This is a genomic window from Pseudomonas sp. yb_5 (assembly GCF_043103865.1).
In the GTDB taxonomy this organism is placed as follows: Bacteria; Pseudomonadota; Gammaproteobacteria; order Pseudomonadales; family Pseudomonadaceae; genus Aquipseudomonas; species Aquipseudomonas putida_Y.
Genome location: NZ_JBICKE010000125.1, coordinates 56,526 through 114,196 on the forward strand (window position 1 = coordinate 56,526; position 57,671 = coordinate 114,196).

Genomic DNA, 57,671 nt, shown 5'->3' on the forward strand with positions numbered 1-57,671 from the left:
TTTACTGCGCGTCCCCCGGCCCGATCAGTCGGCGAACGTCGGTTTCTGTTTGCTCATGTGCGCCGCCACAGCCACGCGCAGGTCTTCGGACTGCAGCATTGCGGCGTTCCAGGTGGCAATGTAGTCCAGGCCATCGTCGATACGATGGTCACGCATGTAGCTGAGCATTTCCTTGGTGCCGGCCACAGCGATCGGCGATTTTGCGGCAATTTCGCGGGCGATGGCAAAGACGCCGTCCATCAGTGCGGCCTGATCATCATAGACTCGGTTGACCAGGCCGATACGCAGCGCCTCGTCCGCCTCGACATTGCGGCCGGTAAATGCCAGCTCACGCATGATGCCGTCGCCGATGATGCGTGGCAAACGTTGCAATGTGCCGACATCGGCAGCCATGCCCATGTCGATCTCCTTGATCGAGAACTGCGCGTCACTGCTGCAGTAGCGCATGTCGCACGCCGAGATGAGGTCGATGGCGCCGCCGATGCAATAGCCCTGAACCGCCGCCAGTACCGGCTTGCGGCACGTGTCTACAGCGGTGAACGAGGCCTGCAGCCGCTGGATGGTCTTGCGCAGGAAGCGTGCATTACGGCCCACGTCCTTGCCCATCTGGCCGGCCAGCGAAGCCAGCATCATCAGGTCGATACCGGCGGAGAAATGCTTGCCGGCACCGCTGATCACCACAGCACGCACGGCATCGGTGTCATCGATCCACTGGAAGATGTCGATGATCTCTTCCCAGAAAGCCGCGTTCATCGCGTTGACCTTCTCCGGGCGATTGATCTGAACGTGGGCGATGCTGTCGGTCAGTTCGACCTTGAATGCACTGTACTCGGTCACGGGCTGCACTCCTGTGGGTGAAAGGCTCATGGCAGCGATGGTAACCCAGCCCAATGACCGTACTTGTGCCAAAAACGGGACTGTGCGCCTTGCCTAAGACGCGCAGATCCGGCACCGTGCGCCATCGCTGAATTATAAGGATACATATTTATGTCACGCCCCCTGACCGGCGCAATCGCCCACGGTTTTCTGGGCAAGTCGCCGATTTGGTACAAGGTGGTCATCTGCCTGTTTCTGGTGCTCAACCCGCTGTTGTTGGTAACCATTGGCCCGGTTGCGACCGGCTGGGCACTGGTGCTCGAATTCATCTTCACCTTGGCTATGGCCCTGAAGTGCTACCCGTTGATGCCCGGTGGCTTGTTGCTGATCGAAGCCATGCTGTTGCAGATGACCACGCCCCAGGCGCTGTACGAGGAACTGCAGCACAACTTCCCGGTCATCCTGCTGCTGATGTTCATGGTCGCCGGCATCCACTTCATGAAGGAACTGCTGCTGTTCCTGTTCTCACGCATTTTGCTTGGGGTGCGCTCAAAAGCCATTCTGTCGTTGCTGTTTTGCGTGCTGTCGGCGTTCCTTTCCGCGTTTCTCGATGCACTCACCGTCACGGCGGTGATCATCAGCGCTGCGGTCGGCTTCTACGCGGTGTACCACCGCGTCGCGTCCGGGGCCAATCCGCGCGAGGAGAGCGCACTGGAGAGCGACCAGCAAGTCGCTCACCTGCACCGTGAAGACCTCGACCAGTTCCGCGCCTTCCTGCGCAGCCTGCTGATGCATGGCGCTGTGGGTACCGCCCTGGGCGGCGTTTGCACGTTGGTGGGCGAACCGCAGAACCTGCTGATCGGCCACGAGATGAGTTGGCACTTCGTCGATTTCTTCTTCAAGGTGGCGCCCGTATCGCTGCCAGTGCTGGGTGCCGGTCTGGTGACATGCGTACTGCTGGAAAAGGTGCGCCTTTTCGGCTACGGCACGTTGATGCCCGAACCGGTGCGCCAGGTGCTGACCGCCTATGCGGTCGAAGACGATGCCGCGCGTACCCAGGCCCAGCGCATCGCGCTGTGGGTACAAGGGCTCGCTGCACTGATCCTGATCATCTGCCTGGGGCTGCATGTGGCCGAGGTCGGCCTGATCGGTCTGATGGTGATCGTACTGATCACGGCCTTCACTGGCATCACCGACGAGCACCGCCTGGGCCGTGCCTTCCAGGAGGCCCTGCCATTCACGTCGCTGTTGGTGGTGTTCTTCGCCGTGGTCGCGATGATTCATCAGCAGCAACTGTTCAACCCATTGATCAACTGGGTGCTGACGCTGCCGGCCGAACAGCAACCGGGCATGCTGTATCTGGCCAACGGCTTGCTGTCGGCGATCAGCGACAATGTGTTCGTTGCCACCATCTACATCACCGAAGTGAAGCAGGCATTTCTCGATGGCAGCATGAGCCGCGAGCATTTCGAAACACTGGCAGTGGCCATCAACACCGGCACCAACCTGCCAAGCGTGGCGACGCCGAACGGGCAGGCGGCGTTCCTGTTCCTGTTGACCTCGGCCATTGCGCCGCTGATCCGGCTGTCGTATGGGCGGATGGTGTGGATGGCGCTGCCCTATACCGTGGTGATGGGCGGGTTGGGTTGGTGGGCGGTGACGTACTGGCTGTGAGGCAGGCCTGTACGGACCCGTGCGGGCCCTTTCGCGGGTAAACCCGCTCCTGCACGGGTTTCACCGCAGGCAAAACCACCTACAACTTTTTCCCCACACAGGCGTCGAAACTCAGGTACGCCCCATCCGCTCCAAGGAGGTCACCCATGGTGCTGCGCACTACACTGCTGTTTTCTTGCATGACCCTGGCCCTGCTCGGCTGCGCCGGCAACGATCACCCGGCACCGCCGCGTACCCAGCAGGTGGACCTGCAACGCTATCAGGGTACCTGGTACGAACTGGCGCGGCTGCCGATGTTCTTCCAGCGCAACTGTGTGAAGTCCGAGGCGCGCTACGGCTTGCGCGAGGACGGCCGTATCGATGTAACCAACCGCTGCCAGGAAAAGGACGGCCAGTGGAATGAAGCCAAGGGTATTGCCGAGCTCCAGCAGCCAGGCAGCACCGACAAGCTGTGGGTGCGCTTCGACAACTGGTTCAGCCGCCTGGCACCGGGCCTGACCAAGGGCGAGTACTGGGTGCTGTACCACGACAAGGACTACCGCGTGGCACTGGTCGGCCACCCCAACCGGGAGTACCTGTGGCTGCTTTCGCGCACGCCAGCAGTCACCGACCAGCAGCGCGAGCAACTGCTGACAATCGCCCGGGAGCAAGGTTATGACACCAGCAAGCTCATCTGGCGACAGGGTAACTAGCAGGCCGTCGACGGCGGGCGGCAATCCGGCTAAGGTGTGCGCCCCGTATCACCTTGGCCGCTTCTGGCCTGAAACAGGAGCCTGAGCATGGACCTGCTGTTCCTCGGCACCTCCGCCGGGGTGCCCACCAAGGCACGCAATGTCAGCGCCACTGCCGTGATCGAAGCCAGTGGCAGCCACTGGTATCTGGTCGATTGTGGCGAAGGCACCCAGCACCGGCTGCTACACACCCCGCTTTCGATCCGCGACCTGCGCGCGATCTTCATCACCCACGTGCATGGTGACCATTGCTTCGGCCTGCCCGGCCTGTTGGCCAGCGCGGGCATGAGCGGGCGCACCCAGCCGCTGGAAGTGATCCTGCCCGCCGCACTGCACGACTGGGTACGCCAGGGCCTGCTTGCCAGCGATACCTTCCTGCCGTTCGAGCTGCGCCTGCTGCCCGTGGAAACGTTGAGCACATGGCGCAGCGAGACCCTGCAGGTAACCACCGTGCAACTGTCGCACCGGGTGCCCAGCGTGGGTTTCGTATTCACCGAAACCAACCCTGAGCCACGCCTGGACATCCAGCGCCTGGACGCCGAGGGCATACCGCGTGGTCCGCTGTGGGGTGAGCTGGCCAAGGGGTTGACCGTGAAGTACAACCGGCAACTACTGAACGGCAACGACTACCTGCGGCCTTCGCGTCCGCCACAGCGGGTGATCGTGTGCGGGGACAACGACAAACCAGAACTGCTGGCAGCCGTCGCCAGGGGTGCGGATGTACTGGTGCACGAAGCCACCTTCACCCAGGCGGTGGTCGAACGCACCGGGGGCACGTTCGGCCACAGCACCGCCGCTGAAGTGGCACGCTTTGCCGAGGCCGCTGGCGTGCGCAACCTGGTACTGACGCATTTCAGCGCCCGCTACCAGAACGACCCACGGCGCAGCCCGCACATCGACAACCTGCGCGACGAGGCCCTCGCCCATTACAGCGGGCAGTTGACCCTGGCGCAGGACCTGCAGCGCTATCACCTTGGCCGTAACGGCCGTCTTGAGGCCAGTGGTTAGGCCGCCAGTCGCCCGCTGGCAATTGCCTCCGACGCCGCCAGCATCGCCCGCAGCAACACCGCGCAGCCCGCCGCCAGGTCATCAGGCGTGGCGTTCTCGATTTCGTTATGGCTGATGCCGTTTTCGCACGGCACGAAAATCATCCCCGCCGGCCCCAGCTCGGCCAAGAAGATGGCGTCATGCCCCGCGCCACTGACGATGTCCATGTGCGGCAGGCCCAATGCCTTGGCCGATTCGCGCACGGCGTCGACACAGCCTTTGTCGAAGTAAAGTGCCGGGAAGTCGGCCGTGGGCACCAGCTCATGGTTCAGACCATGCTTGGTACAGGTCGCCTCGATCACCTCGCGCACATCGGCAATCATCGCATTCAACTGCTCGCCCTCGAGGTGGCGGAAGTCCAGGGTCATGCGCACTTCGCCCGGGATCACGTTACGCGACCCCGGGTACGCCTGAAGGCAGCCCACCGTGCCACACGCGTGCGGCTGGTGGGCAAGCGCCGTGCGGTTGACCGCCTCCACCACAGCGGCTGCCCCTACCAGGGCGTCCTTGCGCAGGTGCATGGGCGTAGGGCCGGCATGGGCTTCAACACCGCGCAGGGTCAGGTCGAACCACTTCTGGCCCAGGGCGCCGAGGACCACGCCGATGGTCTTGGCCTGGTCCTCAAGGATAGGCCCCTGCTCGATATGCGCCTCGAAATACGCCCCCACAGGGTGCCCCGACACTGCACGCGGACCGGCGTAACCAATGGCGTTCAACGCTTCGCCAACGCTGACACCCTGGGCATCGCGCTTGGCCAGGGTTTCTTCCAGGGTGAACTTACTGGCGAACACCCCTGAACCCATCATGCACGGCGCAAAACGCGAACCTTCTTCGTTGGTCCACACCACCACTTCGAGCGGCGCTTCGGTTTCCACGCCCAGGTCGTTGAGGGTGCGGATCACCTCCAGCCCGGCCATCACCCCGAAGCAGCCATCGAACTTGCCGCCGGTGGGCTGGGTGTCGATATGACTGCCGGTCATCACCGGCGGCAGCTTGGGGTTACGGCCCGGGCGGCGGGCGAATATGTTGCCGACGGCGTCGATGCTGACCGAGCAACCGGCCGCCTCGCACCACTGCACGAACAGATCGCGGGCCTGGCGGTCGAGGTCGGTCAAGGCCAGGCGGCAGACGCCGCCCTTGGCGGTGGCGCCGAGCCGGGCCAGGTCCATCAGCGATTGCCACAGGCGGGTACTGTCGACGTGATGGGCGTTGGTCTTCAGGATCTCTTTGACGGGGGTCACGGGTTTCTCCTTCAGGCTTTTTTTGTTGTCTGTTCAGGACGCTTCGCGGGCACACCCGCTACCACAGGACTGCGTACCGCCATACCGCCAAGCACGTAGTACAGTGCACCGCCCAGCAACGAGCCGGTGAACCAGCCGTAGTCGTAGAACCAGCTGAAACTGCTGTTGCCAATCGCCATTACCGTCAGCCCTACCGGCAAGGCGAAGGCGGCAAAACCGGCCCAGTTCCACGCGGGATACACGTCGTCGCGGTATAGCCCGGCCAGGTCCAGCTTCTGCCGGCGGATCAGGAAGTAGTCCACCGCCATGATGCCGGCAATGGGCCCCAACAAGCTGGAATAGCCCAGCAGCCAGTTGGAATACACGCTCTCCAGGCTAAGGTCGGAGACAATCAGGCCCAGCTTCTTCAGCAGCTCATGGCCCATCAGTGCCAGGCCGATGAAGCCGGTCAGCCATATCGCGCGGCTTCGCCCAATCAGGCGTGGGGCAATGTTCTGGAAGTCATTGGTCGGCGACACGATGTTCGCCGCAGTGTTGGTCGACAGCGTGGCGATCACGATCAGCGCCATGGCCAGGGCCACCCAGAACGGGCTTTGAATCTTGCCGATCAGGCTGACCGGGTCGGACACCGTCTCGCCCACCAGCGACGCCGACGCGGCGGTCAGTACCACACCCAGCGCCGCGAACAGGAACATGGTCAGCGGCAGGCCGAAGATCTGCCCGAGAATCTGGTCCTTCTGGCTGCGGGCGTAGCGGCTGAAGTCGGGAATGTTCAGCGACAATGTGGCCCAGAAGCCGACCATGGCCGTGAGCCCCGCGCAGAAGTAACTGACCACGCTCGCCCCTTCCGGGCGCTTGGGCGGCTGTGCCAGCAGTTCGGACATCGACATATGGGGCAAGGCCCAGAACAACAGACCGACGCCCACTGCGACCAGCAGCGGTGCCGACAGCGTTTCCAGCCACTTGATCGACTCGGCTCCGCGCAGCACCACCCACAGGTTCAGGCACCAGAAGATCATGAAGCCAATCACCTCGCCTGTCCCACCCAGCGCCTTCCAGCCGTCGAACACCGAACCCAGGAACAGGTGAATGGCCAGCCCGCCGAACATGGTCTGGATACCGAACCAACCACAGGCCACCACCGCGCGGATCAGGCACGGTACGTTGGAGCCGAGAATGCCGAACGACGAACGCAGCAACACCGGAAACGGGATGCCGTACTTGGTACCGGGAAAGGCATTGAGGGTAAGCGGTATCAACACGATAACGTTGGCCAGCAAGATCGCCAGCAGCGCTTCGCCAACGCTGAGGCCGAAGTAGGCCGTGAGCACGCCGCCGAGGGTGTAGGTGGGTACGCAGATGGACATGCCCACCCACAGGGCGGTGATGTGCCATTTGTTCCAGGTACGCTGGTGCACCTTGGTCGGTGCAATGTCAGGGTTGTAGCGCGGGCTGTCGAGAACATCGCTGCCCTCGGACAGCTCGAACAGGCCATCTTGCTCGACCACTTCCGATCTGCTCTGTTGCATAGGCCCTTCTCCAGTTTTTCTTCTATTTTTCGCTCATCAGGCTGATTCGATGACCGGAGTTCGCACGCGGAATGTGCTTAGAAATCTCGACCAGATTTTCATCTTGTCAAGCCAGTCAAATAGCCTGAAAGCCCCGTCCTGCGTACGCTCACTGAATTTAACCCTTGAATATCAGCTACTTAAAAACCACAAAATTAATGGGAAAATTTTCTTGCTGAATCAAGAATCAGCATCTAGCCTCGAATCTTGTCAGGCCTGACAGGATTGACCGCCCTGCCCGCCCTGCATCCATGACAATGCAAAGAACCGGCCAAGACCGGTCAGCCTGCGAGGAAAACGGCATGTCCCTGTTGATCCGTGGCGCCACCGTGGTTACCCACGAAGAGAGTTACCCCGCCGATGTCCTGTGTGCCGATGGCCTGATCCGAGCCATCGGGCAAAACCTCGAACCACCCACCGACTGCAAGATCCTCGACGGCAGCGGCCAGTACCTGATGCCCGGCGGCATCGACCCACACACCCACATGCAGTTGCCGTTCATGGGCACCGTGGCCAGCGAGGACTTCTTCAGTGGCACCGCTGCGGGCCTGGCAGGCGGCACCACCTCTATCATCGACTTCGTCATACCCAACCCGCAGCAATCGTTGCTGGAGGCCTTCCACACCTGGCGTGGCTGGGCGCAGAAAAGCGCCAGCGACTATGGCTTCCACGTCGCCATCACCTGGTGGAGCGAGCAGGTGGCCGAAGAGATGGGCGAGCTGGTGGCCAAGCACGGGGTGAACAGCTTCAAGCATTTCATGGCCTACAAGAATGCGATCATGGCCGCCGACGATACCCTGGTGGCCAGCTTCGAGCGTTGCCTGCAACTGGGCGCGGTGCCCACCGTGCATGCCGAGAACGGCGAGCTGGTGTACCACCTGCAGAAAAAACTGCTCGCCCAGGGCATGACCGGGCCGGAAGCCCACCCGCTGTCGCGCCCCTCGCAGGTTGAAGGCGAAGCGGCCAGCCGCGCCATCCGCATTGCCGAAACCCTCGGCACGCCGTTGTACCTGGTGCACATTTCCAGCCGCGAGGCACTGGATGAAATTGCCTATGCCCGAGGCAAGGGCCAGCCGGTGTATGGGGAGGTGCTGCCCGGCCACCTGCTGCTGGATGACAGCGTCTACCGTGACCCGGACTGGGCCACCGCCGCCGGTTATGTGATGAGCCCGCCGTTCCGCCCACGCGAGCACCAGGAGGCGCTGTGGCGCGGCTTGCAGTCGGGCAACCTGCACACCACCGCCACCGACCACTGCTGCTTCTGCGCCGAGCAGAAAGCCATGGGCCGCGACGACTTCAGCCGCATCCCCAATGGCACCGCCGGCATCGAAGACCGCATGGCGGTACTGTGGGATGCCGGGGTCAACAGCGGGCGACTGTCGATGCACGAATTCGTCGCGCTGACCTCCACCAACACGGCGAAAATCTTCAACCTGTTCCCGCGCAAGGGCGCTATACGCGTGGGTGCCGATGCCGACCTGGTGCTGTGGGACCCGCAGGGCACCCGCACCATCTCTGCCCAAACCCACCACCAGCAGGTGGACTTCAACATTTTCGAAGGCCGCACCGTGCGCGGCATCCCAAGCCACACCATCAGCCAGGGCAAGGTGCTCTGGGCCGATGGCGACCTGCGCGCCGAACCGGGCGCGGGGCGGTATGTGGAACGGCCGGCGTACCCGTCGGTGTATGAAGTGCTGGGGCGCCGGGCCGAGCATCAGCGGCCGATGCCAGTTCAGCGCTGAAACCATTGGGGCTGCAGTGCAGCCCATCGCGACGCAAGGCCGCTCCCACAAGGAGCGCGATCGCCTGTGGGAGCGGCCTTGCGTCGCAATGGGCCGCGCAGCGCCCCCAGAATCCACCGCAATACCTGTCGCCTGCACCATAAAAATAGAGAGGCTACAACCGTGATCGACGCCCTGAACCATTTGCCGCGCCCCCGGGCCGGCGCCGACCAGTTGGCCGAGCGCTTCAGCGATCTGGCCCCACCCCTCACCGCGCGCCAGGCTGCCCTGGAAAGTGCACGCTGCCTGTACTGCTACGACGCCCCCTGCGTCAACGCTTGCCCTAGCGAGATTGACATCCCCTCGTTCATACACCGCATCAGTGACGAAAACCTGCAAGGCGCCGCCGAACGCATTCTTTCGGCCAACATCCTTGGCGGTAGTTGCGCCCGCGTGTGCCCCACCGAAATCCTCTGCCAGCAAGCCTGCGTGCGCAACAACGCCCAGGAATGCGCGCCGGTGCTGATCGGCCAGCTGCAGCGTTACGCCCTGGACAACGCCCAGTTCAGCGCACACCCGTTCAAGCGCTCGGCAGCCACCGGCAAGCGTATCGCCGTGGTCGGCGCCGGCCCGGCAGGGCTGTCCTGCGCGCACCGCCTGGCCATGCACGGGCATGACGTGGTGGTGTTCGAGGCCTGCGACAAAGCCGGCGGCCTCAACGAGTACGGTATCGCCCGCTACAAGCTGGTAGACGACTATGCCCAGCGGGAGGTGGATTTCTTGTTGGGCATTGGCGGTATCGAAGTCCGCCATGGCCAGCGCTTGGGTGACAACCTCAGCCTGGGCGAGCTGCGCGATCAGTACGACGCGGTGTTCCTGGGCCTCGGCCTGAATGCCGTGCGCCAGCTAGGCCTGCCCGACGAGGAAGCCCCCGGCGTGCTCGCCGCCACCGAATACATCCGTGAGCTACGCCAGGCCGATGACCTGAGCCAGCTACCGCTGGCCGACCGCTGCCTGGTGATCGGTGCTGGCAACACGGCCATCGACATGGCCGTGCAAATGAGCCGTCTGGGTGCCCGTGACGTCAACCTGGTTTACCGCCGTGGTCAGGCAGACATGGGCGCTACCGGCCACGAGCAGGACATCGCCAAGGCCAATCAGGTGCGCCTGCACACCTGGGCCCGCCCTGATACCGTGCTGCTGGATGACGCCGGCAAGGTCCGCGGCATGCGCTTTGCCCGCACCGAGTTGGCGGAAGGCCGCCTGCGCGATACCGGCGAAACCTTCGAGCTGACCGCGGACGCCATCTTCAAGGCCATTGGCCAGCGCTTCGACGACACCAGCCTCCACGACCCGGTGGCTGCGCAACTGGCCCGCGAGGGTGAGCGCATCCGCGTTGACGAAAACCTGCAGACCAGCCTACCGGGCGTATACGCAGGCGGCGACTGCACCGCGCTGGGCCAGGACCTTACCGTGCAGGCCGTGCAACACGGCAAGCTGGCCGCCGAAGCCATCCATGCCCAACTCATGCTCAACGTGGAGGCAGCGTAAATGGCCGACTTGTCTATCGTATTTGCCGGCATCAAGGCACCCAACCCCTTCTGGCTGGCCTCCGCACCGCCAACCGACAAGGCCTACAACGTGGTCCGCGCCTTCGAGGCCGGCTGGGGTGGCGTGGTCTGGAAGACCCTGGGCGAAGACCCTGCGGCGGTCAACGTGTCGTCGCGCTACTCGGCGCACTATGGTGCCAACCGTCAGGTACAGGGGATCAACAATATCGAGTTGATCACCGACCGCTCCCTGGACATCAACCTGCGCGAAATCACCCAGGTGAAGAAAGACTGGCCCGACCGCGCATTGATCGTGTCGCTGATGGTGCCGTGCATAGAGGAGTCGTGGAAGTTCATCCTGCCGCTGGTGGAAGCCACCGGGGCCGATGGCATCGAGTTGAACTTCGGTTGCCCGCACGGTATGCCGGAACGGGGCATGGGGGCGGCCGTTGGCCAGGTACCGGAATATGTGGAAATGGTCACCCGCTGGTGCAAGACGTACTGCGCGCTGCCGGTGATCGTGAAGCTTACGCCGAACATCACCGATATCCGCCAGTCGGCCCGCGCCGCGCACCGGGGCGGGGCCGATGCCGTGTCGTTGATCAATACCATCAACTCCATCACCAGCGTCGACCTGGACCGCATGGTGGCCCACCCGATTGTCGGAGACCAGAGCACCCATGGTGGTTACTGCGGTTCGGCAGTGAAGCCGATTGCCTTGAACATGGTGGCGGAAATCGCCCGCGACCCGGAAACGCGTGGCTTGCCGATTTGTGGCATTGGCGGCATCGGCAACTGGCGTGACGCCGCCGAGTTCATGGCCTTGGGCAGTGGCGCCGTGCAGGTGTGCACGGCAGCGATGCTACATGGCTTCCGTATCGTCGAGGACATGCAGGACGGCCTGGCACGCTGGATGGACCAGCATGGGCACCCCAACATCGAGGCGTTCCGCGGGCAGGCGGTGGGCCATACCACCGACTGGAAATACCTGGACATCAACTACAAGTCGGTGGCGCACATTGACCAGGAGGCGTGCATTGGCTGCGGGCGTTGCCACATTGCGTGTGAGGACACCTCGCACCAGGCGATTGCCAGCACGCTGAAAGCTGACGGCACGCATGCCTACAGTGTGATCGAAGAGGAATGCGTAGGCTGCAACCTGTGCCAGATCACCTGCCCGGTGGAAAACTGCATCGAAATGGAGGCACAGGATACCGGCAAGCCGTACCTGAACTGGACGCAGGATCCGCGTAACCCGTACCGCGAGGCCAGTTGAAGCAATGGGGGCTGCCATGCAGCCCTTCGCGGGCTTGCCCGCTCCCACAGGACTGCGCCATTTCTGAGGACAGCGCAGAACCTGTGGGAGCGGGCAAGCCCGCGAATGCCGCGCAGCGGCCTCCATCGCCGGTTCACGGCGCCAGCCCTATCCCCCGCAAGATCACGCTGGTCACCGTCTGCACGGCACTCTCGAACGCCATGTCCGACAGCATCTCGCCGCCGTTCAGCAACTGCACCTGGTAACCGAAGTCGGCGTAATGCTGGGTCGAGGCCCAGATCATGTACAGCAGCGCCGACGGCTCCACCGGCAGGATGCGCCCCTCTTCCACCCAGCTGCGGATCTTGGCTTCTTTCATCTTCGCCCAAGGCACCAGGCTTTCGTCGAGGTTAACCCCCAGCACCGGCGCGCCGTGCAGCATCTCTTCGGCCCAGATTTTCGAGCCCAGCGGCCGCGAGCGCGAATGGCCCATCTTCGCCCGGATGTAGCTGGTCAGCACCACACGCGGATCGTCGAAGTTCTCGAAGCACAGGGCGTCCTGCTTCCACACATCCAGCAGGTCCTGCAGCACCGCGCGGAACAGCTCGTCCTTGGTGCTGAAGTAATAATGCAGGTTGGAGCGTGGCAACTCAGCCTGCTCTGCGATATCCCCCATCGAGGTGGCGCCATAGCCCTTCTCGGCAAACACCTTTTCCGCCGCTTGCAGGATTTTTTCGATATTGCGTCGGCGGATTTCGATCTTGTGATTGGCCATCAGGCTTGGGCCGTCCACACCGCCAGTTCATAACCGTCCGGGTCAATGAAATGAAAACGCCGCCCGCCGGGAAAGGCAAAGGTCGCCCGGCTGATTTTCGCCCCGGCGGCTTCGATCCGCTGCTGCGTGGCCTCCAGGTCGTCGGCGTACAAGATGACCAGCGGCCCACCCGGACGCACCGGCTCACCCGTGGTGAAGCCACCCGTCAACCGGCCGTCACTGAACTCGGTGTAGGTCGGCCCGTAGTCGGTGAATGCCCAACCAAACACGCTGCCATAGAAGGCCTTGCTCCGTGAAATGTCGCTGACATTGAACTCGATGTTGTCGATTTGCCGGTCAGTACCGCGAATGCCCATGTGTGCTCCGTGCCGAAGGGTGTTTGGCCTAGTCTACTCCGGTCAAGGCAGTCGCCCCACTCATTCGCTACCCACAACGCGCCCGGTCGCGCGCCGGGCACTGTGCGCGGTGCAGATTCAGCGCGGTGTTGATGATGCCTATCTGGCTGAAGGCCTGGGGGAAGTTGCCGAGCATGCGCTGGCCGGCCGGGTCGTACTGTTCGGCCAGCAGGCCAAGGTCGTTGCACAGGCCGGCCAGGTGTTGGTACAGCGCTTCGGCTTTGGCCTGGCGCCCCAGCAATACATAAACGTCCGCCAGCCAGAACGAACACACCAGGAAGGTGCCCTCTCCCGGCGTCAGGCCGTCGCTGCAGCTGTCACTGTCATAGCGCAGCAGCAGGCCGTTCTTCATCAGACGTTGTTCGATCTGTTCGAGGGTGCGCATGAAGCGTGGGTCATCCGCCGGCAGGAAGCCGGTCAGGGCGATCTGCAGCAGGCTGGCGTCCATTTCGGTCGAACCATAGGCCTGGACGAAGAACCGGCCGCTGGCGTCCAGGCCGCGCTCGCACACTTCGCGGTGAATCTCGTCAGCTACCTGGCGATAATGCTGCCCGCGCTCTTGGCCTTCTTCTGTGGTGTCGGCCAGCCCTGCGGCGCGGTCGAAGGCGACCCAGGCCATCACTTTGGAGTGCACGAACTGCTGTCGGCCGCCGCGCATTTCCCAGATGCCTTCGTCCGGCTCGCGCCAGATACGTTCGACATAAGGCAGTATTAAGCGCGAAATGGCGGCGCTGCGCGGGTGGCGGGGCAACCCGCCCTTGATCGCCTGGGTCATCGCATCGGCCAGTTCGCCATAGATGTCCAGCTGCGTCTGCGCCGAGGCGGCGTTGCCCACCCGCACCGGCTGTGAATGCTCATAACCGGCCAGCCACGGCAAGGTGTACTCCTGCAGGTCGCGCTCGCCGGCCAGGCCATACATGATCTGCATCTGCTCGGGGTTGCCGGCCACCGAGCGCAGCAGCCACTCGCGCCAAGCCTGGGCTTCGTCGAAATAGCCAAGGTTCATGAAGGCCAGCAGGGTCATGGTCGCGTCGCGCAGCCAACAGAAGCGGTAGTCCCAGTTGCGCTCGCCACCCACACGCTCGGGCAGCGACGTGGTGACGGCTGCGACAATACCGCCGGTGGGGGCGTAGGTCATGGCCTTGAGGGTGAGCAGCGAACGGCGCACCAGGGCGGTATATGGCCCTACCTGCGGGCAGCGGTCGGCGAAGGCCTGCCATTGCTCGCAGGTGTTCGCCAAGGCTTGGTCGATGTCGCAGTCGGGCTGCACCGGCAAGTGCGAGGGCTGGTGGCGCAGGCTGAAGACCTGGCGCTGGCCCGTGCTGACGCGAAAGCGGCAGCCGGTATGGTGGTCGCGGGCTTGCGGGGGCACGGTGCTGCACAGGATCAGCCGGTCAGGGCCGGCGACTGCGCTGAGGGTCAGTGGGTCGAGCCGTTCCACCCAGGGCACGCTGCGGCCGTAGTCGAAGCGCATGACCAGGTCCATTTCGAAACTGGTTTCGCCAGACAAGCCTTCGACGATGCGCACCACCGAGTTGACCTCGCCCAAAGGCATGAAGTCGAGCACCCGGGCACGACCGCTTGCGGTCACCCAGGTGGTTTCCAGCACCAGGGTGTCGCCCAGGTACTGGCGGCTGCTGTGCGCTACCGGGTCGCAAGGGGCCAGGCGCCAGCGGCCGTTTTCTTCATTGCCCAACAGGGCCGCGAACACGGCGGGGGCGTCGAAACGTGGCAGGCACAGCCAGTCCAGCGAGCCATCGCGGCTGACCAGCGCCGCACTACGGCAGTTGCCCAGCAGGGCGTAGTCTTCGATATGGGCAGGCATTGGGTCTCCTTTGTGTGGTTGCCTGTGCTGGCCTCTTCGCAGGTGCCTGAGGGAAATGGAATTCCCTGTAGGAGCGGGCTTGCCCGCGAAACGGCCGGCACAGGCTTGCAAACCTCTCACCCCAACCGGTGCCACTCGCGCTTGTCGCGGGCCAGCAATTCATTGCCGGCCTCCGGCCCGTCCTCGCCAGCCGAGTACTCATGCACTTCGCCGCCCTGGGCCCAGGCATCGAGAAACGGCTGCACCGCCCGCCAGCCGTTCTCGATGTTGTCTGCCCGCTGGAACAGGGTCTGGTCACCGGTCAGGCAGTCATAGATCAGCGTCTCGTAGCCAGTGGCCGGGGTCATCTTGAAGAAGTCCTTGTAGGCAAAACCCAACTCGACATTCTCCATCACCAGTTCCGGCCCGGGCCGTTTGGCTTGCAGGTCGAACCACATGCCTTCATTGGGCTGGATCTGGATTTTCAGGTAGTTGGGCTTGGGCCGCTCCAGCTCCGACTCGCGAAACTGCGCATACGGCGCGGGCTTGAAGCAAATGGCAATCTCGGTGTCACGCACACTCATGCGCTTGCCGGTGCGCAGGTAGAACGGCACGCCGGCCCAGCGCCAGTTGTCGATCATCACCTTCAGCGCCACGTAGGTCTCGGTCTGGCTATCCGGCGCGACGTTGGCCTCCTGGCGGTAGCCTGGCAACGGCTTGCGCCCCTGCTTGCCGGCACTGTACTGGCCTCGCACGGAGTTTTTCAGGGCCATTTTTGCCGACCATGGGCGGATAGCGCCGACCACCTTGGCCTTTTCACCGCGCACCGCATCGGCGCCGAACGCGGCCGGCGGCTCCATGGCCACCATCGCCAGCAGCTGGAACAGGTGGTTGGGCACCATGTCGCGCAGGGCGCCGGTGCTGTCATAGAAGGCACCACGGGTCTCGACACCGACGGTTTCCGCTGCGGTGATCTGCACGTGATCGATGTAGTGATTGTTCCAGAACGATTCGAACAGGCCGTTGGAAAAGCGGCTGACCAGAATATTCTGCACCGTCTCTTTGCCCAGGTAATGGTCGATGCGGTAGATCTGCCGCTCGCCCATCACCTTCAGCAGGCAGGCGTTGAGCGCCTCGGCGCTGGCCAGGTCAGTGCCGAACGGTTTTTCAACCACCACCCGGCGAAAACCGCCGGCAGACTCGTCCAGCAGGCCGGCCTGCCCCAGGCGCTGCGCCACCTCGGGGAAGAAGCGCGGCGACGTGGCCAGATAGAAAATGGCATTGCCGTGGCTGGTCTTGTCGATGCGCCTGGCCAGGGCCTGGTAGGTGGCCGGATCGAGAAAGTCGCCCGTCTGATAATCCAGGCGCTTGGCCAGGCGGGCCCATAGCTTCTCGTCCAGGCACTTGGCGCTGCCCTCGCTTCCTTTGTCGCGCTCGACCATGAACGCGTGCAGGCGCGCGGCGAATTCTTCGGCGCTGGCCGGGTTATGGTCAACACCGACGATGCGCAGGTTACGGTCCAGCAAACCGTCACGGCTGAGGTTGTACAGCGCGGGCATCAGCAGGCGCTTGACCAGGTCGCCATTGGCGCCGAACAGGAACAGCGTACAAGGGGGGGCGGACGCGGTGGTCTGTGTAGTCATTCGCCTTTCTTCTCGATGTGGCCACCGAAGCCCAGGCGCATGGCCGAGAGGATCTTGTCACCGTAGGTGCCCTGTTGCTGGCGCGAACGGAAGCGCGCGAACAGTGCGCTGGACAACACCGGCACCGGCACCGCCTGCTCGACGGCGGCGTCGATGGTCCAGCGGCCTTCGCCACTGTCGGACACCGAGCCACTGAATTGCGACAGCTGCGGGTCGGCCACCAGCGCATCGGCAGTGAGGTCGAGCAGCCACGAGGTCACCACGCTGCCGCGACGCCACACCTCGGCAATTTCGGCCACGTTCAGGTCGAAGCGCTGGTCTTCCGGCAGCTCGTTGCCACCTTTGCTGCGCAGCAGGTCGAAGCCTTCGGCATAGGCCTGCATCAGGCCGTACTCGATGCCGTTATGCACCATTTTCACGTAGTGCCCGGCGCCGGGTGGGCCAGCGTGGATGTAGCCGTGTTCGGCACGCTGGTGCTCGCCGCTGCGGCCATGGGTACGCGGGATATCGCCCACGCCCGGCGCCAGCGCCTTGAACAGCGGCTCCAGGCGCTCGAACACGTCCTTTTCGCCGCCGATCATCATGCAGTAGCCGCGGTCGAGGCCCCATACACCGCCGGAAGTTCCGACGTCCAGATAATGCAGGCCGCGCTTGGCCAGCTCTGCAGCGCGGCGCATGTCGTCCTTGTAGAAGGTGTTGCCGCCGTCGATGATCGCATCGCCCGGCTCCAGCAATTCGGCCAGTTGGGCGATGGTCTGCTCGGTGGGGTCGCCAGCCGGCAGCATCACCCATACCGCGCGCGGTGCTTTCAGCTTTTGCACCAGTGCACCGAGGTCGTGCGCGCCCTGGGCGCCCTCGCCCTCCAGGCCGGTGATGGCTTCACGGTTGCGGTCGTGCACCACGGTGCGATGGCCGGCGCGCATCAGGCGCCTTGCGATATTGCCGCCCATACGGCCCAGCCCGACGATTCCCAGTTGCATGAGCCAATACTCCCTTTCGAAATGGATGACGACGTAGTCCAGCTTTTCAGATTAGTCCAGCATGCCGCCCGAGGGTTCAGCGACGAACGGCAAGACCACGATATACAAAAAAGTTCCCAAGGCCTGCGAAAGAATTCAAAATGCGCCCCGCGTGAAGCGTCTACGCTTTGACTTGTCACCAGCCAAAACCGCGAGGTGTGCTCATGGGTACATTGATGCCAGCAACTCCACCCCAGACCCTCTATGTCTCCGTGCGCCGTGATGAGTTGCGTAAACTGAAGGACGAACGTGACCAGCTCCGCGAGCAGGTCGCCCAGTTGAACCTGCTGCTGGCGCAACAGCGCGCTGGCGATAAAGCTGTCAGCCTCTGATCGATCCCCTTGCCGCCTGTGGGAGCTGCATGGCTCCCACCCGTCTGCTCCTCAATCCAGTCACCCTCTTGGAACCCTGCCGGGCAACCGGAGCAGGCTAGTGCCCAGAAAGCGCCTGTATTGAAAGCAGCATTTTCCGCCCATCCAACCGCTTCGCAGCATAAAGCTGCCCTCACCCTTACGCCCCAAAAAGGTGCGTTGTACGTAGCGAGCCACAATTTGGCGCAGCTCGAAAACCCTTTGCCCCACGCTCGCCCACCCCTTTTCCCACCCCGTCACAAACGCCAACGTTTGCGTCTATTACGCACATAACAATAGTGACCAGTGGGTCACCTTTTTATCACTTTCTCTCCTACACTCGGTTTTCGGCCCGCCATTTGCTCAACGGAAGAGTGACCCCAAAAAAGTCGAACTTTCAGGAAACCCGGCAGGTCATGAATATAAGTAGGCCAGGCGCATTGGGCTATTCCCGATCCCCGGCCCACACCCCCCAACCAGTCCAAGCGCCTTCGGCCGGAATGCTGATCGCGTAGTGCCTGCGCGCACGACCCTGGGGCATGGAACGCACTAAGCAGATTCAAACTAGAGAGAACCAGCACGAAACATCGCCACGGGTGCCAGCACCCGACCAAGCATAGGGACGGAGAGAAGTATGATCAGTGCCGCTGTCGAGCCTCACGTAGACGCTTTCAAACCGGATAACCGCGAGCCGCTCACCCCGGATTTCGCCACGACAGGCAAGGCACCGGGCGCCCAGCGCCAGCACAACCCGAACATGCGCAAGATTCTGTTCGTGACTTCGGAAATCGCCGACCTGGTGAAAACCGGCGGCCTGGGTGACGTGTCCGCTGCCCTGCCCCGTGCCCTGGCGCACCTGCACGATGTGCGGGTGCTCATCCCCGGCTACCGCCAGGTGATGGAAAGCGACAACCCGATACATATCGTGGGTGAGCTGGGCGGCCATGCGGCCCTGCCGCCATGCAAGATCGGGCGCATGGACATGGCCGACGGCCTGGTCATCTATGTGTTGATCTGCCCTGAACTGTACCAGCGCGACGGCACACCCTATGGTGCCAACAATGGCCGCGACTGGCCCGACAACCACATCCGCTTCGCCCGCCTGGGCCTGGCTGCCGCCGAAATCGCTGCCGGCGAAGGCAAGATCCACTGGACGCCGGAAGTGGTGCACGCACATGACTGGCCCGCCGGCCTTGCCCCCGCCTACATGCACTGGCGCGGCCTGAATACGCCCACGCTGTTCACCATCCACAACCTGGCTTACCAAGGTGTGTACAGCCGCGGTTGCAGCCCGGAGCTGGCGATACCCGAACATGCCATGCAGCAGGAAGGCATGGAGTTCTACGGCAAGCTGTCGTTCCTCAAGGCCGGCCTGGCCTACTCCAGCCACATCACCACAGTCAGCGCCACCTATGCCCGGGAAATCACCACCCCGGAATTCGGCTGCGGCCTGGACGGGTTCCTCGCCAGCAAGGCCCAGCAAGGCCTGCTTGGTGGCATCCCCAACGGCATCGACGAAAGCTGGGACTCGGCCACCGACAAGCACCTGCAGCACAACTTCAGCATCAACGACTGGGAGGGCAAAGCGCGTAACGCCCAGGAGGTGCGCGAACTGTTCGGCCTGGAAGATTCCGAAGGCCCGCTATTCGCCGTTGTGTCGCGGCTGGTCTATCAAAAGGGCCTGGACCTGACCTTGGGCGTGGCCGACTACATCGTCGAGCAAGGCGGGCAGATCGCGATCATCGGCCGCGGCGAACCGGAAGAGGAACAGGCCATGCGCGAGCTGGCACTGCGTCACCCGGGCCGCATCGGTGTGCGTATCGGCTTCAATGAAACCGATGCCCGGCGCATGTTCGCCGGCAGCGATTTCCTGCTGATGCCATCGCGCTATGAGCCGTGCGGCCTCAGCCAGATGTACGCGCAGCGCTTCGGCTCGCTGCCGGTGGCACGCAATACCGGTGGCCTGGCCGACACCATCGAGTGCGGCGTGACAGGCTTCCTGTTCAACGAATCTACCGTCGAGAGCTACCGCGAGGCACTCAGCCGCGCCTTCTATGTATACGGCAAGAAGGACCTGCTGAACGCCATGCGCTGCCTGTCGATGACCCAACCGTTCAACTGGTGCCAGGCGGTTGAACCCTACGCCCGCCTGTACGAGGACCTGGTCAAGCAGGCACAGCTGAGCCACTACTGAGCGGGGGTCGGAAGATGCACAGACATGGCGCACACTTGCTGGACGCCACGTCGGCGCGCTTCGCCCTCTGGGCGCCGGATGCGCGCAGCGTGAGCGTGGAACTGGAGCGGCAGCCGGCCATCGAACTGCTGCCGGATGACGAGGGCTGGTACAGCGGCGTGGCGCCATGCCAGGCCGGTGACCGTTACCACTACCGTATCGACGGTGAGCTGCAGGTGGCCGACCCGGCTTCGCGCTACCAGCCCAACGGCGTACACGGGCCGAGCCAGGTCGTGGATGTGGCCGGTTATGCCTGGCAGCACCCGTGGCAAGGCCGGCCTTGGCATGAGGCCGTGATCCAGGAGGTACATGTCGGCCTGCTCGAGGGTTACGCCGGGGTTGCCAGGCAATTGCCGCGCCTGGCCGAACTGGGCATCAGCGCGGTCGAATTGATGCCGCTGGGGCAGTTCCCTGGCGAACGCAACTGGGGCTACGACGGTGTGCTGCCATACGCCCCACAGAATACCTACGGCAGCCCCGAGCAGCTGTGCGCACTGGTCGACCAGGCCCACGGCTACAGGCTGATGGTGCTGGTCGACGTGGTGTACAACCACTTCGGCCCCGACGGCAATTACCTGCACCAGTACGCCAGCCCGTTCTTCCGTGAAGACCGGCAGACCCCCTGGGGCGCGGCCATCGACTTTCGCCGCCCGCAGGTGCGCGAGTACTTTATCCAGAACGCCCTGATGTGGCTGTGCGACTACCGCTGCGACGGCCTGCGCCTGGATGCCGTGCATGCCATCGACCAGCCCGATTTTCTGATCGAGCTGGCCCAACGGGTGCGCGCCGCCATAGAACCAGGCCGGCACGTGTGGTTGGTGCTGGAGAACGAGCACAACCAGGCGGAGCTGCTGGAACAGGGTTACGACGCCCAGTGGAACGATGACGGCCACAATGCCCTGCATGTGCTGCTGACCGGTGAAACCGAAGGCTACTATGCCGACTACCGGCATCGCCCCATCGACCAACTGGCACGGTGCCTTGGCGAAGGTTTCGTGTTCCAGGGCCAGGCCAACCGGCATGGCAAACCACGCGGTGAACCCAGCGGGCATTTACCGCCCAGCGCCTTCGTGTTGTTCCTGCAGAACCACGACCAGATCGGCAACCGTGCGCTGGGTGAGCGCCTGACCCGCCTGTGCCCCGCGCCAGCCTTGCGTGCAGCCACCGGCCTGTTGCTGCTGGCACCGATGATCCCGCTGCTGTTCATGGGCGACGAAGCCGGCAGTTGCCAGCCGTTCCTGTTTTTTACCGACTTCCATGACGCGCTGGCCGACGCGGTACGCGAAGGCCGTCGTGGCGAATTCGCCCACTTCAGCGCGTTCGCCGACCCCAAGCAGCGTGAGCACATTCCCGACCCCAACGCCGAACAGACGTTCGCCTCTTCACGCCCGCAGAACAAGGCGGTGATCGCCGGCTGGCATGGCCTTTACCAGCAACTGCTCGACCTGCGCCGCCGCCATGTCATCCCGCACTTGCCCGGCAGCCGTGCCCTCGGCGCCGAGGTGCACGCTGACAAAGCGCTGACCGCGCGCTGGCGGCTGGGCAATGGCAACACGCTGCGCATCGACCTGAACCTGGCCGACACCCCGCAGGCGGTCGAACTGCCCGCGCCATCCACACGGCTGTTCGACAGCAGCGACACCCGCCACCCGGATACCCACCTGGCTGCGTACAGTTGCGTGGTCAGCCTGCTTCCCCCTGCCCAGGAGCGCCCATGAGCGAAACTGCCCTGCATCGTCTGGCAACCAGCGTCGGGCTGAACCGCGACTGGATTGACGCCAATGCCAGGCCCCAGCGTGTCAGCGACGAAGTGCTGCGCAACATCCTCGAAGGCCTTGGCCATCCGGCCGGCGATGACGCGGCCGTTGCCGCCAGCCTGCGTGCGGTGGAAACCGCCGAAGACAGCGAACACCTGCCGCCCTTGCTGACCGCCGACCTAGGCCAGCCGCTAGCGCTGGCGCGCTACTTCAGTGCCGCCAGCGTGGCCCACTGCACCCTGGAAGATCACACCTCGGTCACCCTCAGCCTCGATGACCAGGCGCGCCTGCCCGGCGAGCTGCCTATCGGCTATCACCAGGTGGAAATCGACAGCCGCCGCTTCACCGTAGCGGTGGCGCCAACACGTTGCCACAGCCTGGAAGACACGGTGCAACAGCCGCCACCACGCTGCTGGGGCCTGGCAGTGCAGCTGTACAGCCTGCGCCGCCCCGGCGACGGTGGCTTCGGCGACTGCCTGGCGCTGGAGCAGTTGGCCCGCTCGGCCGCCGAGCGCGGCGCCGACGCCTTGGCTATCAGCCCGATTCACGCCCTCTCGGCCATGGACCAGGAACACTACAGCCCCTACTCACCTTCCAGTCGGCTGCTGCTCAACACCCTGTACACCAGCCCCGCGGCCCTGCTGGGTGAACGGGAGGTGCGTATGGCCATCGAAGCGTGCGGGCTGGAGCAACAACTCGAAGAGCTGGAACAACGCCCTCTGGTCGACTGGCCACGCGCCGCCAGCGCCCGGCTGCGTTTGCTTGAAGCGCTTTACCAGGGTTTCAGCCAAGGCGACCACCCGCTACGCACGGATTTTGACAGCTTCCGCGAAGCCGGCGGCCAGACGCTGGAGCACCACTGCCGCTTCGAGGTGCTGCAGGCCCAGGCGGTGGAGCACGGCCTCGGTGCCGACTGGCGCAACTGGCCTAAAGCCTGGCACGACCCCTACCACCCGGAAGTGGAGGCTTTGGCCAACGCCTACCCGGCCAAGGTCGAGTTCCACGCCTTCTGCCAGTGGTTGACCGAACGTGGCCTGCAACGTGCCCAGGAAGCGGCCCGCAGCAACGGCATGGCCGTGGGTTTGATCGCCGACCTGGCGGTAGGCGCCGACGGTGCCGGCAGCCAGGCGTGGAGCCGCCAGGACGAACTGCTGGCCGGCCTGAGCGTGGGTGCGCCGCCCGACATCCTCAACCACACCGGGCAGGACTGGGGCATTTGTGCCTTCTCGCCCGAGGGCCTCAAGCGCAATGGCTATCGCGCCTTCATCGAGATGCTGCGGGCCAACCTCGCCCACGCTGGCGGCCTGCGCATCGACCATGTGATGGGCCTGCGCCGGCTATGGTTGATCCCGCAGGGGGCCAACCCCAGCGAAGGCGCCTACCTCGACTACCCGCTAGACGACCTGTTGCGCCTGCTGGCGCTGGAGTCGGTGCGTCACCAGGCGATCATCCTCGGCGAAGACCTGGGCACCGTGCCCGACAGCCTGCGCGAAAAGCTGGCCGAGAAGGCAGTGCTGGGCATGCGCGTGCTGCCGTTCGAGCAAACCCAGCCGGGCCAGTTCAAGCCGATTCTCGACTGGCCGGACAATGCCCTGGCCACAACCGGCACCCACGACCTGGCGCCACTGGCCGGCTGGCTGGCAAACCGCGACATCGACTGGAGACACCGCTTGCAACTGATCGACGCCGCTACCGAGTTGCACTGGCGACACGAGCGTCAGAAAGAACGCGACGGCCTGCGCCGCATCCTGGAAGCCAACTACGGCGAACTGAAGGACAACGACGCGCTGATCGATGCGGCCATCCGCTTCGTTGGCCATACCCGTGCGCCGCTGGTGCTGGTGCCGTTGGAAGACCTGCTGGGCTGCGACGAGCAACCCAACCTGCCGGGCACCACCAACGGCCATCCCAACTGGCGGCGGCGCTTTGCCCGCCCGGTCCGCGAACTGCTCGACGACGAGGACGCCGCACGGCGCCTGGAACTGCTGGCCCAGGCCCGCGAACAAGCGTGGGAGCGTGACCGATGAAGCCACTGACCGCGACCCTGCGCCTGCAATTTCACAGCGATTTCACCCTCGATCACGCCGTGCCGCTGGTGCCGTATTTCGCCCAGCTGGGCATCAGCCACCTGTATGCCTCGCCCATCCTCAAGGCCCGCGCAGGCTCGCGCCATGGCTACGACGTGGTCGATCCTACCTGCGTCAACCCGGAGCTGGGCGGCGAGGCCGCGCTGGAGCGCCTGGTCGCCGCCCTGCGCCAGCATGGCATGGGGCTGATCCTCGACACGGTGTCCAACCACATGGCCGTGGGCGGTGCCGACAACCCCTGGTGGCAAAGCCTGCTGGCCTGGGGGCGGCGCAGCCAGTATGCAGAGTTCTTCGACATCCAGTGGCACTCCAGCGACCCACTGCTGGCCGGGCAACTGCTGTTGCCGTTCCTCGGCAGCGACTACGGCGTGGCGCTCAAAAATGGCGAGATACCGCTGCAGTTCGACAAACAGCAGGGGCTGCTGCAAGTGGCCCATTACGCGCATCGTTTCCCGATCTGTCCGGTCGATTACGGCTGGATTCTCGCGCTCAGCCCGGAGCCTGCCCTGAAGGTTCTGGCAGAGCGCTTCACGGCATTGGGCGACTCAGTTACCCCGCTGGCCGATAGCCTGCCGCTCCAAGCCGAACTGGCACGCCTGGTGCGCGAAGGTGCCGACCTCGAATCGGCCCTGGTGGCCTTCGACAGCCGCAGCGAGGCCGGTTTCAGGCGCCTGCACCTGCTGCTGGAGCGCCAGACCTACCGCCTGGCCAGCTGGCGTACTGCTGCCGACGACATCAACTGGCGGCGCTTCTTCGACATCAACGAATTGGGCGGCCTGCGCGTGGAGCGCGCCGTGGTGTTCGAAGCCACCCATGCCAAGCTGTTCGAACTGATCGAACGCGGCCTGGTGGACGGCTTGCGCATCGACCATATCGACGGCCTTGCCGACCCGCGTGGCTACTGCCGCAAACTGCGCCGGCGGGTTGATGGCCTGCTGGCGCGGCGGCCGCTGAATGCAGGGCTGGAGCACTTCCCCCTGTACGTGGAAAAGATCCTGGGTGCCGACGAGCACCTGCACCGCGACTGGCTTACCGACGGCACCACCGGCTACGAGTTCATGAACCAGGTGTCGCTGCTGCAGCATGATCCGGCCGGCGAAGCGCCGCTGAGCGAACTATGGAGCAACGTCAGCGAGCGCCCGGCGTTCACCGAAGAAGTGCGCCAGGCCCGTCACCTGGTGCTCAACGCCAGCCTGGCCGGTGACTGCGAATCGGTGGCCCAGGCACTGTTGCAGGTGGCGCGCAACGACCTGATGACCCGTGACCTGACCCTGGGCGCGATTCGTCGGGCCTTGCAGGCATTGGTGGCGCATTACCCGGTTTACCGCACCTACTTCAATGCCTGCGGGCGCCCGGCGCAGGACGAAGGGTTCTTCCAGCAGGCGCTGACCAACGCTCGCCAAGACCTTGCCGAAGCTGACTGGCCGCTACTGGACCAACTTGAGCGGTGGCTGGGCGGGCAAGCCTGGCGGCACCTGCCACCGGGGCGTGCCCGCAAGCAACTGCGCCACGCCTGCGTGCGCTTCCAGCAGTTGACTGCGCCCAGCGCCGCCAAAGCCGTGGAAGACACCGCCTTCTACCGCAGCGCCAGGCTGCTGTCGCGTAACGACGTGGGCTTCGAGGCAGAGCGCTTCAGTGCCCCGCCCATGCATTTCCACAACGAGGCCCAGCGGCGCCTGCGCGATTTCCCCGACAACCTGCTGACCACCGCCACCCACGACCACAAGCGTGGCGAGGACACGCGTGCACGCCTGGCCGTACTCAGCGAGCGCGGCACGTGGCTGGCCAGCCGGGTGGAGCATTGGCGGGAGCTGGCCGCCCCCCTGCGCGCGCAGTTGGACGACGGGCTGGCACCCAGCCCCGGCGACGAGTTGATGCTGCTACAAACCCTGCTCGGCAGTTGGCCCTTGGACCTCGACCTGCACGACGACAATGCCCTGCGTCACTACGCCGAGCGTGTTCGCCAGTGGCAGCAGAAGGCCCTGCGCGAGGCCAAGCTGCGCAGTAGCTGGAGCGCGCCGAACGAGGCCTATGAAGGCGCCTGCGCTCATTACCTCCACGGCCTGCTGCTGGACAGCGAGAACCAGCAACTGCGCAAGTCGCTGGCCGACGCGGCGCAGCTGCTGGCCTGCCCCGGCGCTCTCAACGGCTTGGTCCAGGCCCTGTTGCGCATGACCACACCCGGTGTGCCCGACCTGTACCAGGGTAACGAATACTGGGACTTCAGCCTGGTCGACCCGGACAACCGCCGCGCCGTGGACTACGCTTTGAGGCGTCGCACGCTGGACGACGCCACGCCGGCCGCCGAACTGTTGGCCCACTGGCGCGACGGCCGCGTCAAACAGGCCTTGATCGCGCGGCTTCTGGACTGCCGCCAGGCCCACGCCGAGCTGTTCCGCCGCGGTGCCTACCTGCCACTGACCGTACAGGGCCGCCATGCTGACAAGGTCATTGCCTTTGCTCGCCAAGGGGAAGGCGAGCACGCCATCGTCGTCGCCCCGCGCCTGGCCAGCAGCCTGCTCGGAGGGGCCACTACACCGTTGATCCCGGCACAGAACTGGGACGACACCCGGCTGGTATTGCCGTTTGCCTTGTCACCTGCCAACTCGACGGGACTTTTCTCCAGTGCGGCGGTCAGCTCTTCAAAGGAGTTGCTGTTGAGCGCCGTGCTGGCGGAGTTTCCGGTCAACGTGTTGATACAACAATCTTGAGCATCAGGAGCGTCATGATGAGTGTCGATGAAAAGCGTATTCGCGAATTTGCCTACCAGATCTGGGAATCCGAAGGTAAGCCTGTAGGGGAGGAAGAACGCCACTGGGAAATGGCCCGCAAGCTGGCCGAGGCCGAAGCGCTGGCGCCCAAGGCAGCCCCGCGCAAGAAAGCAGCAGCCAAGCCAAAGGCGCCTGCAGAACCCAAGGCGGCGGCCCTGCCGGGGGTCAAACCTGCTGCGGCGAAAAAGCCCCGGGCGGCGAAAAAGCCTGCTGCCGGTTAAGCCTATCCTGGCCTCTTCGCGGGTAAACCCGCTCCTACAGGTTCATCACAGGTGCATGTAGGAGCGGGTTTACCCGCGAGGAGGCCAATGCAGGCCAGCACAATTCCCCTTCCATCACGGCCACTCGAGGATCGTCATGAGCCCCCGCACCCCGAAGAAAACCCGCTCGGTCGCACCATCGCGCATCCGCGAAGGCCTGCCCTTCCCCCTCGGCGCCACCTGGGATGGCCTAGGGGTCAACTTCGCCCTGTTCTCGGCCAACGCCACCAAGGTCGAGCTGTGCCTGTTCGACTCCACAGGCGAGCAGGAAATCGAGCGTATAGAGCTGCCCGAATACACCGATGAGATCTACCACGGTTACCTCCCCGACGCTCACCCCGGCCTGGTCTATGGCTACCGGGTATACGGCCCCTACGAGCCGGAAAACGGCCACCGCTTCAACCCCAACAAACTGCTGATCGACCCGTATGCCAAACAACTGGTCGGCAGCCTGAAATGGTCCGAGGCACTGTTCGGCTACACCATCGGGCACCCCGACGACGACCTGTCGTTCGACGAGCGCGACAGCGCGCCTTTCGTGCCCAAATGCAAGGTCATCGACCCGGCGTTCACCTGGGGCCGCGACCAGCGCGTGCAGATCCCATGGGAGCGCACGATCATCTATGAAGCGCATGCCCGCGGTATCAGCATGCGCCACCCGGCAGTGCCTGAAGAACTGCGTGGCACCTTCGCCGGCTTGGCCAACGACGAGCTGCTCAAGCACATCAAGGACCTTGGCGTGTCGAGCATCGAGCTGCTGCCGATTCACGCCTTCGTCAACGACCAGCACCTGCTGGACAAGGGCCTGAACAACTACTGGGGCTACAACAGCATCGCCTTTTTCGCCCCGCACCCGCGCTACCTGGCCAGCGGCAAGATCGCCGAGTTCAAGGAGATGGTCGCGCACCTGCACGACGCCGGGCTGGAGGTGATCCTGGACGTGGTCTACAACCACACCGCCGAAGGCAACGAACGCGGCCCGACCCTGTCGATGCGCGGCATCGACAACGCCTCGTATTATCGCCTGATGCCGGACGACAAGCGCTACTACATCAACGACTCGGGCACCGGCAACACCCTGGACCTGAGCCACCCCTGCGTGCTGCAGTTGGTCACCGATTCGCTTCGCTACTGGGCCGGCGAAATGCACGTGGACGGCTTTCGCTTCGACCTGGCGACCATCCTTGGCCGTTACCACGATGGCTACAGCGAGCGTCATGGCTTCCTGGTCGCCTGCCGCCAGGACCCGATGCTGAGCCAGGTCAAGCTGATTGCCGAACCGTGGGATTGCGGCCCCGGCGGCTACCAGGTGGGCAACTTTGCCCCGGGCTGGGCGGAATGGAACGACCGCTTCCGCGATACCGCACGCGCTTTCTGGAAAGGCGACGAAGGCCAGCTGGCCGATTTTGCCGCGCGCTTGACCGCCTCGGGCGACATGTTCAACAACCGCGGGCGCCGCCCCTATTCCTCGGTCAACTTCATCACCGCCCACGATGGTTTCACCCTGCGCGATCTGGTGTCCTACAACCACAAGCACAATGAAGACAACGACGAAAACAACCAGGACGGCACCGACAACAACCTGTCCTGGAACTGCGGCGTCGAAGGGCCGACCGACGACCCGGGGATCAATGCCCTGCGCATGCGCCAGATGCGCAACTACTTTGCCACCCTGCTGTTGGCGCAGGGCACGCCAATGATCGTTGCCGGCGACGAGTTCAGCCGCACCCAGCACGGCAACAACAACGCCTACTGCCAGGACAGCGAGATCGGCTGGGTGAACTGGGACCTGGACCAGGAAGGCGAAGAGCTGCTGGCCTTCGTCAAGCGCCTGACGCGTCTGCGCCTGGCCTACCCGGTGCTGCGCCGCTCACGCTTTCTGGTGGGTGACTACAATGAGGCAATTGGGGTCAAGGACGTGACTTGGCTGGCACCCGATGGCAGCGAGATGAGCGTTGAGCAATGGGAAGACCCGCACGGGCGCTGCCTGGGCATGTTGATAGATGGCCGAGCGCAGGTCAGCGGTATCGCCCGGCCAGGTGCCGAGGCCACCGTGCTGCTGATCGTCAATGCCCACCATGACATCGTGCCATTCAAGCTGCCGGCCGTGCCTGAAGGCGATTACTGGAGCTGCCTGGTCGATACCGACCGGCCAGAGTTGCGCAAGGGGCAGCATTTGCAGTTCGACAGTACCTTCGAGGTGAAGGGTCGGTCGATGCTGCTGATGGTGTTGCAGTACGACGAGGAGTGAACAGTGATAGCCCTGGCAGGTCCTACGTTGTAATCGCCACGCCAAACCCGGTGGGAACGGTGTATTGGCCTCCACAGGGTCTGGCGGCGACAGTGAGGCAGGGTTAACTTCAGGAGGAATTGTGAACCTCGAAGCCGGCAGTAATGGTTTCGCCAGCGTCAGCCAGGCCCCGGCCGTGAAACGCCTGCGGGTACTGACGGTGAACACCCACAAGGGCTTCACCGCCTTCAACCGGCGCTTTATCTTGCCGGAGCTGCGCGAGGCCGTGCGCAGCACACAGGCCGACATTGTCTTCCTTCAGGAAGTGCTCGGCAGCCACGATCGCCACGCGGCGCGCTACCCCGGCTGGCCGCAGACCTCGCAGTACGAATTCCTCGCCGACAGCATGTGGAGCGACTTCGCCTATGGTCGCAACGCGGTCTACCCTGACGGCCACCACGGCAATGCGTTGCTGTCCAAATACCCGATCATCGAGCACCGCAACCTTGACGTGTCGATCACCGGCCCCGAACGCCGCGGCCTGCTGCACTGTGTGCTGGAGGTGCCGGGGCAAGGCCAGGTGCATGCGGTCTGCGTGCACCTGTCGTTGCTGGAAAGCCACCGGCAGAAGCAGCTGCAGTTGCTGCGTAAACTGCTGGACTCCCTGCCGGGCAACGCCCCGGTGATCATCGCCGGCGACTTCAACGACTGGAAAAGCCACGGCAACCGCACCCTTGGCCTGCAACGTGACTTGCACGAAGCCTTCGAGCACCACCATGGCCACCTCGCCCGCACCTACCCTGCCCGCCTGCCATTGCTGCGCCTGGACCGCATTTACCTGCGTAACGCCGAAAGCCATGGGCCACGGATTCTGGGGCACAAACCTTGGTCGCACCTGTCAGATCACCTGCCACTGGCGGTAGAAGTGCGGCTTTAGCAATCATTCTTCATAGCCACGGCACGGCAAATAGCGAACCCCGCTATACCCGGAAACTTTACTCAAAAAAACAATGAGTTAAGCGTCACAACGCACATTGAACAGATGATTCACGCTTTCTTGACGCAAGCGGTGACCTCTCCTTAGCTGAACAGTACCAAGCTGTAAAAATCTTGCGCCGGGCCTCTAGCTCGCGCCTTCGTGCGCGTTTGCGATAACTGGCGTGCTGGTTTGGGTCGCCCACTGTTTTTGCCGTACAGCTCGTGACAACAGGCCAGGTTCTCGGGCTGCACCACAAAAACAAAGGAGATCCGCCATGAAAAGCACCTCGAACCCCTTGCGCTTCGACAGCATTTTCTACGCGGTTTCCACGTCGCTGCTTCTGGCAACCCCGGTGGAAACGATCGCGTACGAACTGCAGGGTGACCCCACCTCCCCCGGCTTTCTGCAGCAACCCGTGGCGGCGCAACTGTCGCTCGACCCGCTCAGTGCCGGTGGGTTGAGCCTCGGTACCCTCAATACGTTTTCGCAGCAGATGAGCGAACGCCACCGGCAGGCGGCACCCGACCTGGTTGCCAGTCAGTGGGCGCAGTTCTTCCCCACCAGTGCCCGCAACCGCGCGCTGCCCCCGGCACAACTGGAGGCGCCCAGCCAGCAACTGATGATCGGCCCGGACCTGTTCGTGCGTGAAACGGCAGCGGGCAATGTACACCGCGCGGGGATTTTCGTGGGGCACAACAACCTGCAAAGCAGCTTCAAGGGCACGCGTCCTTTGCTGGGCGACAAACAGCGCAAAGCGGTGAACCTGAGCGGGGAAAGCCTGGGGGTGTACTGGAGCATGACCCATGAACAGGGTTGGCACCTGGATGCCGTGGCGATGGGATCGCGGATCGACGTGATGGGCCGTGGCGAAAACGGCCAGCGCCTGGACGACAGTGGCCACGCAATGACCTTCTCGGTTGAGGGCGGTTACCCGATCCGCCTGGGGGGCAACTGGGTTATCGAGCCCCAGGCACAGTTGATCAACCAGCAATTCTTCCCTGGCAGCCAGGTGCAGGAGGAGACCTTGCAAGCCTTCGATAGCCAGCCGAGCTGGAGCGGCCGGGTCGGTGCCAAGTTGTCCGGGCGCTACGAAGTGCGCGGCATGCCCATCGAACCCTATGTGCGCACCAACGTGTGGTATGACTTCAGCAATGCCGATGAGGTGAAGCTGGACCAGGTCGACAAGATTTCCAGCTCGCGCTATTCGACCACGGTGGAGTTGGGCTTGGGCCTGGTGGCGCGGGTGACGCCTTCGGTGGCTTTGTTCGTCAGCGCCGATTACAGCAATGATGTGGACGACAATGACCTGAACGGGCTGATCGGCAGCCTTGGGGTGCGGATGCGGTGGTAGGCAGGCCGGCCCCTTCGCGGGTAACCCGCTCCTACACACTGATCGGGGGTGCACACGCATCGGTGGCTCGGCACAGGCCGTTGTAGGAGCGGGTTCACCCGCGAAAGGGCCGGGCCTGCCGGCCAATTTCCAAAGCCCATTCACGGTTGCCGCCGCTACCGGATTCGCGGGCAAACCCGCTCCAGGCGAAAGGGCCAGTGCGGTCAACCGGTCAGGCGGGCTTCATGATCAACACCCCCAGCGGCGGCAGGTTCAAGGCCAACGACAATGGCTGCCCATGGCTGGCCACTGCCTCACTGGCCACCGCCCCCAAATTGCCCACGTTCGACCCGGCATACAGCTCGGCATCGCTGTTCAGCAGCTCTTGCCAACGCTCGCCGAACGGCACGCCAATGCGGTAACCCTCACGGGGTACCGGGGTGAAGTTGGCCACCACCAGCACCGGCTCGCCGCTGCTGCTCCAGCGCAGCCAGGCGTACACGCTGTTCTGCGCGTCGTCACCGATCAGCCACTGGAAGCCCTGCGGCTGGCAATCCTGCTCGTGCAGCGCCGGCTCTTCGCGGTACAGGCGGTTGAGGTCGCCCACCAACCGCTGCACACCCTGGTGCTCGGGATACTGCAGCAGGTACCAGTCCAGTTCGCTGTCGTGGTTCCACTCACGCCACTGGCCGAACTCGCAGCCCATGAACAGCAGCTTCTTGCCCGGGTGCGCCCACATGAAGGTGAGGTAGGCACGCAGGTTGGCGAATTTCTGCCAGCGGTCGCCGGGCATCTTGTCGATCAGCGAGTGCTTGCCGTGTACCACTTCATCATGGGAGATGGGCAGGATGAAGTGCTCGGAATAGGCATAGATCAGCCCGAAGCTCATCTCGTTGTGGTGGTAGGTGCGGTGCACCGGGTCGTTCTGGATATAGTGCAGGGTGTCGTGCATCCAGCCCATGTTCCACTTGTAGGCAAAACCCAGGCCGCCCTGTTGGGTAGGCTGGCTGACCCCGGGCCAGGCGGTGGACTCTTCGGCGATGATCAGCGCGCCCGGGGCTTCGTGGGCAGCCACGCCGTTGAGGTGGCGAATGAAGTCGATGGCTTCCAGGTTCTCGCGCCCGCCGTGGCGGTTGGGTACCCATTCGCCCGCCTTGCGCGAGTAGTCGCGGTACAGCATCGAGGCCACCGCATCGACGCGCAGGCCGTCGATATGGAAGTGCTTGAGCCAGTGCAGCGCCGAGGCCATCATGAAGCCGCGTACTTCGTTGCGGCCGAGGTTGTAGATCAGCGTGTTCCAGTCCTGGTGGTAACCTTCCAGTGGGTTGTCGTATTCATACAGCGCAGTGCCGTCAAAGCGAGCCAGACCGTGTTCATCGGTGGGGAAATGCGCCGGCACCCAGTCCAGCAGCACACCAATGCCTCCCTGGTGGCAGGCGTCGATGAACGCGGCGAAATCCTCAGCACTGCCGTAGCGCGAGGTGGGCGCGAACATCGACAGTGGTTGATAGCCCCAGGAGCCGCCGAACGGGTGTTCCATGATCGGCAGCAGCTCGATGTGGGTAAAGCCCAGTTCCTGCACATAGGGCACCAGCCGCTCGGCCAGTTCGCGCCAATTGTAGAAACGCCCGACTTCGCCCGCTTCGTCCAGCTCGCAGCGCCATGACCCTGGGTGCAGCTCGTAGATCGACAATGGTGCGTTGTAGCCATGGCGCTGGGCGCGCTGCGCCATCCAGTCATGGTCCTGCCAGGCGTGGCTGAGTTCACCGGCAACCTTGGACGCCGTGCTCGGTGGCAGCTCGGTGGCACGGGCCAGCGGGTCGGCCTTCAACGGCAGTATGCCCTCCTTGCCGAGCACTTCGAACTTGTAGGTTTCGCCCACGCCCAGACGCGGAATGAACAGCTCCCAGACCCCGGCGCCGTGGCGCAGGCGCATGGGGTGACGGCGGCCATCCCAGTTGTTGAAATCACCCACCACCGACACCCGCCGGGCATTCGGCGCCCAGACCGAGAAACACACGCCGTCGATGCCATCGACCTGGGTCGGCTGGGCACCGAAGCGCCCGGACAAATCGCGGTGATTGCCTTCCGCGAACAGGTGAAGGTCCATGTCACCCAATTGCGGGCCGAAGCTGTAGGGGTCTTCGGTAACCTGTTCGCCACCGGCCCAGACGATATGAAGCTGGTAGGGCTGTGCCTCATCGAGGTGCGCGCTGAACAACCCGGGCAGGCTGCCCTGCTCCATTTCGGCAAGTACCCGCCCGTCATCCCGGGCCTGGACGCGCACTTTCAGGGCATTGGGCAAAAAGGCGCGGACCACCTGCCCACCTGCGCCATCGCCGTGGGGGCCGAGTACCGCAAAGGGATCGGCGTGCTCGGCGCGGGCCAGGGCGTCGAGGTCCCGTTGCCGAAGGCCACCGTTTTCACGCGTTGTAACGTTCATTCTGACTCTCCCCAGGTACTGATCAGTCCATGCAGACCATGCAAAGGCACGGCCAGCCAGCTCGGACGGTTTTCGGCTTCGTATGTGATCTCGTAGGCGGCTTTTTCCAGGCAGAACAGCTCCAGTGCCGCGCGCTCGCCCTCGGCGTGCTGCCAGGCGTGAGGCATGGCGGCGGTGGCCAGGCCATAGGCTTCGACAAAGGCATGCCGGGACTGGTGCAGGTACTGCCGGGCAACCCGCTGCCGGGCTTGCCGCGCCGGCTCGGAAAGGTCCACCGCAGACGCGCTGCGCAAGATCATCGCAGCAGCATAGTCGAAGGATCGCAGCACGCCGCTGACATCCTTGTAGGGGCTGTGTTTTGCCCGGCGCTCTTCAAGTGGCCGGGCGGGTTCGCCTTCAAAATCGATGAGGTAGGCATCACCCTGCACCACCAACACCTGACCCAGGTGCAGGTCGCCGTGCACACGCATCAGCAGGCCACCCTGAGCCTGCTCGGTCAGCTTGTCGATGTGCTGCGCCAGGCCGTCACGCTGTTGCTGCAGGTCGTCGACCAAGGCCTGGCTATCGCTGTCCAGCGTGTCGCGGTGCTGGGCCAGCAGGTCGAGGGCGTGGATCAGTTCGGTGCTGATCTGTGCACGCCAGCGCTCGCTGTCCTGTGCATCGCTGGGGCGCGGCTGGAAGGCCGGGTCTTCGGTGGGTGCAGCCAGCAGCAGGTGCATCTCTCCCAGGCGCTGGCCAAGCAAGGCCGCAAAGCCGCTGAGTTCGGCCAATGCGTCAGTGTGCGCTTCGCCGTCGTTGCGAACGGGCTCCATCTGGTCGCGGATGGCCCGTTCCAGGGTGTTCTGGGTCCAGCCCCAGGCATCGCCCTGATTACTCAGGTAACCCTGGGCAATCATCAGCAGGTGCGGCGCGTGTTGCTCGTCCACCCGGCTGACCCAGGCCAGCAGCGGCGAGATATTGGCAAAGCCGGCGGCGGTCAGGTAAGCGCTCATTTCCAGCTCTGGATGGATACCCGGGTTGACCCGGCGGATCAGCTTGAGCACCACGCGGTCGCCGATGACCACCGAGCTGTTGGACTGCTCGGCACTGAGGTAGCGCACTTCGCTCTCGTCGTCGAGCGCCAGGCCGGCCAGCGGCTCTGTGCATTCGAAGCGCAATTCACCCTCATCGTCGCCACACGGCACGCGCAGGCCATCCTGGCAGGCTTGCATCACCGCGTGAATGAACGGTTCGAGGACGAAGGCGTCTGTGATCAAGCCAACCTGATGGGCACGGCGCACCCGCGACAACGCCAGCTGCTGCGGCAGCGCGGTATGGATCTGTTCCTCACGCAGCAGGCCGAACGGCAACTGGTAGCGGGTGGCCGTGCCGTCGCTGAGGACTTCGATTTCGCTGAGCAACACCGGCGTGGTGGCGGTACCGAAACGCACGCCGTAACACAGGCGCACGGCATCGATCGGCCCTTCCTTGCCGGCGAACCAACGGCGTTTGGGCAGGTACTGCGGCAGGATGGTGCTTTGCAGCGTATCGCTTGCCGGGGCTTGCAGCAGCTCTTCCATGCGCTTGCGCAGTACCAATGTGGTCAATTCGGGTAACCCCTCGGTGGGCTGGATGTGCCAGCTGGGCATGCGATCGCGGCTGGCCAGCAGGAACCAGTAGAAGGCATAAGGTGGCAATGTCAGCAGAAACGGCAGTTGGCCGATTGGCGGGAACGCGCTGCCGCCAAGCATCTCCACCGGTACTTTGTCGGCGTATTGTGACAATTCGAGTTCGGCAGCCTGAGCGGCGCGGGACACGTTGGCCACGCAGAGGATGACCTCGGTATTGCCGTCGGCATCGGTGTACTCGCGGATATAGGCAAGGATGCGCCGGTTGCTGGGCGTGAGGGTGCGCAGGCTGCCGCGGCCAAAGGCCTTCTGCTGCTTGCGCACCGCCAGCATGCGCCGGGTCCAGTTCAGCAGCGAATGCGGGTCGTGGCTTTGCGCCTCGACGTTGACGGTCTGGTAACCGTAGAGCGGGTCCATGATCGGCGGCAGCACCAGGCGCTGCGGGTCAGCGCGGGAAAAACCGCCGTTGCGGTCTGGCGACCACTGCATGGGTGTGCGAACGCCATCGCGGTCCCCCAGATAGATATTGTCGCCCATACCCAGTTCGTCGCCGTAATACAGGGTTGGCGTGCCGGGCATCGACAATAGCAGGCTGGTCAGCAGCTCTATGCGCCGCCGGTCACGCTGCAGCAGGGGCGCCAGGCGCCGGCGAATGCCCAGGTTGATGCGCGCGCGGCGGTCTTCGGCATAGTAGTTCCACAGGTAGTCGCGCTCGCGGTCGGTGACCATTTCCAGGGTCAGTTCATCATGGTTGCGCAAAAAGATCGCCCACTGGCAGTTGGCCGGAATTTCCGGGGTCTGGCGCAGGATATCGGTGATCGGGAAGCGGTCTTCCATGGCCAGGGCCATGTACATGCGCGGCATCAACGGAAAGTGGAAGGCCATATGGCATTCGTCGCCGTCGCCTTCACCGAAGTACGGGCGCGTGTCTTCCGGCCACTGGTTGGCTTCGGCCAGCAGCATGCGATCGGGGTAGTTGGCGTCGATCTCGGCGCGGATCGCCTTGAGCACGTCGTGGGTTTCGGCGAGGTTTTCGTTGTTGGTGCCGTCGCGTTCGATCAGGTAAGGGATCGCGTCCAGCCGCAGGCCATCTACACCCAGGTCGAGCCAGAAGCGCATGACGCCGATCACCGCCTTGAGCACCTGCGGGTTGTCGAAATTGAGGTCCGGCTGGTGGGAATAGAACCGGTGCCAGAAGTACTGGCCGGCGACCGGGTCCCAGGTCCAGTTGGACTTTTCGGTGTCGAGGAAGATGATGCGCGTACCGTCATACTTCTGGTCATCGTCCGACCACACGTAGAACTCACGCGCCTTGCTGCCGCGCTTGGCGTGGCGGGCGCGCTGGAACCACGGGTGCTGGTCGCTGGTGTGGTTGATGACCAGCTCGGTGATCACCCGCAGGCCGCGCTTGTGGGCCTCGGCGATGAAACGGCGGGCGTCGGCCATGCTGCCGTAGTCGGGGTGCACGCCCTTGTATTCGGCGATGTCGTAGCCGTCGTCACGGCGTGGCGAGGGATAGAACGGCAGCAGCCACAGGGTGTTGACGCCCAGTTCGGCGATGTAGTCGAGCTTGCTGATCAGGCCGGCGAAGTCGCCGATGCCGTCGTTGTTCGAGTCGAAGAACGACTTGATGTGCAGCTGGTAGATGACGGCGTCCTTGTACCACAGCGGGTCGTCGATGAAGGCTGCCGGGCGGGAACGCTTGGCCATGTGCGACTCCTTTCAATTGCATGTTTGCCCCTTCTTGCACCATCGCTGTGGGAGCGGGCGTGCCCGCGAATCAGCCACCGCGGTGCTTGGCACCGGCTCTGCCGGTGTTCGCGGGCGTGCCCGCTCCCACAGGGGAAAAGGCTACAGACCGGTTTTACCCGGCTTTCTCGATGCGCCAGATGCCGAACGGCAGGTGCCAGGGCTCTATGCGCATCCATTGGGTCTTGCCGTACCACGACCAGCGGTGGCCGTTCATCAGGTCTTCACCCTGGGTTTCGGCGTTGTCGTCCAGCCCCAGCTCCCACAGTGGCAACTCGAAATGCGCCTCCTGGGCGTTGTGCGGGTCGAGGCTGATGGCCACCAGGATGTAGTTGTCACGCTCAGGCGTACGCTTGGCGAAATACAGAATGTTGTCGTTCCAGCAATTGAAGAAGGCCACGCCCAGGTGGGTTTGCAAGGCGCGGTTCTGCCGGCGGATGCGGTTGAGCTGGGCGATCTCGGCGATGATGTTGCCGGGCTGGGTAAAATCGCGTGGGCGGATTTCGTATTTCTCCGAATCCAGGTACTCCTCCTTGCCCGGCAACGGCGTGCCCTCGCACAGCTCGAAGCCCGAATACATGCCCCACAAGCCTGAGCCCATGGTCGCCAGCGCCGCACGGATAAGAAACCCTGCGCGGCCTGAGGTGTGCAGGAAAAACGGGTTGATGTCCGGTGTATTGACGAAGAAGTTGGGCCGGTAGCACTGGCTCCACGGCGGCTGGTTGAGCTGCTCGAAATATTCGCGCAGCTCCTGCTTGTGGTTGCGCCAGGTGAAATAGGTATAGCTCTGTGCGTAACCGACCTTGCCCAGGCGCGCCATCATCGCCGGCTTGGTAAAGGCTTCGGCGAGGAAGATGACGTCGGGGTGCTGGCTGCGCACATTGCCGATCAGCCATTGCCAGAACGGCAGCGGCTTGGTGTGCGGGTTGTCGACGCGGAAGGTCTTCACGCCCTCCTCGACCCAGCCGACCACCACGTCGCGCAGGGCCAGCCACAACGAGGGCACGGCCTCTGGGGCGTAGAAATCGACGTTGACGATGTCCTGGTACTTTTTCGGCGGGTTTTCGGCGTAGCGGATGGTGCCGTCCGGGCGCCAGCTGAACCAGCCCGGGTGCTCCTTGAGCCAAGGGTGGTCCTGGGAGCACTGGATGGCGAAATCGAGGGCGATTTCCAGGCCGTGTTCCGCAGCCGCAGCCACCAGACGGCGGAAGTCATCGCGGCTGCCCAGTTGCGGGTGGATGGCCTCATGGCCGCCCTCCGGGCTGCCGATGGCATACAGGCTACCCGGGTCGCCCGGCTCGGCCTTGAGGGCGTTGTTGCGGCCCTTGCGATGTTGCATGCCGATGGGGTGGATGGGCGGGAAGTACAGTACGTCGAAGCCCATGTCGCGGATCATCGGCAGCCGTTCGTGCACGTCGTTGAAGGTGCCGTGACGCTGCGGGTCGTCGGTAACCGAGCGCGGGAACAGCTCGTACCAGCTGGCGAACAATGCGGCCGGGCGGTCGACATCAAGGGGGAAATCAGGGCTGCGGGTCAGGTAGCTGCGGTGTTCGGCCTCGCCCATCAGGCGGGCGGTGGTCGGGTCGAGAAACAAGGCCACCTGGTCATCGGTGCTGAGCGTGGGCAGGCGCTGCTGCAAGGCCTCTAGCGCCTCGCGCAGGGCACCGCTGCACAGCTCGATGCCTGTGCCGAGCATCAAACGGCCTTCTTCCAATTCCAGTTTTACCTCGACGCCGGCGTGGTACTTCTTCTCCAGGTCGTGGCAATAGGTGGCAAACGGGTCGATCCAGGCCTCGATACTGAACCGGTGCGGGCCCAGCTCGGTGGGGGTGAATTCGGCCTGCCACAGGTCGTTGCCCGCCGACTGCATCGGCACGCAATGCCAGCGCCGGCTGTGCGCCTGACGCCAGTTGAGCATCACCGCCAGGCGGTCGTGGCCGTCGCTGTAGGCCTTGGTACTGACTGCCACTGGCTGGCCACTGACGGCCTTGGCGGCGAAGCTGCCGGCGTCGAGCACGGGTTGGGTGTCTTCGATCACGATACGCGGCGCCAGCAGCGCCTGGGACAGGCTGATGGGCTGGTCCGGGTGATCGTTCGCCATGGGCACGCTTTCAAAGGGCTCGTTTCGTGACATCGACCTTGCTCCCTCAGGCTGGTGGCGGTAAGGGTTCAGAGCCGGGCACAGGCGGGGGGTTCAAAATAATTGAGCGAACGGCAGCTGCCAGCGGTCAGAGCCTACAGCACCTCTTCACCCACCCACGCGAGGTCAGGCCATGAACATTCCCATTCCACCGGAGACACCCGATCCCAATATCGACGACCCGAGCTTGCCGCCGCCCGTGCCGGAAGAAGAGCCGGACGAGCTGCCGATCAAGCCGACCGTGCCGCCGACAGTGGGCGACCCGCCGAGCCAGGAGCCACCGGTGAAGGCTTAAGGGTAGACCACGGCACCGGCATGAACAGCTGATCTCCGCTGCTCCATTGAAAGGTTGAGGATGACCGGGTGCTTGGCAAGGTGAAGATCTTGCATTGATCGGGCCGGCCTCTTCGCGGGTAAACCCGCTCCTACCAGGGACCGTGCCTGCCTTGAATGCGGCGCTGTCCCTGGTAGGAGCGGGTTTACCCGCGAAGAGGCCGGCCGCGCCAGCACATCAACCCGCAGATGCAGCCGCAATCTCCGCCACACTGATCTCGCGCATGCGGAACTTCTGCACCTTGCCGGTCACGGTCATCGGGAACTCGTCGACAAAGCGGATATACCGCGGCACCTTGAAGTGGGCAATGCGCGCCTTGCACCAGCCCTGCAGCTCCTCGACCGTGGCGCTATGCCCCGGGTGTAGCTTGATCCAGGCGACGATCTCTTCGCCATAGCGGCTACACGGAATGCCGATCACCTGCGCATCGGCCACCGCCGGGTGGGTGTAGAAAAACTCTTCCAGCTCACGCGGGTAAATGTTCTCGCCGCCGCGAATGATCATGTCCTTGTTGCGCCCGACGATGCGCACATAGCCCTGCTCGTCCATCACCGCCAGGTCACCCGAATGCATCCAGCCGGCCGGGTCGATGGCATCCGCCGTGGCCTGGGGGTTGTCCCAGTAGCCAAGCATCACGCTGTAACCGCGGGTGCACAGTTCGCCAATCTCTCCGCGCGGGACGATGCAGCCATCGGCGTCCAGCAGTTTGTTCTCCAGCTGCGGCTGGGTGCGGCCGACGGTGGTCACGCGCAGTTCCAGATCGTCGTCCGGGCCGGTCTGCAGCGACACCGGGCTGGTTTCGGTCATGCCGTAGGCGATCTGCACTTCTGCCATGTGCATCTGGTCGATGACCCGGCGCATCACCTCGATCGGGCAGGTGGCGCCGGCCATGATGCCGCTGCGCAGGGTCGACAGGTCCATGTGAGCACGCGACGGGTGGTCGAGCATGGCGATGAACATGGTCGGCACACCATAGAGGATAGTGGCGCGCTCTTCGGCCACGGCGCGCAAGGTCAGTTCGGCGTCAAAAGCGTCGCTGGGGTAGATCATGGTACTGCCGTGGGTGATGCAGCCGAGGTTGGCCATGACCATGCCGAAGCAATGGTATAGCGGCACCGGGATCACCATACGGTCGCGGGCCGTCAGGCCAAGGCTTTCACCCACCATGAAACCGTTGTTGAGGATGTTGTAGTGACTGAGCGTGGCACCTTTGGGCGCACCGGTGGTGCCGGAGGTGTACTGGATGTTTACCGGCTGGTCGAATTGCAGGCTTTGCTGACGGGCTGTGCAAGCCTCGACAGACGTTTGCCCTGCCCGCTCGGTCAATGCGTGCCAGGGCAGGAAGCCGGCAGGCGGGTTGGCGGCCAGGCTGATGACGCCACGCAACTCGGGCAGGCATTCACTGGCCAGCTCACCAGGCCGGGTGCTGGCCAGTTCAGGCACCAGCTCCTGCAGCATGGCGTGGTAATCAGACGTCTTGAAGGCTTCAGCGCAGACCAGCCAGCGGCAGCCAGACTGGCGCAACACATATTCCAGCTCACCCACACGGTAGGCCGGGTTGATGTTGACCAGGATGGCGCCGACCTTGGCACTGGCCAGCTGCAAGATGCACCACTGGGCGCAGTTGGGCGACCAGATGCCAACACGATCACCGGTGTTCACGCCCAGAGCAATCAGGGCGCGGGCGTGTATTTCGACCTGTTCGGCCAACTGCCGCCAGCTGTAACGCAGGCCCTGGTGGCGGGACACCAAGGCCTCGCTGTCGGAACAGCGGGCTACGGTGGCATCGAAGGCCTGGCCGATAGTCTGGGTCAGCAAGGGTCGGTCCTGGCGACCGCGGGTATAGCTTGGTTGACTCATGGGTGTCCCTTCTTGTGGTTGTTTTGGGCACGGCTGAAGCAAGCGGGAATACTCTGGCGCAGATTTACGTTTACGTAAAGGTGACGAGTGGATTGACAGTGCCTACTTGCAGGTTTACGTTAACGTAAAGGTGATGAACGACACCCACTTGAGGCGCCACGCCGCCCCCTGTGGGAGCGGGCTTGCCCGCGAATGCGACCGATCAGGTAATGACGGTGACCCTGCTGACGTATTCGCGGGCATGCCCGCTCCCACAGGGGGCGGGGCTGGATCCCAAGCTATGGTGTAACCCAATTTCAAGAACAAGAAGGTGCCCCAGCATGCATTACCCCTCCCTGAACTTCGCCCTGGGCGAAACCATCGACATGCTCCGTGACCAGGTCCGCACTTTCGTCGCCGGCGAACTGGCCCCGCGCGCCGCACAGATCGATCACGACAACCTGTTCCCCGCCGACATGTGGCGCAAGTTCGGTGACATGGGCCTGCTGGGCATCACCGTACCGGAAGAGTACGGCGGCGCTGGCCTGGGCTACCTGGCCCACGTGGTGTCGATGGAAGAAATCAGCCGTGGCTCAGCGTCGGTGGCGCTGTCCTACGGCGCCCACTCCAACCTGTGCGTCAACCAGATCAACCGCAACGGCACCCACGAGCAGAAGCTCAAGTACCTGCCCAAACTGATCAGCGGCGAACACATCGGCGCCTTGGCCATGAGCGAGCCCAATGCCGGCTCCGACGTGGTGTCGATGAAGCTGCGCGCAGAAAAACGCGGCGATCACTACGTGCTCAACGGCAGCAAGACCTGGATCACCAACGGTCCCGACGCCAACACCTACGTGATTTACGCCAAGACCGACCTGGACAAGGGTGCGCACGGCATCACCGCGTTCATCGTCGAGCGAGACTGGAAAGGCTTCAGCCGCAGCAACAAGTTCGACAAGCTGGGCATGCGCGGGTCCAACACCTGCGAGCTGTTCTTCGATGGCGTGGAAGTGCCGGCAGAGAACATTCTGGGCCAGCTCAACGGCGGCGTGCGCGTCCTTATGAGCGGCCTGGACTACGAACGTGTGGTGCTGTCCGGCGGCCCGACCGGCATCATGCAAAGCTGCATGGACCTGGTGGTGCCGTATATCCATGACCGCAAGCAATTCGGCCAGAGCATCGGCGAGTTCCAGCTGATCCAGGGCAAGATTGCCGACATGTACACCCAGCTCAATGCCAGCCGCGCCTACCTGTATGCCGTGGCCCAGGCGTGCGACCGCGGCGAGACCACCCGCAAGGACGCTGCCGGCGTGATCCTGTACACCGCCGAGCGTGCCACGCAAATGGCCCTGGAGGCGATCCAGATTCTTGGCGGCAACGGCTATATCAACGAATTCCCGGCTGGCCGCCTGTTGCGCGACGCCAAGCTGTACGAAATCGGTGCCGGCACCAGCGAAATCCGCCGGATGCTGATTGGCCGCGAACTGTTCAACGAAACCCGCTGAACATAAGGGACGGGCGCACATGGCTACCTTGCACACCCAGATCAACCCGCGTTCGGCAGAATTCGCCATCAACAGCGCGGCCATGCTCGAGCAGGTCCAGGCCCTGCGCGGCCTGCTCGCCCAGGTTGCCCAGGGCGGCGGGCCCAAGGCTCAGGAACGTCATACCTCACGTGGCAAGCTGCTGCCGCGCGAGCGTATCGACCGCCTGCTGGACCCGGGCTCGCCGTTCCTCGAGATCGGCCAGTTGGCCGCCCATGAGGTATACGGCGAGGACGTGCCGGCTGCGGGCGTGATTGCCGGCATCGGCCGAGTCGAGGGCGTCGAATGCATGATCGTGGCCAACGACGCCACGGTAAAAGGCGGTTCGTACTACCCGCTGACGGTGAAGAAGCACCTGCGTGCACAAACCATCGCCCAGCAGAACCGCCTGCCGTGCATCTATCTGGTGGACTCCGGCGGTGCCAACTTGCCACGCCAGGACGAAGTGTTCCCCGACCGTGAGCACTTCGGGCGCATCTTCTTCAACCAGGCCAACATGAGTGCGCAAGGCATCCCGCAGATCGCCGTGGTGATGGGCTCGTGCACCGCTGGCGGCGCGTACGTGCCGGCCATGGCCGACGAAGCGATCATGGTGCGCCAGCAGGCGACCATCTTCCTCGCCGGCCCGCCGCTGGTAAAAGCTGCCACCGGTGAAGTGGTCAGCGCCGAAGACCTCGGCGGCGCCGATGTGCACTGCCGCACCAGTGGCGTCGCCGACCATTATGCCGACAACGACGAACACGCCCTGGCCATCGCGCGACGCAGTGTGGCCAACCTCAACTGGCACAAGCTCGGCAAGCTGCAGCGGTTGGCCCCAGTGGCGCCGCTGTATGCCGCCGACGAGCTGTACGGCGTGGTACCGGCGGATGCCAAGCAGCCGTTCGATGTGCGCGAAGTGATCGCCCGCCTGGTCGATGGCTCGGTGTTCGATGAGTTCAAGGCGCTGTTCGGCACCACCCTGGTGTGCGGCTTCGCCCATCTGCACGGCTACCCGGTGGCCATCCTGGCCAACAACGGCATCCTGTTCGCCGAAGCCGCGCAAAAAGGTGCGCATTTCATCGAACTGGCCTGCCAGCGCGGCATCCCGCTGCTGTTCCTGCAGAACATCACCGGTTTCATGGTCGGCAAGAAGTACGAAGAAGGCGGCATCGCCAAGCACGGCGCCAAGCTGGTCACCGCCGTGGCCTGCGCCCAGGTGCCGAAGTTCACGGTGATCATCGGCGGCAGCTTTGGTGCCGGCAACTACGGCATGTGCGGCCGCGCCTACGACCCTCGCTTCTTGTGGATGTGGCCCAATGCACGGATCGGCGTGATGGGCGCCGAACAGGCCGCCGGCGTGCTGGCCCAGGTCAAGCGTGAGCAAAGCGAACGCAGCGGCCAGCCCTTCAGTGCCGAGGATGAGGCCAGGCTCAAACAACCGATCCTCGACCAATACGAGCATCAGGGCCACCCCTATTATTCCAGCGCCCGGCTGTGGGACGACGGTGTCATCGACCCGGCACAGACCCGCGACGTCCTCGGCCTGGCGCTGTCTGCCGCGCTGAACGCGCCGATCGAACAGAGCCGCTTCGGCATTTTCCGGATGTGACCCATGAGCGATTTCAGCACCCTCGAAGTGATCCGCGACCCACGCGGCTTCGCCACCCTGTGGCTAAGCCGCGAGGACAAGAACAACGCCTTCAACGCGCAGATGATCCGCGAGCTGATCGTGGCCATCGACCAGTTGGCCGAAGACACCAGCCTGCGCTTTGTGCTGCTGCGCGGCCGTGGCCGGCACTTCAGCGCCGGTGCCGACCTGGCCTGGATGCAGCAGTCGGCGCAACTGGACTTCAACACCAACCTGGATGACGCCCACGAACTGGGTGAGCTGATGTACGCCCTGCACCGCCTCAAGGCCCCGACCCTGGCCGTGGTGCAAGGCGCAGCCTTCGGCGGCGCGCTGGGCCTGATCAGCTGCTGCGACATGGCCATTGGCGCCGAAGACGCGCAGCTGTGTCTGTCGGAAGTGCGCATCGGCCTGGCCCCGGCGGTGATCAGCCCGTTCGTGGTCAAGGCCATTGGCGAGCGAGCCGCGCGCCGCTACGCCCTCACCGCCGAACGCTTCACTGGCGTGCGCGCCCGCGAACTGGGCCTGTTGGCGGAGGTGTACCCAGCCAGCGAACTGGACGACCAAGTCGAAGCCTGGGTAAGCAACCTGCTGCAGAACAGCCCGCAAGCGTTGCGCGCCAGCAAGGACCTGCTGCGCGAAGTGGATGACGGCGAACTCAGCCCGGCCCTGCGCCGTTACTGCGAAAACGCCATCGCCCGCATCCGCGTCAGCGCCGAAGGCCAGGAGGGCCTGCGCGCCTTCCTGGAAAAACGCCGCCCTGCCTGGCAAACCGTTGACAAGAAGGAGCCGCGCCCATGAGCCGCCCCGCTTTGACCACCCTGCTGGTCGCCAACCGCGGCGAAATCGCCTGCCGGGTGATGCGCACCGCCAAGGCCATGGGCCTGACCACCGTTGCCGTGCACAGCGCCACCGACCGTGACGCCCGTCATAGCCGCGAAGCCGACATCCGCGTCGACCTGGGTGGCACCAAGGCTGCCGAAAGCTACCTGCTGGTCGACAAGCTGCTGGCAGCAGCCAAGGCCAGTGGCGCCCAGGCCATCCATCCAGGTTATGGCTTTCTGTCCGAGAACGCAGGTTTCGCCCGCGCCATCGAGCAGGCCGGGCTGATATTCCTCGGCCCACCGGCCAGCGCCATCGACGCCATGGGCAGCAAATCGGCAGCCAAGGCGCTGATGGAAGCGGCCGGCGTGCCGTTGGTGCCGGGCTACCACGGCGAGGCCCAGGACCTGGACACCTTCCGCGCCGCGGCCGAACGCATCGGCTACCCGGTGCTGCTCAAGGCCAGCGCCGGTGGCGGTGGCAAGGGCATGAAAGTGGTCGAGGAAGAAAGCCAACTGGCCGACGCCCTGGCCTCGGCCCAGCGTGAGGCACAGTCGTCGTTCGGCGATGCGCGCATGCTGGTGGAAAAGTACGTGCTCAAACCACGCCACGTGGAGATTCAGGTGTTCGCCGACCAGCACGGCAACTGCCTGTACCTCAACGAGCGCGACTGCTCGATCCAGCGCCGCCACCAGAAGGTGGTCGAAGAAGCCCCGGCCCCCGGCCTCTCGTCAGCACTGCGCCAGGCCATGGGCGAGGCCGCTGTGCGCGCGGCGAAAGCCATCGGCTATGTGGGTGCCGGCACAGTAGAGTTTCTGCTCGATGCCCGCGGCGAGTTCTTCTTCATGGAGATGAACACTCGTCTACAGGTGGAACACCCGGTCACCGAGGCCATTACCGGCCTGGACCTCGTTGCCTGGCAAATTCGCGTGGCCTGCGGCGAAGCCTTGCCGATCACACAGGAACAGGTGCCGCTGATCGGCCATGCCATCGAGGTACGCCTGTATGCCGAAGACCCGGCCAACGATTTCTTACCCGCGACCGGCAAATTGGCGCTGTACCGTGAATCGGCGCCCGGCGAAGGCCGCCGGGTGGACAGCGGGGTTAGCGAAGGCGATGTGGTGTCGCCGTTCTACGACCCGATGCTGGGCAAGCTGATCGCCTGGGGCGAAGACCGAGAGCAGGCGCGCTTGCGCTTGCTGGCCATGCTCGATGAGTTCGCCATTGGCGGGCTGAAGACCAACATTGCCTTCCTGCGGCGCATTCTCGCCCACCCGGCATTTGCTGCGGCGGAACTGGATACCGGATTCATTCCGCGTCATCAGGCGGTTCTGCTGCCTGCGCCGCAAGCATTGCCGGCAGCCTTCTGGGAAGCGGCGGCAGAGGCGTGGCTTCAGGGCCAGGGGGCACATCAGCGCGATGACGACCGCCATTCGCCTTGGGGCGGGCGTAACGGCCTGCGCTTGGGCTTGCCGGCACGCAGCAGCTTGCATCTGGTGAGCGCTGGCCAAGACCAGGCAGTGGCCCTGGAACGCAGCGCTGCTTCCACCTGGCAGCTACAAGGTGAGCAGTTGGTGCATGACCAGAACGGCGTGCGTCGCCAGCATCTGGCAATCCGTCGGGGTGGCACGCTGTACCTGCACTGGGATGGCGAAATGCATGCCATCGAAGCCTTCGATCCGATTGCCGAGGCTGAAGCCAGCCACAGCCACCAGGGTGGGCTGGGTGCGCCGATGAACGGCAGTATCGTACGGGTGCTGGTCGAACCTGGCCAGGTGGTGGAAGCCGGTACTGCGCTGGTGGTACTGGAGGCCATGAAGATGGAGCACAGCATTCGTGCGCCGCATGCCGGCACGGTGAAGGCGCTGTTCTGCCTGGAGGGGGATATGGTCAGCGAAGGGACTGTGCTGGTCGAACTGGTGGAATAACGGTGCCCGAGGGCCGCTTTGCGGCCCTAACGCAACACAAGGCCACCCCTGCAAAAGCCCGTAGGAGCGGGTTTACCCGCGAAAGGGCCGGCCCTGCTGGCCAATTTCCACCAGCCGTTCACGGTTGCCGCCGCTACCGTATTCGCGGGTAAACCCGCTCCTATGTATGGACTCGCATCGGTGATTGGGCGCAGGCCGTCGTGTAGGAGCGGGTTCACCCGCGAAAGGGCCGGCCCTGCTGGCCAATCTCCACCCGCCGTTCACCGTTGCCGCTGCCACCGTATTCGCGGGTAAACCCGCTCCTATCGGGGGTGGACACACATCGGCGATTGGGCGCAGGCCGCGTGTAGGAGCGGGTTCACCCGCGAAAGGGCCGGCCCTGCTGGCCAATTTCCACCCGCCGTTCACCATTGCCGCCGCTACCGTATTCGCGGGTAAACCCGCTCCTATCGGGGGTGGACACACATCGGTGATTGGGCGCAGGCCACCGTAGGATCGGGCTCACCCGCGAAAGGGCCGGCCCTGCTGGCCAACTTCCCCCGCCGTTCACCGTTGCCGCCGCTACTCAAACCCTTTCAAAAGGCCCCATGCACCCGCACGACCACCCCAAGAAATTCGCAACCCTCTTCGCACAACAGCGCCGGGTAGTTACTGTTCAATGCCTTCAGATAACGCTGCCCACCTTCCTCGGCCAGCTCGCGGAAAATTGCCGGCTTGCCCGGCTGACGAGCGATAACCAAACGCCCCGCCTCAGCCTCTACACCCGGGTCCACCAGCATCCGCATGCCCTGCGGCACACTGCGGCCACTGACAGCGCTCATGGCATCGTTTTCCACGATTAGCCAGAACGCCTTGCCCTGTGCCAGGTAGTCAGTCTGCTCGAAAACAGCAGGCTCTACAGCCGTTGCAGCCTCTAACTCACTCCAACCCAGCACCGGGTAACGGAAGCAAACGATGTATCGCATGAGGTCGGGTTCGTCATCATCGTCATCCACCCCAGAAACACAACGTTCGCCATCAGCCTGCCCGTGAATACGCAATTGCAAGCGGACGCAGTAGTGGGGCATGCCAATCTCAACCAAAGTGCGGTTCATCGACTCGAGCTTCGGTTGGCGCCGCTTGTTCACCCAATGTCCTACACTGCCTTGCGACACGCCTACGCGCTCGGCAAGCTGCTCTTGGGTAAGCCCTAATTCCTCCATCCGGTCGCGAACGAGGGCAATCCACTTATCCATGTTCATGGCTGGCATGCCCCTCACGTATAGCGGCCTCGTGGCGTGACACAGCTTCGCAGCAACCCGGCAGCCTAGAAGGCCCCATGTACCCGCACCACCACTCCCAGAAACGCGCAGCCTTCTTCACACAAAACCGTCGGATAGCGCGTATTCAGTGGCCTGAGCATCTTGTCTCCACCCTCTTCGACCAACTGCCGCAATACCGCCGGGCGCCCCGGCTGCCGTGCAATGACCAACCTGCCGGGCTGTGCCTCCAACCCGGTATCCACCAGCACGCGCATGCCCTCGGGCACGCTCTTGCCACTGGCCGCGTTCATCGAGTCGTTTTCCACCACCAGCCAGAACGCATTCCCGGCGGGCATATAGTCCGTCTGCTCATGGGACGTGCTCGTTTCAGGCAATGGCCCCTGCAGGTCAGCCCAACTCAGCACCGGGAAGCGGAAGCTGGCATAGAGCAGCGCCTCGGCTGAAACCGGCTGCTCGGCCGTATAGAGCCCTTGCGCTTCACGCACGATGTCGCGCTCGACCACCATGACCTGGGCTTCCAGAAACACCAGCCCAAGCTTCTCCAGCTTTTCATTGATGGTTTCCAGCGTCGGCCGACGCGTGCCACGCAGCCAATGCCCCACGCCCCCCTGCGTCATGCCCAGGCGCTCGGCCAGTTGGAGCTGACTGAGGTTATGTTCGCGCTTGTAGCGCTTGAGAAATGCGTTCCAGTTTTCCATGAGCGGCAACAATACGGACTGTATTAACCGCTGCAATACACAATCTGAATTATTTATTTGGCACTACATAGTACAGCTTGACCTATTCTGTGATTCCAGTGTGCTTGAAGGGAAATCAGCAGGTATTGCCATGAAACCATCGAAAAACGACGAAACAGATCTCGACAGCGAAGCCGCTCGCCGCGCGCTCGACTACTACCTCAACCCCAACCCGCCACGGCCTACCCTGGACAACAAAATCTGGACCCTGCACGAGGGCGTAACCAGCGACCAGGCCCAGGAACACGCCATCGCCCTGCTGCGCTGCGCTGCGGCCACCGCCCAGGAAACCGCCACCCACCAGCACGGCAGCCAACGCGAACTGACGTTCGCTTTGATGCACATGATGGACATGGCTCGCGCACTGCTGGAGCACAAACGCACCGAGTGAGCGGGTTTATAGACAAAAAAGAAGGGAGAGAACGTGATAGCCAGGTAACGGCAAAAGCCCCGATTGCCGGGACAAGGAAGCGCGCCGGTAAAACTTTTTTACCGGATTAGCGAAAATTCATTTGACTGCCAAATGATAACGATTATTATTGCACTCAGCTGATCGCGAGATCCGCTGGATAACCTGAAAGCTTAGGTCGCTCTCAGATTATCTCCTCATCAGGCTAATCACGGTTTTTGACCCGGCTTTTTGCCGGGTCTTTTTTTTGGCTCTTCAGGCTAATGAAGATCGTGATGGCGCGCATGATAGCAAAGGTGTTTCAGGGCGTGAACGCTCGTTACAAAACTTTGCGGAATCAGCACTTGAGAATCAATCTCGTTTAATCTACGCTGATCACGCATCACGGAAGATGCCCCCTCCTCCCCTTTATAGAGCAAGGAGCTGTCCATGACCCGTCTGCTGCTGCCCCTTGAGCACCCCACTCCTGCTACCGAGCATGATGCCGACGATGCCCTGCTGCATGCACTGAAGCGGCTACCACGGCGCGTACAGCAAGTATTCCTGCTTAACCGCCTCGATCAGCTGGACTTCGCCAGCATTGCTGTGCGCCTTGACCTGCCACTGGCGAGTATCGAGCGCAACATGGGCCAGGCGCTGCAAGCCGGCCGCTCGCGCCGGGATGTGCTGGCGAGCGTGGCCGGGCAATGGTATGTGCGCCTGCAGAGCCCACAGGTGACGGTGTGCGAGCGTATCGACTTCCGCCGCTGGCTGGATGCCGATACGGCGAACTTGCAGGCGTTTCACGATACGGAACTACGGTGGCGCAGCCTGCTGGCGCCGGCACGGCAATTGGGCCATGACGGCTGGTATCGGCAAGGCCGGGCGGCGCTGTCGCTGGGTGGCTGCTCTGTTGCGGTCGGGCTGGGTGTGGCGGCGTTGGTGCTGGTTGGGTTCTGGGCTTGATCAGCGCTTCAACATGCCTGTAAGTCCCTGCCCGAGCGCATGCCCGACTTCAGTTGCTCGATAGCCTGGGTACAGTAATGCCGCGCCTGGACTCGCGCTTCGTTTTGCACCACCTCCTGCTTACATGACAGGCACATCCGCCTGTTCGACCAACGCCACCCTCGCTGGCTGTTGCAACAACCCTCGGGGCAACCGAAAACCTTTGAACGGTTGTTGAGTAATTGGGTTGAAAGCCTTTGGGCGGCTGTGCGAGAAGCGGATCGGTAGCAATTGGGTGCAGTATTTCGAGTATGACGCCGAACAGCGGCTGGTTTGCGTGGAGCAGTACCGCAGTGGCGAGCGTGAGCGGGTGGTGTTTGCCTATGATCCGCTGGGGAGGCGGATTAGCAAGGAGGTTTATCAGAGGGACTATCCAGAGCCGCGTAATGTATCGCGGGACAGCTGATCAAGCGCATCGACCCGCAAGGAGGTGAATGGCGCTACAGCTACGACGATATCGGCCGCTTGATCGAAACCCGCGATCCCCTCGGCCGCAGCGAACACATCAAATACTTGCGACATTGGGCACTGCCCGTCCAGGTCACCGATACAGCCGGACGGACTCGGCAATACGGCTACGACAGCCACGGCAATCTGCTCTGGCAGCAGAACCCGCTGGGGCGCGAGACACAGCACCAATACGACCCGGAAGGCCGTGTTACCCAGGTCACCGATGCCCTCGAAAAGAGCAAGTACCTGAGCTGGAACACGTGCGGTCAGTTGCTCAGCTACCGCGACTGCAGCAATGCCCAGACGCTGTATCACTATGACGCCCATGGCCGCTTGCGCGAAAGCATCAATGCCCGGGGTGAACACACCCACTTCCGCTACGACGCACGTGGTTATCTGGTCGAAAGCGAACGTCCAGACGGTCGCATTGACCGCTATGAAATTGATGTCGCTGGTCAACTGACGCGCTACGTCGACCCTGCCCAGAAAACCCTGCAATTTCGGTACGCCCCCAGCGACCGTTTGGTCGAAACCGGGGCAAATAGCCGAGATATAAAATTCAGGCATAAAAAAAAAGAGGCCTTGAAGGCCTCTTTTTTTTGATCCCAGCGACGCACTGAGAATCGAATTTGGAGCGGGAAACGAGACTCGAACTCGCGACCCCGACCTTGGCAAGGTCGTGCTCTACCAACTGAGCTATTCCCGCGTCGTGATGGGTGCCATTCTAGCGATTTCTAAAACAGCGTCAACCCCTTGATTCAAAAAACTTTTATTTTTTTTCCGAGCCTTCGCGCAGGTGCGGCCAGGCGGCCAACAGGTAATGCACCATTGACCACAGCGTCAGCCCCGCTGCCACCAGCAGCAGCCCGTAGCCCAGGATCACCCAGAACGTTACCGCTGGCGGGTTGCCCAGCAGGATCACCAGCGCCAGCATCTGCGCCGCAGTCTTCCACTTACCGAGGTTGGACACCGCCACATGTGCTCGCGCCCCTAGCTCAGCCATCCACTCGCGCAGCGCAGACACCACGATCTCGCGACCGATGATGACCGCCGCCGGCAGGGTCAGCCAGAAGTTGGCGTGGGTCTGCACCAGCAGCACCAGGGCCACTGCCACCATCAGCTTGTCAGCCACCGGGTCGAGGAAGGCCCCGAACGGCGTGCTCTGCTGCAGTCGACGCGCCAGGTAGCCGTCCAGCCAATCGGTGGCGGCGGCAACCGCGAATACGCTGCTGGCGGCCATGTAGCTCCACTCATAGGGCATATAGAAGAGCAGAATGAAGCACGGAATGAGCAGGACGCGTAGAACGGTGAGCAGGTTTGGAATATTCATCGGTACGACTGGCCGCAAGTTGAGCCCGGCATTCTACTCGCTATGCAGGCTGGCATAAATTGATTCGGCAAGCTTTTTACTGATGCCGGGGGCTTTGGCGATTTCATCGATACTGGCGCGATTGAGCTCCTGTAAGCCGCCAAAATGTTTCAGCAGATCGCGGCGGCGCTTGGGCCCTACCCCAGCCACATCTTCAAGGCTGGAGACTCGACGGGCCTTGCCACGGCGGGCACGGTGGCCGGTGATAGCGAAGCGGTGGGCTTCGTCGCGGATCTGCTGGATCAGGTGCAAGGCCGATGAATCGCCCTTGAGGGTGAATTCGTGATGCACATCGTTCAGGTACAGGGTTTCGAAACCCGCCTTGCGTGTGACGCCCTTGGCCACACCGAGCAGGGTCAGGTCGGTGAAGCCCAGCTCCTGCATCACATCGCGGGCCATGTTCAGCTGGCCCTTGCCACCGTCCACCAGCAGCACGTCGGGCAACTTGCCCTCACCGTCCTTGATGCGCCCATAGCGGCGGGTCAGGGCCTGATGCATGGCCGCGTAATCGTCACCTGCGGTGACGCCTTCGATGTTGAAGCGGCGGTAGTCGGACTTGATCGGCCCTTCAGGACCGAACACCACGCAACTGGCCACGGTAGCTTCACCACTGGAGTGGCTGATGTCGTAGCATTCCAGGCGTTGCGGCACTTCATCCAGGCCCAGCACTTCGGCCAGGGCCTCGAAGCGCGCAGCCATGTGCTGGCGGTTGGCCAGGCGGGCATTCAGCGCCTGCTCGGCATTGGTCACTGCCAGTTGTTGCCAGCGGGCGCGGGTACCACGCACCCGGTGGCTGATGGTCAGTTCGCGGCCACGCAGCGTGTGCAGTGCTTCGGTGATGGCGTTGAAGTCTTCGTGCACAACATTGACGATCAACTCGCCGGGCAGCTCGCGCTCTGCGTTGCCCAAGTAGTACTGGGAAAGGAATGCGGCCATGACCTCGGCCACCTCCTCCTCGATGCCCACTTGCGGGAAGAAGTTCTTGCTGCCCAGTACTCGCCCGCCGCGCACGCTGATCAGGTGCACACAGGCGCCACCCGGATTGACGAAGGCGGCGATGACGTCGACATCGCCGCTGCCGCCCTCGATGTACTGCTGGTCCTGCACACGGCGCAACAGGGCGATCTGGTCGCGCAGCTCGGCGGCTTTTTCGAAATCGAGGGCCATGGCGGCCTTCTCCATCTCGGCGTTCAACTCATTGCCCAGTTGCTGGCTACGCCCTTCCAGAAACATCACCGAATGGCGCACGTCCTCTGCGTATTCCTCGGCAGTCACCAGGTCGGTGCAGGGCCCTTTGCAACGTTTTATCTGGTATTGCAGGCAGGGTCGGGTGCGGTTGGCGTAGTAGCTATCTTCGCACTGACGCACTGAAAAAGCCTTTTGCAGCAGGCTGAGGCTTTCGCGAATGGCCCCGGCGCTGGGGTACGGGCCAAAATAACGGCCCTTGGCCTTTTTCGCCCCCCGGTGAATGCCCAGGCGCGGAAACTCGCCATCGGACAGAAACACGTAGGGGTAGGACTTATCGTCGCGCAGCAGGATGTTGTACGGTGGCCGCCATTCCTTGATCAGGTTCTGCTCCAGCAGCAACGCCTCGGTTTCGTTGGCGGTGATGGTGGTTTCAACCTGGGCGATGCGCGCAACCAGCGCGGCGGTCTTGGGCGCAAGGCCAGTCTTGCGGAAATAGCTGGCCAGGCGCTTCTTCAGGTTCTTGGCCTTGCCCACGTAAAGCAGCCGGGCTTCGCCGTCGAACATCCGGTAAACGCCCGGGCGACCGCTGCAGGTCGCCAGGAATGCGCTGGCATCAAAGACTTGGGACATGAGGTTTTACAGGCTTGCGTCAACCATACCGTGGCGAACGGCCAGCAAGGTCAATTCGACGTCGCTGGTGACCGAGAGTTTTTCAAAGATCCGATAACGGTAAGTATTGACGGTCTTGGGCGAGAGGCACAACTTGTCGGAGATGATCTGCACTTTCTGGCAGCCGACGATCATCAGGGCAATCTGGATTTCCCGTTCGGACAACGCGTCGAACGGAGAGCCCTGCGGCTGGAACGGTTTCAGCGCCAGCTGCTGGGCGATCTGCGGGCTGATATAGCGCTGGCCGGCAAAGGCCAGACGAATGGCCTGAACCATTTCGTCAAGGCCCGCACCCTTGGTCAGGTAGCCGGCAGCGCCGGCCTGCAACAAGCGTGTGGGGAACGGGTCTTCCTCGCACACAGTCACCGCCACTACCTTGATGTCAGGATGGCTGCGCAGCAGTTTGCGGGTGGCCTCCAAGCCGCCGATGCCGGGCATTTTCACATCCATCAGCACAACGTCCGGCTTCAGCTCCCGGGCCAGTTTCAGTGCCGACTCGCCCGAGTCTCCCTCACCCACCACCTGCAGGCCGTCGATGTCGGCCAACATCCGTGTAATACCGGTTCGTACCAGATCGTGATCATCGACCACTAAGACCCTAATCAAGCACACACCTCGTCAGCAGGGCGATTGGATCCCGCCACCTTAACAAAATTTTTCACGGTGGGCCTAACGCATTGCTTCCTTCAGAAACGACTGACGTTCGACGGTGAGAGGCCTCACGATTTGCCGGGGCTTGGCGTCGTTGGCCAATCGCCCCAAAAGGTGCAAGAGCGCCGCCTGATCGTCCAACGGTAACTCCCGAAAAGCCTCCAGCAAACCGGACTCATCCGCGCTCAAACCTTCGAGCGCTGCCGGAGTGCGCAGGCCGCTGAGTACGTACAGCGCATCCACGCCCCTGGCCGCCAATGCCGCCAGGTAATCGACCCGCGGCGTGCGTTCACCGCTTTCGTACTTGCCCTGAGCGTTGGGCTCGACCCCACCGATATCGCCAAATACACGCTGGGTCATACCCAGCCGCTCACGCTCTTCCCGCAGTCGCGGACCGATTCCGTTCATAGGGGCTTCTCCTTTTCCCTTGTATCCTCAAACACGGTCTACCCGCCTGCAGGCAGCCGTAAATGTGTGGATCCACTATGCCCATGCTCTGTGGCTGCGACAAGCCATCATTTAGCTACTACGTTGATATCTCGCTGCATCCGCACAAAGCAATCGTCCTCACCCATCTCGACGAAGCCGTGACGCTGGTACAATAAGCGGGCCGGGTTGCTGCGGAACACCATCAGCCGCAACAGTGGGAGGCGCCGCTGCCTGGCCCACAGCGCCAGTTCTTCCAGCACCCAGCTACCGACGCCCCGCCCACGGTGTTCAGGCAACAGGTGCAACTCGCGGATGAATAGTGCCTGGCGGTCCTGGCTGAGGCTGCAAAAACCCAACAGGGTGTCACCTTCGATCACCAGCCACTGCTCGCGCCAGCCCCAGGCTGCGTCGAAGGCTTCTTCGATCCACAGCAGGTCGTATTCGCGGTAGTAGGGCAACATGGCGCGGCGCGTGAGGTCGCGGGCGAAGGTACAGTGAATGTCTTTGGCGGGAATCAACTGTAAGGGCATCGCATCGCACTCATTGGGCATAACACACCGGCGAACTGCCAGGGCCACACCGGTCCAGTTCGTTTTCCAACCAGTCGGCCAGCACCCGGGCATTGTTGTGCTCGCTGTCCTTGCCGGCATACAGCAATGTCAGCGTCCCCTTCCTGGCCATGTCCAGCAGCGGATACCAGTGCTCGGGGTGGGCCGCCAGTTCCTGCTGGTAACGCTGGGTAAAAACGGCGAAATCCACTTCACCCTGGTGGAATGCCTTACGCAATTCATTCGAAGGTGCCACTTCGCGCAACCACTGCCCATGGAGGTCTTCCTTGCGTTTGTTGCGCGGCCACAGGCGGTCGACCAGTACACGCTGGCCATCTTCATCCTCAACCGCATCATAGACACGCTTGCAGCGGATCATGGGCGTCTCCTGCCATTACCGTCCGTCTTGAGCCTAGATAATTCATTGATCGAGGTCACGGCCGGGTTACGAATTGTTTCTATGCTCAAGGCCTTCGGCATTTTCGCCCAACGCCAACCGGAGCCCCCATGGCAACCCCGTCAGTGGCCAGCACCCCACAACTGGTCCAACGCGACGCGCGCCCGCAATTCGCCAACAAGCCGGGGCGTGCCAGCCTGGTGCTGTTCTTCAGCTTGCTGCTGGCTGGTATCGCCTACACCGCCTGGAGCCTTCAGCAGGATGTAACCGCCAGCGGTACGGTAATCACCACGGCCACACCGTTCCTTCTGCTGGGCCTGGCGCTGCTGATTGCCCTGGGCTTCGAGTTCGTCAACGGCTTTCACGACACCGCCAACGCGGTAGCCACGGTGATATACACCCATTCGTTGCCGGCGCCGGTCGCTGTGGTGTGGTCTGGACTGTGCAACTTCCTGGGCGTGCTTTTCTCCAGTGGAGCGGTGGCATTCGGCATCATCGCCCTGCTACCGGTAGAACTGATTCTGCAGGTCGGCTCTTCGGCCGGCTTCGCCATGGTCTTCGCCCTGCTGCTGGCGGCGATCATCTGGAACCTTGGCACCTGGTGGCTGGGCCTGCCGGCTTCATCCTCGCACACCCTGATTGGCTCGATCATCGGCGTGGGCGTGGCCAATGCACTGATGCATGGGCGTGACGGCACCAGCGGCGTGGACTGGGCCCAGGCCAGCAAGGTGGGTTATGCCCTGCTGTTCTCACCGCTGATCGGTTTTGCTTGCGCAGCCCTGTTGCTGCTGGCCCTGCGCGCGCTGGTCAAACGCAAGGCCCTGTACCAGGCACCGGAAGGCCAGACACCACCACCGTGGTGGATCCGCAGCCTACTGATTCTGACCTGCACCGGGGTATCGTTTGCCCACGGCTCCAACGACGGCCAGAAAGGCATGGGGCTGATCATGCTGATTCTGGTCGGCACCCTGCCGATGGCTTACGCGCTGAACAAGACCATGCCCAACGAGCAGGCTCTGCAATTTTCCGCTGTCGCCGAGGTAACCCGCCAGGCACTGGTACGCAGCGCCCCGCAAGCGGCCCCGGCTGACCCGCGCCAGGTACTGACCCTGTTCATTGCCGAACCCAAGGCCAGCCCGCATCTGGTACCAGCACTGGCGGCGCTGACCGGGATGATCGGCGAAGAGGTCAAAGGCTATGGCTCGCTCAAGCGCGTACCGGCTGAGGCCATGGCCAACGTGCGTAACGACATGTACCTGACCAGTGAAGCCATCCGCCTCATGGAGAAAAACCACTTGGTGGCATTCGATGCCGACACCCGCAGCCATGT

The 57,671-nt window shown here is 63.4% G+C and carries 44 protein-coding genes and 1 tRNA gene (1 of these 45 only partly in view); 24 read left to right on the forward strand and 21 right to left on the reverse strand.

Features of this window, described 5'->3' with window-relative positions:
• Positions 1 to 24 precede the first annotated feature (24 nt).
• On the reverse strand, positions 25 to 837 hold the full coding sequence (locus ACF8GF_RS22500) for a crotonase/enoyl-CoA hydratase family protein (RefSeq protein ID WP_339535134.1): 813 nt from the start codon (positions 835 to 837) through the stop codon (positions 25 to 27).
• 150 nt (positions 838 to 987) lie between these two features.
• On the opposite strand from ACF8GF_RS22500, the gene nhaB reads away from it, so the two are divergent.
• The 3 genes from nhaB (at position 988) to ACF8GF_RS22515 (ending at position 4,229) form a co-directional block, all read left to right on the forward strand.
• Positions 988 to 2,490 (forward strand): sodium/proton antiporter NhaB, encoded by a 1,503-nt coding sequence (gene nhaB / locus ACF8GF_RS22505; RefSeq protein ID WP_176682262.1) that lies wholly within the window; start codon positions 988 to 990, stop codon positions 2,488 to 2,490.
• A gap of 146 nt (positions 2,491 to 2,636) precedes the next feature.
• Positions 2,637 to 3,182 (forward strand): lipocalin family protein, encoded by a 546-nt coding sequence (locus ACF8GF_RS22510; protein ID WP_176682261.1) that lies wholly within the window; start codon positions 2,637 to 2,639, stop codon positions 3,180 to 3,182.
• Between the two features lie 87 nt (positions 3,183 to 3,269).
• The gene (locus ACF8GF_RS22515; protein WP_176682260.1) at positions 3,270 to 4,229 is read left to right on the forward strand and encodes a ribonuclease Z; all 960 of its coding nucleotides are present in this window, start codon (positions 3,270 to 3,272) and stop codon (positions 4,227 to 4,229) included.
• On the opposite strand, the gene ACF8GF_RS22520 is transcribed toward ACF8GF_RS22515, so the two are convergent.
• Entirely contained in the window at positions 4,226 to 5,509 is a 1,284-nt protein-coding gene (locus tag ACF8GF_RS22520; RefSeq protein ID WP_209967059.1) for a Zn-dependent hydrolase, read from the reverse strand. The genes ACF8GF_RS22515 and ACF8GF_RS22520 overlap by 4 nt on opposite strands.
• Before the next feature lie 11 nt (positions 5,510 to 5,520).
• Positions 5,521 to 7,038 (reverse strand): NCS1 family nucleobase:cation symporter-1, encoded by a 1,518-nt coding sequence (locus ACF8GF_RS22525; RefSeq protein ID WP_209967060.1) that lies wholly within the window; start codon positions 7,036 to 7,038, stop codon positions 5,521 to 5,523.
• Between the two features lie 341 nt (positions 7,039 to 7,379).
• Here ACF8GF_RS22525 and hydA point away from each other — a divergent pair, with 341 nt between their 5' ends.
• The 3 genes from hydA to preA all read left to right on the forward strand — a co-directional run bounded on the left by hydA (position 7,380) and on the right by preA (position 11,624).
• A complete protein-coding gene (gene hydA, locus ACF8GF_RS22530; RefSeq protein ID WP_176682257.1) occupies positions 7,380 to 8,819 on the forward strand; it encodes a dihydropyrimidinase in 1,440 nt (479 codons plus the stop codon).
• 162 nt (positions 8,820 to 8,981) lie between these two features.
• Positions 8,982 to 10,349: an NAD(P)-dependent oxidoreductase gene (locus ACF8GF_RS22535; RefSeq protein WP_392488510.1), complete on the forward strand. Its 1,368-nt coding sequence runs from the start codon at positions 8,982 to 8,984 to the stop codon at positions 10,347 to 10,349.
• Positions 10,350 to 11,624: an NAD-dependent dihydropyrimidine dehydrogenase subunit PreA gene (preA, locus tag ACF8GF_RS22540; protein ID WP_176682255.1), complete on the forward strand. Its 1,275-nt coding sequence runs from the start codon at positions 10,350 to 10,352 to the stop codon at positions 11,622 to 11,624.
• A gap of 133 nt (positions 11,625 to 11,757) precedes the next feature.
• Here preA and ACF8GF_RS22545 read toward each other — a convergent pair whose 3' ends face one another.
• The 5 genes from ACF8GF_RS22545 to gnd all read right to left on the reverse strand — a co-directional run bounded on the left by ACF8GF_RS22545 (position 11,758) and on the right by gnd (position 17,200).
• Positions 11,758 to 12,378 carry a TetR/AcrR family transcriptional regulator gene (locus ACF8GF_RS22545; RefSeq protein WP_176682254.1) on the reverse strand — a complete coding sequence of 207 codons (621 nt, stop codon included), beginning with the start codon at positions 12,376 to 12,378 and terminating at the stop codon, positions 11,758 to 11,760.
• Entirely contained in the window at positions 12,378 to 12,734 is a 357-nt protein-coding gene (locus ACF8GF_RS22550; protein WP_003251273.1) for a VOC family protein, read from the reverse strand. Before ACF8GF_RS22550 ends, ACF8GF_RS22545 begins: the two co-directional genes overlap by 1 nt.
• Before the next feature lie 67 nt (positions 12,735 to 12,801).
• Complete coding sequence (locus ACF8GF_RS22555) at positions 12,802 to 14,598, reverse strand: glycoside hydrolase family 15 protein (RefSeq protein WP_392488511.1); 1,797 nt, start codon at positions 14,596 to 14,598, stop codon at positions 12,802 to 12,804.
• Between the two features lie 116 nt (positions 14,599 to 14,714).
• Positions 14,715 to 16,220 carry a glucose-6-phosphate dehydrogenase gene (zwf, locus tag ACF8GF_RS22560; RefSeq protein ID WP_176682252.1) on the reverse strand — a complete coding sequence of 502 codons (1,506 nt, stop codon included), beginning with the start codon at positions 16,218 to 16,220 and terminating at the stop codon, positions 14,715 to 14,717.
• On the reverse strand, positions 16,217 to 17,200 hold the full coding sequence (gene gnd / locus ACF8GF_RS22565) for a phosphogluconate dehydrogenase (NAD(+)-dependent, decarboxylating) (RefSeq protein ID WP_176682251.1): 984 nt from the start codon (positions 17,198 to 17,200) through the stop codon (positions 16,217 to 16,219). The genes zwf and gnd overlap by 4 nt, the downstream gene beginning before the upstream one ends.
• A 203-nt stretch (positions 17,201 to 17,403) precedes the next feature.
• On the opposite strand from gnd, the gene ACF8GF_RS22570 reads away from it, so the two are divergent.
• The 9 genes from ACF8GF_RS22570 (at position 17,404) to ACF8GF_RS22610 (ending at position 31,257) form a co-directional block, all read left to right on the forward strand.
• Positions 17,404 to 17,571, forward strand: coding sequence for a DUF6026 family protein (locus ACF8GF_RS22570; protein ID WP_176682250.1), 168 nt, complete (start codon positions 17,404 to 17,406; stop codon positions 17,569 to 17,571).
• 652 nt (positions 17,572 to 18,223) lie between these two features.
• Positions 18,224 to 19,783 (forward strand): glycogen synthase GlgA, encoded by a 1,560-nt coding sequence (gene glgA, locus ACF8GF_RS22575; RefSeq protein ID WP_176682249.1) that lies wholly within the window; start codon positions 18,224 to 18,226, stop codon positions 19,781 to 19,783.
• A gap of 14 nt (positions 19,784 to 19,797) precedes the next feature.
• On the forward strand, positions 19,798 to 21,540 hold the full coding sequence (treZ, locus tag ACF8GF_RS22580) for a malto-oligosyltrehalose trehalohydrolase (RefSeq protein WP_176682248.1): 1,743 nt from the start codon (positions 19,798 to 19,800) through the stop codon (positions 21,538 to 21,540).
• Entirely contained in the window at positions 21,537 to 23,606 is a 2,070-nt protein-coding gene (malQ, locus tag ACF8GF_RS22585) for a 4-alpha-glucanotransferase (RefSeq protein WP_392462011.1), read from the forward strand. The genes treZ and malQ overlap by 4 nt, the downstream gene beginning before the upstream one ends.
• Positions 23,603 to 26,377 (forward strand): malto-oligosyltrehalose synthase, encoded by a 2,775-nt coding sequence (locus tag ACF8GF_RS22590; RefSeq protein ID WP_392488512.1) that lies wholly within the window; start codon positions 23,603 to 23,605, stop codon positions 26,375 to 26,377. The genes malQ and ACF8GF_RS22590 overlap by 4 nt, the downstream gene beginning before the upstream one ends.
• 14 nt (positions 26,378 to 26,391) lie before the next feature.
• The gene (locus tag ACF8GF_RS22595) at positions 26,392 to 26,658 is read left to right on the forward strand and encodes a DUF2934 domain-containing protein (protein WP_176682245.1); all 267 of its coding nucleotides are present in this window, start codon (positions 26,392 to 26,394) and stop codon (positions 26,656 to 26,658) included.
• Between the two features lie 136 nt (positions 26,659 to 26,794).
• Positions 26,795 to 28,948 carry a glycogen debranching protein GlgX gene (gene glgX, locus ACF8GF_RS22600; RefSeq protein ID WP_176682244.1) on the forward strand — a complete coding sequence of 718 codons (2,154 nt, stop codon included), beginning with the start codon at positions 26,795 to 26,797 and terminating at the stop codon, positions 28,946 to 28,948.
• A gap of 121 nt (positions 28,949 to 29,069) precedes the next feature.
• The gene (locus ACF8GF_RS22605; protein WP_392488513.1) at positions 29,070 to 29,864 is read left to right on the forward strand and encodes an endonuclease/exonuclease/phosphatase family protein; all 795 of its coding nucleotides are present in this window, start codon (positions 29,070 to 29,072) and stop codon (positions 29,862 to 29,864) included.
• A 316-nt stretch (positions 29,865 to 30,180) separates the two neighbouring features.
• Positions 30,181 to 31,257 (forward strand): autotransporter outer membrane beta-barrel domain-containing protein, encoded by a 1,077-nt coding sequence (locus ACF8GF_RS22610; RefSeq protein ID WP_176682242.1) that lies wholly within the window; start codon positions 30,181 to 30,183, stop codon positions 31,255 to 31,257.
• A 211-nt stretch (positions 31,258 to 31,468) separates the two neighbouring features.
• On the opposite strand, the gene glgB is transcribed toward ACF8GF_RS22610, so the two are convergent.
• From glgB to ACF8GF_RS22625, 3 genes are all read right to left on the reverse strand, one after another.
• The gene (gene glgB, locus ACF8GF_RS22615; protein ID WP_392488514.1) at positions 31,469 to 33,679 is read right to left on the reverse strand and encodes a 1,4-alpha-glucan branching protein GlgB; all 2,211 of its coding nucleotides are present in this window, start codon (positions 33,677 to 33,679) and stop codon (positions 31,469 to 31,471) included.
• Positions 33,676 to 36,996: a maltose alpha-D-glucosyltransferase gene (treS, locus tag ACF8GF_RS22620; protein ID WP_392488515.1), complete on the reverse strand. Its 3,321-nt coding sequence runs from the start codon at positions 36,994 to 36,996 to the stop codon at positions 33,676 to 33,678. The genes glgB and treS overlap by 4 nt, the downstream gene beginning before the upstream one ends.
• A 154-nt stretch (positions 36,997 to 37,150) precedes the next feature.
• The gene (locus ACF8GF_RS22625; protein WP_392519796.1) at positions 37,151 to 39,169 is read right to left on the reverse strand and encodes an alpha-1,4-glucan--maltose-1-phosphate maltosyltransferase; all 2,019 of its coding nucleotides are present in this window, start codon (positions 39,167 to 39,169) and stop codon (positions 37,151 to 37,153) included.
• A gap of 139 nt (positions 39,170 to 39,308) precedes the next feature.
• On the opposite strand from ACF8GF_RS22625, the gene ACF8GF_RS22630 reads away from it, so the two are divergent.
• Positions 39,309 to 39,470 (forward strand): hypothetical protein, encoded by a 162-nt coding sequence (locus tag ACF8GF_RS22630; protein WP_015271006.1) that lies wholly within the window; start codon positions 39,309 to 39,311, stop codon positions 39,468 to 39,470.
• Positions 39,471 to 39,686: 216 nt separating this feature from the next.
• On the opposite strand, the gene ACF8GF_RS22635 is transcribed toward ACF8GF_RS22630, so the two are convergent.
• Complete coding sequence (locus ACF8GF_RS22635; RefSeq protein ID WP_392488516.1) at positions 39,687 to 41,369, reverse strand: AMP-binding protein; 1,683 nt, start codon at positions 41,367 to 41,369, stop codon at positions 39,687 to 39,689.
• Between the two features lie 320 nt (positions 41,370 to 41,689).
• On the opposite strand from ACF8GF_RS22635, the gene ACF8GF_RS22640 reads away from it, so the two are divergent.
• The 4 genes from ACF8GF_RS22640 to ACF8GF_RS22655 are packed head-to-tail and all read left to right on the forward strand — an operon-like array spanning position 41,690 to position 47,248.
• Entirely contained in the window at positions 41,690 to 42,853 is a 1,164-nt protein-coding gene (locus ACF8GF_RS22640) for an isovaleryl-CoA dehydrogenase (protein WP_392488517.1), read from the forward strand.
• Positions 42,854 to 42,872: 19 nt separating this feature from the next.
• Positions 42,873 to 44,480, forward strand: coding sequence for a carboxyl transferase domain-containing protein (locus ACF8GF_RS22645; protein WP_392488518.1), 1,608 nt, complete (start codon positions 42,873 to 42,875; stop codon positions 44,478 to 44,480).
• A gap of 3 nt (positions 44,481 to 44,483) precedes the next feature.
• Positions 44,484 to 45,299: a gamma-carboxygeranoyl-CoA hydratase gene (locus ACF8GF_RS22650; RefSeq protein ID WP_209967092.1), complete on the forward strand. Its 816-nt coding sequence runs from the start codon at positions 44,484 to 44,486 to the stop codon at positions 45,297 to 45,299.
• A complete protein-coding gene (locus tag ACF8GF_RS22655; protein ID WP_176682235.1) occupies positions 45,296 to 47,248 on the forward strand; it encodes an acetyl/propionyl/methylcrotonyl-CoA carboxylase subunit alpha in 1,953 nt (650 codons plus the stop codon). The genes ACF8GF_RS22650 and ACF8GF_RS22655 overlap by 4 nt, the downstream gene beginning before the upstream one ends.
• Positions 47,249 to 47,823: 575 nt before the next feature.
• Here ACF8GF_RS22655 and ACF8GF_RS22660 read toward each other — a convergent pair.
• A complete protein-coding gene (locus ACF8GF_RS22660; RefSeq protein WP_392488519.1) occupies positions 47,824 to 48,489 on the reverse strand; it encodes a LexA family transcriptional regulator in 666 nt (221 codons plus the stop codon).
• Between the two features lie 65 nt (positions 48,490 to 48,554).
• The gene (locus ACF8GF_RS22665; RefSeq protein ID WP_003251326.1) at positions 48,555 to 49,208 is read right to left on the reverse strand and encodes a LexA family transcriptional regulator; all 654 of its coding nucleotides are present in this window, start codon (positions 49,206 to 49,208) and stop codon (positions 48,555 to 48,557) included.
• A gap of 130 nt (positions 49,209 to 49,338) precedes the next feature.
• Here ACF8GF_RS22665 and ACF8GF_RS22670 point away from each other — a divergent pair, with 130 nt between their 5' ends.
• From ACF8GF_RS22670 to ACF8GF_RS22680, 3 genes are all read left to right on the forward strand, one after another.
• Positions 49,339 to 49,638 carry a DUF6124 family protein gene (locus tag ACF8GF_RS22670; RefSeq protein WP_176682233.1) on the forward strand — a complete coding sequence of 100 codons (300 nt, stop codon included), beginning with the start codon at positions 49,339 to 49,341 and terminating at the stop codon, positions 49,636 to 49,638.
• Between the two features lie 447 nt (positions 49,639 to 50,085).
• Positions 50,086 to 50,601 carry a DUF4880 domain-containing protein gene (locus ACF8GF_RS22675; protein ID WP_176682232.1) on the forward strand — a complete coding sequence of 172 codons (516 nt, stop codon included), beginning with the start codon at positions 50,086 to 50,088 and terminating at the stop codon, positions 50,599 to 50,601.
• Positions 50,602 to 51,045: 444 nt separating this feature from the next.
• Complete coding sequence (locus tag ACF8GF_RS22680; RefSeq protein ID WP_392488521.1) at positions 51,046 to 51,693, forward strand: hypothetical protein; 648 nt, start codon at positions 51,046 to 51,048, stop codon at positions 51,691 to 51,693.
• 27 nt (positions 51,694 to 51,720) lie between these two features.
• On the opposite strand, the gene ACF8GF_RS22685 is transcribed toward ACF8GF_RS22680, so the two are convergent.
• From ACF8GF_RS22685 to ACF8GF_RS22715, 7 genes are all read right to left on the reverse strand, one after another.
• Positions 51,721 to 51,796, reverse strand: a tRNA-Gly gene (locus ACF8GF_RS22685).
• A gap of 63 nt (positions 51,797 to 51,859) precedes the next feature.
• Positions 51,860 to 52,420 (reverse strand): CDP-diacylglycerol--glycerol-3-phosphate 3-phosphatidyltransferase, encoded by a 561-nt coding sequence (pgsA, locus tag ACF8GF_RS22690; protein WP_021783204.1) that lies wholly within the window; start codon positions 52,418 to 52,420, stop codon positions 51,860 to 51,862.
• Between the two features lie 33 nt (positions 52,421 to 52,453).
• The gene (gene uvrC, locus ACF8GF_RS22695) at positions 52,454 to 54,277 is read right to left on the reverse strand and encodes an excinuclease ABC subunit UvrC (protein ID WP_064493178.1); all 1,824 of its coding nucleotides are present in this window, start codon (positions 54,275 to 54,277) and stop codon (positions 52,454 to 52,456) included.
• Positions 54,278 to 54,283: 6 nt separating this feature from the next.
• Positions 54,284 to 54,922 carry a UvrY/SirA/GacA family response regulator transcription factor gene (gene uvrY / locus ACF8GF_RS22700; RefSeq protein WP_003251380.1) on the reverse strand — a complete coding sequence of 213 codons (639 nt, stop codon included), beginning with the start codon at positions 54,920 to 54,922 and terminating at the stop codon, positions 54,284 to 54,286.
• Between the two features lie 63 nt (positions 54,923 to 54,985).
• Complete coding sequence (locus tag ACF8GF_RS22705) at positions 54,986 to 55,375, reverse strand: helix-turn-helix domain-containing protein (protein WP_209967139.1); 390 nt, start codon at positions 55,373 to 55,375, stop codon at positions 54,986 to 54,988.
• Positions 55,376 to 55,482: 107 nt separating this feature from the next.
• A complete protein-coding gene (locus ACF8GF_RS22710) occupies positions 55,483 to 55,926 on the reverse strand; it encodes a GNAT family N-acetyltransferase (RefSeq protein ID WP_176682230.1) in 444 nt (147 codons plus the stop codon).
• A 10-nt stretch (positions 55,927 to 55,936) separates the two neighbouring features.
• On the reverse strand, positions 55,937 to 56,323 hold the full coding sequence (locus tag ACF8GF_RS22715; RefSeq protein ID WP_209967141.1) for a DUF488 domain-containing protein: 387 nt from the start codon (positions 56,321 to 56,323) through the stop codon (positions 55,937 to 55,939).
• A gap of 128 nt (positions 56,324 to 56,451) precedes the next feature.
• Here ACF8GF_RS22715 and ACF8GF_RS22720 point away from each other — a divergent pair, with 128 nt between their 5' ends.
• Positions 56,452 to 57,671 carry the 5' portion of an inorganic phosphate transporter gene (locus tag ACF8GF_RS22720; protein WP_392488520.1) on the forward strand. The gene runs 397 nt beyond the window's last position, so only the first 1,220 of its 1,617 coding nucleotides appear in the window; it begins with the start codon at positions 56,452 to 56,454; its stop codon lies beyond the right edge, outside the window.

Excerpts from the sequence above, each read along its gene's own strand:
- gnd (WP_176682251.1), bottom strand. The coding sequence starts at position 17,200 with ATGCAACTGGGAATCGTCGGGCTGGGCCGTATGGGCGGCAATATCGCA.
- hydA (WP_176682257.1), top strand. The coding sequence starts at position 7,380 with ATGTCCCTGTTGATCCGTGGCGCCACCGTGGTTACCCACGAAGAGAGT.
- ACF8GF_RS22610 (WP_176682242.1), top strand. The coding sequence starts at position 30,181 with ATGAAAAGCACCTCGAACCCCTTGCGCTTCGACAGCATTTTCTACGCG.
- ACF8GF_RS22595 (WP_176682245.1), top strand. The coding sequence starts at position 26,392 with ATGATGAGTGTCGATGAAAAGCGTATTCGCGAATTTGCCTACCAGATC.
- ACF8GF_RS22675 (WP_176682232.1), top strand. The coding sequence starts at position 50,086 with ATGACCCGTCTGCTGCTGCCCCTTGAGCACCCCACTCCTGCTACCGAG.
- preA (WP_176682255.1), top strand. The coding sequence starts at position 10,350 with ATGGCCGACTTGTCTATCGTATTTGCCGGCATCAAGGCACCCAACCCC.
- ACF8GF_RS22645 (WP_392488518.1), top strand. The coding sequence starts at position 42,873 with ATGGCTACCTTGCACACCCAGATCAACCCGCGTTCGGCAGAATTCGCC.
- ACF8GF_RS22655 (WP_176682235.1), top strand. The coding sequence starts at position 45,296 with ATGAGCCGCCCCGCTTTGACCACCCTGCTGGTCGCCAACCGCGGCGAA.
- malQ (WP_392462011.1), top strand. The coding sequence starts at position 21,537 with ATGAGCGAAACTGCCCTGCATCGTCTGGCAACCAGCGTCGGGCTGAAC.
- treS (WP_392488515.1), bottom strand. The coding sequence starts at position 36,996 with ATGGCCAAGCGTTCCCGCCCGGCAGCCTTCATCGACGACCCGCTGTGG.
- zwf (WP_176682252.1), bottom strand. The coding sequence starts at position 16,220 with ATGACTACACAGACCACCGCGTCCGCCCCCCCTTGTACGCTGTTCCTG.
- glgA (WP_176682249.1), top strand. The coding sequence starts at position 18,224 with ATGATCAGTGCCGCTGTCGAGCCTCACGTAGACGCTTTCAAACCGGAT.
- ACF8GF_RS22510 (WP_176682261.1), top strand. The coding sequence starts at position 2,637 with ATGGTGCTGCGCACTACACTGCTGTTTTCTTGCATGACCCTGGCCCTG.
- glgB (WP_392488514.1), bottom strand. The coding sequence starts at position 33,679 with ATGAACGTTACAACGCGTGAAAACGGTGGCCTTCGGCAACGGGACCTC.
- ACF8GF_RS22545 (WP_176682254.1), bottom strand. The coding sequence starts at position 12,378 with ATGGCCAATCACAAGATCGAAATCCGCCGACGCAATATCGAAAAAATC.
- ACF8GF_RS22550 (WP_003251273.1), bottom strand. The coding sequence starts at position 12,734 with ATGGGCATTCGCGGTACTGACCGGCAAATCGACAACATCGAGTTCAAT.
- ACF8GF_RS22710 (WP_176682230.1), bottom strand. The coding sequence starts at position 55,926 with ATGCCCTTACAGTTGATTCCCGCCAAAGACATTCACTGTACCTTCGCC.
- ACF8GF_RS22705 (WP_209967139.1), bottom strand. The coding sequence starts at position 55,375 with ATGAACGGAATCGGTCCGCGACTGCGGGAAGAGCGTGAGCGGCTGGGT.
- ACF8GF_RS22650 (WP_209967092.1), top strand. The coding sequence starts at position 44,484 with ATGAGCGATTTCAGCACCCTCGAAGTGATCCGCGACCCACGCGGCTTC.
- ACF8GF_RS22625 (WP_392519796.1), bottom strand. The coding sequence starts at position 39,169 with ATGTCACGAAACGAGCCCTTTGAAAGCGTGCCCATGGCGAACGATCAC.
- ACF8GF_RS22715 (WP_209967141.1), bottom strand. The coding sequence starts at position 56,323 with ATGATCCGCTGCAAGCGTGTCTATGATGCGGTTGAGGATGAAGATGGC.
- ACF8GF_RS22525 (WP_209967060.1), bottom strand. The coding sequence starts at position 7,038 with ATGCAACAGAGCAGATCGGAAGTGGTCGAGCAAGATGGCCTGTTCGAG.
- pgsA (WP_021783204.1), bottom strand. The coding sequence starts at position 52,420 with ATGAATATTCCAAACCTGCTCACCGTTCTACGCGTCCTGCTCATTCCG.
- uvrC (WP_064493178.1), bottom strand. The coding sequence starts at position 54,277 with ATGTCCCAAGTCTTTGATGCCAGCGCATTCCTGGCGACCTGCAGCGGT.
- ACF8GF_RS22515 (WP_176682260.1), top strand. The coding sequence starts at position 3,270 with ATGGACCTGCTGTTCCTCGGCACCTCCGCCGGGGTGCCCACCAAGGCA.
- ACF8GF_RS22665 (WP_003251326.1), bottom strand. The coding sequence starts at position 49,208 with ATGGAAAACTGGAACGCATTTCTCAAGCGCTACAAGCGCGAACATAAC.
- ACF8GF_RS22555 (WP_392488511.1), bottom strand. The coding sequence starts at position 14,598 with ATGCCTGCCCATATCGAAGACTACGCCCTGCTGGGCAACTGCCGTAGT.
- ACF8GF_RS22590 (WP_392488512.1), top strand. The coding sequence starts at position 23,603 with ATGAAGCCACTGACCGCGACCCTGCGCCTGCAATTTCACAGCGATTTC.
- ACF8GF_RS22630 (WP_015271006.1), top strand. The coding sequence starts at position 39,309 with ATGAACATTCCCATTCCACCGGAGACACCCGATCCCAATATCGACGAC.
- treZ (WP_176682248.1), top strand. The coding sequence starts at position 19,798 with ATGCACAGACATGGCGCACACTTGCTGGACGCCACGTCGGCGCGCTTC.
- ACF8GF_RS22670 (WP_176682233.1), top strand. The coding sequence starts at position 49,339 with ATGAAACCATCGAAAAACGACGAAACAGATCTCGACAGCGAAGCCGCT.
- ACF8GF_RS22570 (WP_176682250.1), top strand. The coding sequence starts at position 17,404 with ATGGGTACATTGATGCCAGCAACTCCACCCCAGACCCTCTATGTCTCC.
- glgX (WP_176682244.1), top strand. The coding sequence starts at position 26,795 with ATGAGCCCCCGCACCCCGAAGAAAACCCGCTCGGTCGCACCATCGCGC.
- nhaB (WP_176682262.1), top strand. The coding sequence starts at position 988 with ATGTCACGCCCCCTGACCGGCGCAATCGCCCACGGTTTTCTGGGCAAG.
- ACF8GF_RS22635 (WP_392488516.1), bottom strand. The coding sequence starts at position 41,369 with ATGAGTCAACCAAGCTATACCCGCGGTCGCCAGGACCGACCCTTGCTG.
- ACF8GF_RS22640 (WP_392488517.1), top strand. The coding sequence starts at position 41,690 with ATGCATTACCCCTCCCTGAACTTCGCCCTGGGCGAAACCATCGACATG.
- ACF8GF_RS22660 (WP_392488519.1), bottom strand. The coding sequence starts at position 48,489 with ATGAACATGGATAAGTGGATTGCCCTCGTTCGCGACCGGATGGAGGAA.